We start from the raw sequence: 57,671 nt of genomic DNA on the forward strand, positions 1-57,671 counted from the left end.
AATTGAGCGATAAAGGAGTTACAGATGTAATGCTTTTTCCACTGTATCCACAATATGCGATGGCTTCGACTTTGACTATTTTGGTAAAGGCTGAAGAAATTCGCAAGAAGAAATTCCCGCACATGACATTTACTGATGTTCCGGCATTTTATAATAAACCAGATTACATCAAGAATTTGGCCGATTCAATTCAGAAACATGTAGTTGGTTTTGAATATGATCATTTGTTGTTCTCTTATCACGGAATTCCAGAACGTCATATCCGCAAAACCGACGTAACAAAATCGCATTGTAAAATTGACGGATCCTGCTGCACCACGCCATCTCCGGCGCACGAATTCTGCTATCGCCACCAATGTTATGAAACTACAAGACAGGTTATTAAATTATTAGGTCTTTCCGAAGATCAATACAGTCTGACATTTCAATCGCGTTTAGCAGGAGACAAATGGTTAGAACCTTATACTGATGTTGAAATTGACAGCATGCCGGCAAAAGGAATCAAGAAATTGGCAGTTGTTACTCCGGCTTTTGTTTCAGACTGTTTAGAAACACTCGAAGAAATCGCTATGCGTGCCAAAGAAGATTTTGAAGCAAAAGGAGGAGAAGAGTTTTTGGCAATTCCATGTTTGAATGACGACGACCAATGGTGCCGGACAGTGAGTAAATGGATTCGGGACTGGTCTGAATAATCCTCAAAGGGCACTTCTATCAATCCATTAAATTAATCTGATGAGATTTGAAATATTTCTGATATGCTTTATACAACTGATTAATTCCTAAACCTATAAAAAATAAAGAGATCATATTACAAAATACAGACTGGAGCTGCCTTCAATTTTGCCACAAAAGATTAAAGCGGTTTTAAAGATATTTTACCATTCTAAGTTTTGTGGCAGAATTGTGGCACATAGCACTTTTGAAAACCAAATAGTCAACAAAACCAGAGATTAAGCTGTTTAGGTTCGAAACTTTTAGATAACACTGGTAAGAGCACTTAGGAGTCCCCGCGAGATATATTCTTTTCAGAAACAAAAAATAAATTTTTAACCGGACCCAATAAAGCTTTGGCCCAGTGCAGAAAGAAGACCTTCTTTAGTACCAGTACAAAGCCATTAAAAGAATTGGGCTTCTGGACATAGAGGTCCGCCCCCTTATCAAAGGTATCTTCAATATCTGCAGGATGATCCCAGGTGGACAGCATAACGGCAGGAATGTCCCGAAGCTCTTTATCTCCCTTTATTTCTTCCAGCGCCTGCTTTCCTCCTTTAACGGGCATATTGACATCGATAAAAATAATATCGGGATCGCTCTGGGATTCATCCCTGAGGGTATCGAGGAGCTCCTGCCCGTTTTCAACGGTCGTTACCTCAGAAGCAATCTGCGCTTCATCCAGGGCATCGATAAACAATTCCTGATCGTCTTTATCATCCTCGGCCAGCAGAATTTTTACCGGCTCTTTTTCTTTTGGGCTTTCAGCATCCGGATTCTCAGCACTTATCATATCAAGCGGTTTTGCAATGTCCAAATGTACTAAAAATGTCCAAATGAAATTATATGCTGCAAAAGATGCTCCCAGGATCTCATTTTACAAACCCTTTTAAACTGCAGAATATTAAAAATAAGACTATACCAGTACAATACCCTGCCGTAATACAGTCCGGTGCCAGCCCATGTTGTCCGCTGTATCCTTAAATTAGTTTTTTAAGCATTCCATCAAATATAAAACCATGGAATGGCAAGACAGAATACCAATATATTTTGCCCATAAGTTCGCGCGGCTTAAAAGTAGCAGCCTGATATAAGGTATTGTTGATTATTTTAAATTCCAGCCAGGCTTCACCCGGAAGTTTCATTTCGGCATATAAAATCAATTTACCTTCCTTTTTATTGGCGTATACAACCCTCCAGAAATCGAGTGCATCTCCTGCATGTATTTCCTTTTTATGTGTTCTTCCCCTTCTGGTCCCCACACCGCCAAAAATCTTATCGATGAACCCACGCAAATCCCAAAGCCAGTCGGCATAATACCATCCTGTTTCTCCGCCTATTGACCAAATTCTTGCAATTGTATATTCCCTGTTTATAATTGTTCTTTTTCTTCTGTCTATATAACAGCCTTTTTTAGGAACCTTTAAATATTGAGAAACATTTCCTTTGAATTGCCCGCTTACTTGTGAATCTTTCCAGCTTGAAATAATATCATCATCACTAATCTTTTTCAAAGCCCTTTCTAATGCCTGTCTGTAAGAGATAGGTGTAACTGCCAGTAAACTATTAATCCTGTTATCGCTGCAGACGACTTCCACTTTCATACTGCTGACCAACGCCGAGGCCAGCTTAAAAGAAGTTGACGTCACAAAATACAGCCAGTAAGACGATAATTTTGGAGTCATCACCGGTACTGTATAAATATATCTTTGGAGTTTTTTTGCTTTGGCAAACTCCAGCAGCATTTCTTTGTAGGTCAATATATCAGGTCCCCCGATATCAAAACTTTCATTATACGTTAATGGATTTAACAGTGATCGGATTAAAAATTCTAAAACATCGCTGATCGCAATCGGCTGGCATTTCGTATTGAGCCATTTTGGGGTAATCATAATGGGGAGTTTATCCACCAGATCGCGTATTATTTCAAAAGAAGCACTTCCTGATCCTACTATAATTCCCGCTCTGAGTACAGTTGATGGAACTGCTGCGGTTTTTAAAATTTCTTCTACAGCCTTTCTTGAGGATAAATGTTTGGATAATGATTGGTCATTTACAATTCCGCTCAGGTAAATAATTTGTTTTGCATTTGTCTGGTTTATTTTTTCAATGAAATAATTTGCAGAAATACTTTCCAGTTCATCATAATTAGAAGCTCCTGACATCGAGTGGATCAGGTAATAAGCGGCATCTATATCATTGGGAATATTCTTCAGACTTTCCGGATCCAGAAAATCAACTTCGATAACCTTTATTTTATTTTTAAACTGTTCAGGAAAACAAAACCTGTTTTTATCCCTGACACAGCAGATTACTTCATTTCCATGATCAAGTAACAAGGGCAAAAGCCTCTTGCCGATATAACCTGTAGCGCCTGTTAAAAGAATTTTCATTTTTGAGCTGTTTTACAATTTAAAGCTTACCAAACCATAATCCATTGAGAGAACCTGACCTGAAATTGATGCTGCATCTTCAGAGATAAGATATCCTGCCATACGGGCAACCTCATGGGGTTTGAGGTAATTTTTCAAAGCGTGTCGTTCGATCATATTTTCTTTCATCCGGTCGTTTCTTAAAATAGATCCGGACAAAGAAGTTTCTGTAATAGTCGGCGCAATACCATTGATTCGGATTAACGGGGCAAGTTCAGCGCCGAGTGATTTAACGAGTCCCTCAACGGCAGCTTTCGCTGTTGCTACACTGGCATGAAAAGGCATTCCTAATTTTGCCGCAACAGTACTGAATAAAACAATCGAAGGATTTTTTCCTTTCTTTAATGCAGGCAGATAATGCTGAATCACTTTGACGGCGCCCACCACATTAATTTCAAAATCATTTCTGAAATCATCAAGACTTAAGCTCAAAATGGGTTTCAGGTTTATGGACCCCGGACAATACACCAGGGCATCAATACTTTCAAATTCAGGCAAAGGATCCCGGAGCACATCAACTGAAAAATGAATTAAGTTTGGATGGGTAATATCGGGAGCTGCCCTGCTGATATTAATAACCTTATAATTTTCCAGCTGCTGCACTAAAACACCATTACCGATTCCTTTACTGCCGCCAACAATTACAATAGTTTTCATTTTTTAAAGATTAGAATTAAAGAACCGTTCTGATTGTTTCTGCTATGATTTTCAAGAAAATAAGATATTATTTATTAATTATCAAAAAAGCTAAAGGGGTATTTCATATAAGATGATATCTTAATGTTAAAGGTAATAATTGTTTAACTATTTTAAATAAATATTAAACAAAATAAAAATTATTTTATCTAAATTAGCTATGCTCTGCTTAATTCCCTATTGGGAATCCCTCAAAAAATACAATTATGAAAAAATTAAAACGGCAATTTCCCGATCGTGACCTGGACCGAATCATTGAAATGGCATGGGAAGACAGAACCCCTTTTGAGGCCATTGCATATCAGTTTGAGCTTCAGGAAGCTGATGTAAAAATTTTAATGAAGAAGGAACTCAAACCCGGCAGCTATATACTTTGGCGTAAAAGAGTAGAAAACTGTCAAACAAAACATAAGCGGAAACGCAGTGACGCAATTAAACGCTTTAAGTGCAGCGAGCAGAGGGTCATTTCCAATAACAAAAAATCGAAGCAGAAACAATAGAAACAATCAGCTGTATTATTGGAATTATGATACAAAATGCAGAATTCATGTAACCATAAACATTTAAAAGCCAATAGCTTCGCCATTAAAACTATACCAATCAAATCTAACGCTATGTACCGTAATCCAGGGCTTCTACAAAATATAATTGATGCTATCCCTCTTCCCGTCGGAGTGTATGTGGGAGATAATTTAGAAATTGCACTGGCCAATGATGCCATGATCAAAACATGGGGAAAAGGAAATGATGTACTTGGAAAAACCTATCTCAGTGTCGTTCCAGAAATTGAAAACCAGCAGATTCTCGATGAGGCGCTTGGCGTTCTTAAAACCGGAACTGCCTTTCATGCTGTAGGAAAAAAAGTAGATTTGGTCATGCAGGGGATTATGACCGAACATTACTTTAATTATAGTTTTATTCCGCTCTTTGACGAGCATGGAAAAGTCTATGGCGTGCTTAATACCGGCGCCGACATCACAGATCTGCACAAAGCAAAAGAAGAAACCCTGAAATCGAATGAAAAATTAACCATAGCCATAGAAAGCTCCGGGATAGGAAGTTATGAAATAGACCTTGAGACCAAAAAAATCAAGACTTCAGCAAATTTCAATACGATCTGTTCCATTGGAAGCGAAACAACCAATGACGATTTAATTGCAAAACTTCATCCAGAGGACCTCCCGGCGCGCGAAAAAGCACACCAGCAGGCTGAGGCAACCGGAAAAATATGCTATGAGGCGCGGATTTTAAATGATGACGGCTCCTACCGCTGGGCTAAAATCAATGGAAAGATTATCAAGGACAAGGACGGGTCTGCAAAGACCATCATCGGGATTGTTCAGGATATACACGAGCATAAGGAATTTCAGGAGGAACTAAAAAAGCAGGTCGCAAGCCGTACAAATGAGCTCACGCGTTCTAATAGCGATCTGATGCATTTTGCCAGTGTAGTGAGCCACGATCTTCGCGAACCGTTACGAAAAATTAAATTTTTCAATACCCTTTTACGAAATGATATTGAAGACAATGTTAATGACAAATCTAAAAAATACCTTCATAAAGTAAGCCAGTCTGCCCAGAGAATGGAAAACATTATAGAAGGAATTTTGAACTATTCGACCCTGGATAAAACTTTACAGCATATCGAAACCATAGATCTCAATGAGGTGATTGAAGATCTAAAAATAGATCTAGAACTGATTATAAAGGAAAAAGGTGCTATTTTAGTTACTTCTGATCTTCCCGAGATTCAGGGAGCGCCGATTTTAATTAACCAGCTTTTCTATAACCTCCTGCAAAATGCCTTAAAATTTTCCAAAGCGGACCAGCCTCCAAGAGTTATAATAACAAGCAGTATCATCAATAGTAACGGCCATGATTTTGTACAGATAAAAATAAAGGATAATGGTATTGGAATTGATGCAGAATTTGCAGAAAAGATTTTTACGGCATTTGAAAGACTTCATTCCAAAGATGAGTATGAGGGAAACGGCCTTGGACTTGCCCTGTGCAGAAAGATTGCCGAAAGGCATAATGGTAAAATAACTGCAGCCGGGGAAAAGGACAACGGCGCTGAATTTACGGTTACCCTACCCTTAAGGCAAACAGAGGATACAATTTAAGAAACTTTCTTTGTATTTATTTTTCATTGTGCATTATTGCTAACTTCAGATGGAGTTTATAATGGTGATGGTCCAATATTGGTTAAGATGTGTTTCTACAAATTATGTAAAATAAATTTATTTAGCTTTACAGCTAATCACCTAACACCATTTTCATATATCAAAATATTAGGATCTTATAAGATACAACTGGCAGCATAGATCTGAGATGATCTTCTGCATTTTAAAGAAGCCCTAAGCCATAGCTTGAGGAAACCGGTAAACAGATCTTGAGCTCATCATAAAAGCAGAAAGGAGAAAACTAAAGCTCATCAGCAAATCTAAATGAGCAGTTAGATCCTTAGCTCTTTATAAATTACAATTTTGCCTATGACATCAAAATCTAATTTATAATCAACAGTAAATTGGTAATTTTTATACGTTAATACAATGTCCATAGCATTATAGATAATAAAGTCTAAATTTAAGACTGGTTCTTTAGACAAGATGAGATATAAAGGCAAAGAGTTTTTTGGTAATTACTTATTAATTCGTATGCCAATATTTTCTGTATGACTTCTTTCCACAAATTGATTACTTGGAAAATTTATTGGTCTTTCAATTATATAGGATTGCTATTGATGTAGTTCTACCTTATCAAATGGAATTGCCTGAATAGTTAATTACGCTTCTGGAAGCTCAAAAAATGCTTAATGATGAAGGAATGAATGTGACATTTGAAGAAGCAACAGATATTTTGAAATTTTTTGCTAAAATAGCAGATGTAGCAGTACGAAAATTTTTAAATGAAAAAGAAGAAAATTTATAACCAATTTAGATTTTGTAGCAATCTATTTTAATATTTAAAATCTTGATAATAGTAATATTCGTGAGGATCGGTCGAAATTTTATTAGCATAAAAAGTTCGTCAAGTTATTGCTTTAAGTTTTGTGGCAGAATCGTGGCACATTTGGATTTTAAAAAGTTAAAACTTCAGCAAAATAAGGCTCTAAAAAGCTTAGTTCGAAACTGTATTAACATCCTACTGTCTTATATATTTCTTGTTGTTCAACCGATGCCAGAAATTGAGTTATTTCATGGCTTGTTTTTTTGAAACTATAATTATAAGGAAAAAAAGAATTAAATTTATAGTTTATGAAAAAGGCAAGAAACAAGCACACCGGAATTTAAGATTCTCATGTCCTCCATGAGCATCATCCGCCTTCAGACGAAACCAGCCAGTTCCCTCTTTTTTTTCCTGATTAAAAAAGCTTTTTTACCTTACTTACTATAGGACAAATTTACCCTAATGCTGCTTCGATTCCTTACAGTTTATGATTTTAAATTACATATTTTTTATATCCATCACACTGGCACTTCAAAACAGCAAACAATATCAGCTGCGGATCCGCACCCCGGTTAATTCTTTTTTGCCTCTCGCTGAAAGTCCCAGTTCCCGCATATAATTTCTAACCGTTTTACTAGATATCTTATGCCCGGCATGCCTTAGTTCCACAGCAATTCTTTCGCTCCCTAACGTCTTTCAAATGCAAAGAAGAGTCTGGTTATTTCCTGATGCATCAAGATCTTTCTGCGCTTTGTTTCATTAAGCGGATTTTTTTTCCATTTATGATACCAGTACCTGCTGGCTCCTAAAACTTCGGTCATTAACCGGATGGAGTAGCGCTTTTCATTCTGCAGGATGAAATCATAAAGCACGTCTTTCTTCTTCGAAATGCAGCTGCCGGCATTTTTCAAGATTTCAAACTTCAGTTCTGCTTTTTTAATCTCTAGTTCCAGACTGGCAGCATAAAGATCTGCAGCACTTATTTTATTGTCCTGCTTCATATTCTAATCCCTGTTTCTAAGTAATAATCGTTATTAAACTGCTCTATCGTTTTATTATTCAGAGAGGTGTGAATTCTCTTTGTATTATACCAGTTTTCAATAAATTCATATATTTCCTGTCGCATCTTTCTGCGGGTAAATAAGCTATTTCTCGGATCTATTAACTCTCTTTTCAGCGAACTGAAAAAGCTTTCCGATACAGCATTGTCACAGCTGCATCCTTTACGGCTCATGCTTTTTATAAACTTATAGGAAGACAGCTCCTTAGAAAAGGCTCTGTTGGCGTACTGAACACCCCTGTCAGAATGAAAGATGAGCCCCTCAGCTGCAGTCCGGTTTGCCGCCGCCATTTTGAGAGCCGGCAGAGTAGTATTTTTACCGGCGAGACTTGAGCCCAGGTTCCAGCCTATTATTTTACGGTCATACAGATCAATAATGATGGTGAGATATAAAAAACCTTTTGTAGTCTGAAGATAGGTAATATCAGATGCCCATACCTCGGAGTGGGAATGCACCTGAAAGTTTCTGTCCAGGATATTTGGAGCTGTGTAATAAGTATGTTTAGAAGCCGTAGTAGGCTTAAATTTTCTTTTTTTTATGCGGCGCAGGCCTAACTCCCGCATGTAGAAAGAAACCCTTTCCTGACATATAACATAACCAAGCTTATGAAGTTCCTTTGTAATTTTATTGCGTCCGTAATGTTTTTTAAAATAAAAAAAAATTGATTTAAGATCTTCTTTAAAAAGAGCTGTCTGCTGCTGTTTTAAAGAAATGCCGTTTTTCTTCCACCTGTGGTATCTGCCGTAACCCACCTCCAAAATGCTGCACATTTTTAGTATGGAATAACTGCGCTCATTTTCTCTTATGAACTCATAAATCATTAAATTTCCCTGATAAAGATATGGTGATGCTTTTTTTAAAATTTCATATCTCAGGGCCGCTTCATTTAATTTCTTTTTTAAATTAAAAACTTTATGATCATCGGGATGATATCTGTCATATCCTATACCTGGAAAACTTCCCTGTCCGAATTTTTGATATTCTTTTCTCCATCTGCACAGCATGCTGGATCTTATTCCAAGTTCATCTGCTGCTGCTTGCAACGTATTTTTTTCATCGATTAAACCAACAGCTCTCTCTTTAAAAATGCGGTCATATCTTTTATATATTTTTGCCATAACTTAAAAATTTTTATCAGATTTCCGGTCAGTTGAAAACTAAGTTGCTAAAATACATCATACTTTATCTTGAGCTGCTTTTAATTTTGCCGCAAGAAGCTAAGAGTTTTTTTATTTGAATTTATTTAGACATTTTATACAATTTAAAAAAAGGACAAAACAATCAATTTTATAAAAAATTACTTATATTTACAGCATAAAGAATTACAGCAGCAAAACAGCAGGACAAACCATTAAAAATCAAAACATTAGCAAAATAAATTAACAGTTTTATTTTTATGGCAAAATCGTGGCAACAACAGTTTTAAAATAAACATAACGCAGCAAATAAGCGGGATTCCAGACTTAAGTTCGAATCCTGCTCTCCCCACGAAACCTGCAAGTCTTTAGATTTGCAGGTTTTTTTATTTTATAAGATTGGCTCATTTTACAACTTCTCCAAAGTTTGCTGCAAAGAAAAATGAGTTTTTTACAAAATGATTTACAATTTAGATTATTTTTTTTCATAAGATTTCAATAATATGTAAATTAGTGTCTAAAGTATTTCGTTAAATTTAGATTCCTGCTTCAGTCATTTTGAAGTTTTTTAAAGGAGTAATTTTCAATATTAGATTAACATCCATAAAACCATTATTATGAGAAGGCTTGGTATTTATATAACAGCATTTTTGTTTATAACAATGAGTTCCTGTGAATCTTCAAATGCAGCTGATTTCAAGGAGTCGATCAATCAATCAGAACGCAGAGCTTTTGAAATTATTCTTGGAAAAAAAGGTTCAGGAGAAAAAAAGCTTAATTGTCTGGCAAAAGATGATTTTAAAGGAGCTTTAACAGCCGTGGATCAGCAGAGTAAAGAGTTTGATATCCTTATAGGCGATATCAAAAAGCTTTCTACACAAGGCATTCCAAAAGGCGAACCTCTTAAAACTGCCTCTCTTGAATACTATCAGTCCCTTAAAGAACTTCATGTATTTGATAGAAAAGAAATAGAGCAGGAAGCACTCCTGCGAACATTAAAGAACAATGAATTAAAGAATACTCAAAATAACCTTATAGTACTGGCAACACAAAAAAAGATGCTTTATAACGCAGTATATGAAAAGGAAGCTCTACTACATACTGCAACTCAAAATTTTGAGGCTGCCAATGGCTTTTAACAAAGATTTTTTATGAATACCCAATATGTTATTTCCATTTTTTAGATAGAAATTGATATACTTTCTGCAAAAAAAGTCAGTTGAAGGTGTCTATGATTTTCGACAAATACTAAAAAGGCTGCATTTTTAGTATCAAATATCATAGAGTACTCAAATACCCAAGAAAAAACGAATTATCTTTTTAAAATTATTCATTGAAATTATGAAATATTAGCCAGTCTTGATATAACATCTACACTTTGTTTGATTTTAAATTTGTAAACAAAAAAAATATCCGCCATGTATGATTATGTATCGCTGTTAAAAAACATTGTGGACAACACACCTCTACCAATAGCTGTTTTAATTGGTCCCGAACTTAAAATCGAGCTTGCTAATCCTGCAATGATTTCCGTATGGGGAAAAGGAAACGAGGTAATCGGAAAAAACTATTTTGACGTAATTCCTGAATCTCCCAGACACGAAATAATGACGCAGGCTCTTGAAGTATTAAACACAGGAATACCATTTTATGCAAAGGATAAATTGATAGATTTAATAGTTGATGGAAAAATAACACACCATTATTTTAATTACAGTTTTACTCCTCTTTATGGTAAAGATGGAAAAATTTACGGTCTGTTAAAAAATGGAACCGATATAACAGACATGCACAATATAAAGCAGAAGATACAAAGTGCAGACGAAAGACTCCGCATAGCAGTTGAATCTTCCGGAATGGGAACTTACGAAATAAATTTAATTACTAAGGAAACTGTTACTTCTGGAAATTTTAATGAATTATGGTCAGTTGATGACGCGTCAGATACTGAAATGCTTCTAAAAAAAATGCATCCTGAAGATTTACCAGTAAGAGAAAAAGCACATCAGGACGCATTAATTACAGGAAAAATAGTGTATGAAGCAAGGATTATAAATGATAATCAATCTGAAAAATGGGTAAAAGTCAACGGTAAAATTATAAAAGATCAAGATGGGAATGCTTCCAGCATCATTGGAATTATACAGGATATCAGCGATCAGAGGCAGTTTGAAAAAGAGCTTCAGGAAAAAATCAAGGAAAACACTAAAGAGCTTAGAAAGTCAAACGAGAATCTAATTCATTTCGCCAATATGGTTACTCATGACTTAAAAGAGCCTGTAAGAAAAATTAAAACTTTTAATGGTTTATTAAAAAAAGAAATTGAATCTGAAAGAATTGAAAATATAAAAAAATATAGTGATAAAGTGGATCAGTCTGCCCAAAGAATGCAGACATTAATAGAAGGTACACTAGCCTATTCAACTCTCAACAAATCAATTCAGCCAGTCCAGAAAATAAATCTGGATGAGATAGTTGAAAATATAAAAATCGATCTAGAACTTATTATACAAGAAAAGAATGCTATTCTTATTACAAGTGAACTTCCTGAAATAGAAGGAGCTCCAATATTAATACACCAGTTATTTTATAATTTAATACACAATGCTTTAAAATTTTCCAAAGCAGATGAACCGCCCAGAGTTGTAATAACATCGAATATTTTAGATAAAAATGGTACAAAACATGTTCAGATAATCATTAAAGATAATGGTATTGGACTCGATGATATTTATGCAGATCGTATATTCAATGCTTTTGAGAGACTGCATTCCAAAGATGATTATGAAGGAACCGGCCTGGGACTTGCCCTATGCAGAAAAATAACAGAAAGACATTATGGAACTATCAGTGCCGCAGGAAAAGAGAATGATGGTGCCGAATTTACAGTCACTCTGCCGCTAATCCAGGAAAAAAAGATTATCTAACAGTTTGACTGGTAGAGTAAATTTGATAAAAAACACAAAAACATTCTAAAAGACTTTATCACAACAAACCCAAAGCTGTTCGAAACCGCTTCAATAGAATTATTTACATTTAGTTTTTACAGAATATTTTGTCTGTGTCTGTTTACAGTATTACTACTGATATTGAGTTTCACAGCAATTTCTTTACTAATTACGCCTTGGCTTATTAATATTAAAATTTCTTTTCCACGAGAAGCCAAAAGATCATCGGGATAAATACGATTATAAATATCATCTTCCCAAATAGAATCAATTGTTGTAAATCCAGACGTAGAAATATCAAAAAACGTCCAAAATTACCCGCAAATATATAGCTCTTATTGCTTGCTAAATATTACAGCACAGCAGCTGAATTATCTAATTTTACATATACTTCGATCATTTTTAAAGCCTCATTTAATGATGCATTATGCTTTTCAGGACTGTCAATTTATTCAAAAGAAAATTTGTCTTCTAAGTTTGAAATTACTATGCTAATTTATATGGAAAGAGATTAGAGTGATTTAAAAAATGGTTATATATAACTATTGCCGTAAAAAACTCAAATTACATTCTTTGTAAATTATTAATAAAATTCAAATTTAAGAAATCATGAAGAGAATTCATTTAGTTTTAATATGTATATGCATAATGACTGTAAAAGGAAATGCTCAAAAATTAACCGCTATGAACTGGCTCAATGAACCTGCTGACTGGGAAATAAAAGACAATAAACTTATTATGCAGGTTACACCACAATCTGATTATTGGAACAAAAGTCATTATGGATTTACAGTTTACGACGGACCATTTTTATACACTGAGAGAAGCGGCGAATTTGAAGTTGTTGTAAAAATGAGCGGTGTTTATAAAACCAGATTCGATCAAGTCTGCCTTATGCTGCGCATAGATGAAAACAATTACGTAAAAACAGGTGTAGAATATGTAGATGGAGTTTACAATATTAGTACTGTTCACACTATTGATAAAAGTTCATGGAGCGTTTTGGGCTTAAAAGAAAAACCTAAAAATGTCTGGATGAAAGCCGTACGCCGACTAGACGCTTTAGAGATTTTTTATTCTATTGACGGGATTAATTATACAATGACCAATACTGTGTATTTTCCAGAATTTAAAACAGTACAAGTTGGGATGATGGCTGCCAGCCCAGATGGAAAAGGATTTACGGCAACTTTTGAAGATTTTAAAATTACGCACCTTCCGGATCAAAGACGTTTAGAATGGTTAAAAAATAATCAATAGTTTTTACAGAATTACAAAATACAACTGCTGAACCCGATAAGTTCAGCAGTTTTTTATTATGACCGTTTTCATTTTTAAATTGAACAATAACTCATCTTCATTTTCTCTCGTTCATCCAAAAATATAAAGGAGGAATCAGTATTGGAGCAAAAAATAATGTACTAGTCAATCCGCCTATAATTACCGTTGCAAGAGGCCGCTGCACATCTGAACCAATTCCTGAAGATGTAGCCGCAGGTATAAGACCAACAATAGCCACAACCAGAATCGACAACAAGGCTCTTAACTGCTCTTTTGAAGCCGTTAGTACATTTTCCTGCAGATTATCATTCTTAAATAATGTTTTTCTATTTAAAGCCGATACAAGCAGTACTCCCGACATTACTGAAATTCCAAAAATGCTCACAAAACCAACACCCGCAGAAACATTAAAGTAATAACCTCTAAGAAGTAGAGCCATAATACCGCCTCCAAGAGCAAACAAAATACAACTCATGGTAATCATGGTATGCTGAAAATTTTTATACAGCATAAAAAGGAATAAAAAAACCATAATAATTGTTAACGGAATGGTGAATGCTAATTGTTTTCCTGCTCGTTCCAGATTTTCATATTGTCCTCCGTAAATGATGCTGTATCCTTTAGGCACGGTAACATTTTTATCTACTTTTGCTTGTAATTCTTTTACAAAACTTCCCTGATCCCTTCCCCTGATATTGGTTCTAACAGTAATCATGCGTTTGCTGCCGTAACGATAAATATTAGTCTGACCTTCAACAAAATGTATGTCTGCCAGTTGATCCATTGGTATTAATGCTCCATTTGAAGATGGAACTAAAATAGCTTTTATTGCATCAATAGAGTTTCTGTACTGCGGTAAAAAACGAACTACAATATCATAACGTTTTGCTCCATCATACAAGGTTGAAACTGTTTTACCGCCAATTGCTACTTCGATCATGTTTTGAATATCAGCTACATTAATTCCAAATCTTGCTGCTTGTTCCCTATTAATATCAATTGCTAATTGCTCTTGTTCTCCTTCTTGTTCAATGTTGACATTCTCAGCTCCTTGTGTATTTTTAGCAATTTGTGCAATTGTTTCTGCCTTTTTTCTCATCATTTCCAAATCATCGCCTACGACTGAAACTGCCAGGTCTGCCGCACTTCCGTTTACAATTTCCATAACCTGATCGATAATTGGCTGTCCTGAAGAAAATTGCACTGATGGAATTTGCTGCTGCAAATCTTTTTTAATTATTTCGACCAAATCTTTTTTGGCAATGGTATCACTCCAGAGTTTGTAATCTTTTAATCCCACTAAAATTTCATTTCTATTAGCTGGAAACGGATCGGTGCCATCGTCATTGCGCCCGGTTTGTGTTATTACGTAAGATATTTGAGGATATTTAGCGATTATTTTTCTGATTTTAGGAGCATATTTAGCATTTTCCTGTATCGAAATCCCTGCTGGAAAATTTCCTCTTAAAAAGATCGATCCTTCATCTAATGTTGGTAAAAATTCGGTTCCTAATTTTAAGCCGCATAAAATAAATATAGCTACAATCGAGAAACCAATTATCGTTGTTTTTTTATAATTATTTAAAAATCGGGATAATGTTTTTTCGTAAGATCTGGTTAAATAATCCAACACTACATTTTTATGCTCTTTTATAGGTTTATCTACATCAAGCATTGCCTTTCTGTAAACAAATGAAATTAGAACCGGAATAAAGGTAAGCGCTCCCAGCATTGAACCGATAACCGCAAATGCCAAAGTTAAAGCCATCGGAGAAAACAATTTTCCCTCTACTCGAGTCATTAAAAGTATTGGCATATAAGCCAATATAATAATAGTTACGGAGAAGAAAATCTCTCTTCCAACTTCCTGAGCAGCCTGAAGTGTAATTTGCACAATGCCTTCTTGTTTTTCTTCTGGTGTAGTTGTTCTGTATTTCCTTATGAGATGTTCTGCCATCAAACAAGCGCCATCTACAATAATTCCGAAATCTATTGCACCAAGCGAAAGCAGATTGGCAGGAATACCCGTAAGCCGCATTAAAATAAAAGCAAACAATAATGCAAACGGAATCGTTAAAGCTACAACCAATGCACTTCGTACACTTCCTAGAAACAGAATCAATAATATAATTACAATCGAAATCCCTTCAAATAAGGTATGTGCAACAGTTTCAAGTGAATGATCAATTAGGAATGTTCTGTCGTACATCGGACGCAGTTTTACGCCTTGAGGTAAATCATTTTCCTGCAGCTCAGCCATTCTTTCTTTTAACAATTTTAAAACTTCGCTTGGGTTTTCATATCGCCTTAAAAGAATAATACCTTCAACACCGCTGCTTACATCTTTTTTGTCCTGGGTAACCGTATAGCCCATAACACCGCTTGGCGGAGGAGGCGTGATTTCTACGGTTGCCACGTCACGAACAAAAATGGGCATTCCATTTTCTGATTTAAGAACAATGTTTTGAATATCGCGTTCTGTCTTAATCGCTCCTAAACCACGCACCGCAAAACCTTGTCCGCCTCTTTCAATTATATTTCCGCCTGTGTTTTGATTGTTTGCATCTACTGCATCCATTACGTTTTGAAGCGTAAGATTGTATTTTCTTAACTTTTCCGGCGAAGTAATAATATGAAACTGTTTTAATGGTCCGCCAAAAGTTGTTACATCGGCAATTCCCGGTACTTGCAGCAAGGCAGGTTTTATTACCCAGTCCTGTAAATCTCTAAGTTCTGCCTGACTGTAATTTGACGGTGCTTCTACAACATATCTGAAAATCTCGCCAACGGCGGTAGAAAGCGGTGCCAATGAAGGTGTAACTCCATCCGGCAATTCAGCTTCTGTAAGTCGTTCTGTTACCTGCTGACGCGCAAAATAATCATCTGTACCGTCTTTAAAAGTAAGTTGAACTACAGACAAACCAAAAATAGTTCTGCTTCTGCGGTCTAAAACATTTGGCGTATTCTGCAAAGCACGTTCAATAGGAACCGTAACCTGTTGTTCTACTTCCTCAGCGGCTCTTCCGTCATACTGCGCTACAATAATTACATTGGTGTCTGCAATATCCGGATATGCTTCTATTTTTAATTTAGTAAAACACCAAAAACCAACTGCCATTAAAACAAGGCTGATTGCAATTATAACCCATCGGTTACGAAGACTGAATATGAGTAAATTTTTAATCATCTCTTTACCATTTTTCTACTTGATTCGTAACTATAAAACCTCCTTTATATACTTTTCTTAAAGCTGTTAAAACAGATTTTACCTTTTCATCCTCATCTATAAAATTGATCAATAAGGGTATTTTATCAAAACTGAACAAATCATGCGGTCTGTTAAGATAGCGGCTGGCTCCATACCCTATTTTGCCATAAAATACTGTTGCTCCCTTAATTTTGTGTTCAATCAAAAATCTTAAAATGTACTCGTATAAAGGCTGTGTTCCTTTTAACTCGTCTTTATCTATATATACTTGTGCCTGAATCATTGTTTTTTCTTTAAGGTGTTAACAAATACAATTTCCACTCTCTTTTTTTAAACAGCATTTTTGTTTTTAATATCCAAAACTGAGTCCTTTTAACTGCATAACACCTTTTACAGCTATAGCATCACCGTTCGTTAAACCATTATAAACAACGATTCTGTCTCCAATCTGATTTCCTATTGTAACTTCTGTTCGTTCAAATTCTTTACTCCCTTTTTTTACAAAAACATAGTTTTTTGCCTGAACCGTAACCAATGAATTTTTATCGATGCTTATATTATCACCTTCGCTTATGCCAAAAGAAACCGCAGCAAACATGCCTGCTTTAAATTTACCGCTTGAATTGTTTAAGCTTATTCGAAGTTTAACCATTCTGGTAGACTGATCAATCATATCGGCAATAGCATCAATTTTTCCAGAGAATTTTTCATTGGGAAATGCTGTAAATTGCACCATACAGTTGTCTCCATTTTTGATTCTGCTTATCTGGTTTTCCGGAATATCACAAATAATAAATGATGTTCCTGCTTTTGCTCTTTTGAGTGCTTCGGGTTCAAATCCTCCGGCTTTCAAGTCTGTTTCGAACTCAATCAAAGCTGCTTTTTCATTGGCCAAATTAGTCTGTTCGACAGATAACGCTGTCTGCGCTTCCAGCAAATCTTTTCCTGTTGCTGCACCATGCGCCAGTAAGTCTTTAGCACGGTCCACTTCTATTTGTTTTTGTTTAATGTTTTTATTCTGGATTTGATTTACATTAGCCAAGTGCTGAATAAGCTGTGTATAACTGGCAGCCAAATCAGGGTTTTCGAATAATATAATATTCTGCGATGCTCCTTCCTGTGATTTCATAACCGTTGCCGAAACTTTGGCTGGAGCAGTAATTTGATTATTAAGAATTGAATTTCCAATGGATTCTGTTTCAAAAAAGACGGCACTGCTGTCTGTAGGAAATACAATTGTTTTTCCATTATTTTTTACCTCAGGCATGTTGTTTACTGCCTGATTTGGTTTGTTTTCTTTGCCTCCGCAGGCATAAAGAAACAATACTATAATGCCGCTATACTTTAATAAATGTTTCATAAGTAGATAGTATTTGTTTTTTTAATGAATCCCGATAATTATCGCAGATCATTATTGTGCTATTTGATTAATTAACCCTGAAGCATAAAGCAGTTTGATATAACTAATTCTATACTCCTGCATCGAATCATAATATTGCTGTTGTATATCGAGCCAGCTGCGCTGTGCTTCAAGAAAATCAATAATGGTAGTACCGCCTCTTAAATAAGAATATTTTACACTCTTTAAAATACTTTCTGATCTGGATACTAATGCGCTAAAACTTTCAAGATTGCTTTTTTGAGTCTGGTAAGCATTAAATGCATTGGTTATTTCTGTCTTAATCAGTCCTTGTGTAGCTATCAGGTTTTGTTCTGCCTGCTGTTTTAAGTAATTTGACTTTTTTATTTCACCCTGATTTCTTGTAAAAAAAGGAAGCTCAATTGTACCATACAAACCTACATACGGAATTGTGTTTTGCGGATTGTAAATTAATCCCAGTTCAGGCTGCGGATAAGCTAATGATTTTTGAAGATTGATATTAGTATTAGCAACATCTAAAATTGATTTAGAAGCCAAAGCATCTGTTCGTTTGTCTAAAGCTTCCTGTAAAAAATCTTCTAAATTAGAAGGCAGAACAAATACAAAATCATCACTAGAATCAATATTTATTTCTTCCTGAGCGCCCAGTAAATATTTCAGACTGACTAATTCGTTTTTTAAATTTTGTTCTGCTTTTCTTATTTCTAATGTATATTGATTTGCCAGCAGAGTTGTACGGTTTAAATCTGTTTCTGTAATTACCTGATTTTTTAAACGTACTTTATTTATAATCACCAAGCTGTCTAAGTTACTGCTTGCTTTTTTTACTATTTCCAATTGTTTTTGCGCAGCCCACACATCAACCCATTTCAAACCTACATCCTGAAAAAGGTTACGTTCTATTTCATTGTAGTTTTTTTGAGTTAAAACTGAGTTTTGACTGGCAAAATCAATTTTATTTTTGCGTGTTCCTGCAAGCTGAAAAACTTTGCCTAATTGTAAATTCGTCTGCGTATTAGCACTATTAAAAAAACCGGTATTAGGCGCATAGTTTTTTTCTGCCGCGATGCCAATATAGTTAAAACCGAAAATTAGATTGGGTCTTAATTTCGCCGTTACAATATCACTTTGAGCAATATCTACGTCATAATGCTGGCTTTTGAGAACGGGATTGTTGTTTTTTGCTGTCTGGAGAGATTTTTGAAGACTATAATTTGTTTGTGCTATTCCTGTTATGGAAAATAAAGTCAACAAGACAAATAAAAGAAAGTAATGTTTCGACATAGCTTTATTCTTTATTTATTGCCTTATAAAAATACAAAAAAATACAATTATTAAACTATTACGTGTTAAAAAAATACTAAAAAACTTACCAAAAGTCAATTTTATTTCTTTTTCTTCTCTTTAATTTTGATACTATCAAGTAATGTATCACTTAATAATAATTAGAATGAAAAAAAATAACCGTTATTACAGCATTAACTATTGTTCTCTTTGTTACATATTCTGCAAATGCTCAGAAAAATTCACAGCAGCTTGTTGAAGACTTCCAAAAATTGTCTGGCAGCTGGAACGGAAGCTTGACTTACTTAGATTATTCTTCCGGAAAACCCTATACAATGTCAGCAGATGTTGAAGTTAAAAGAATCAATAATTCTAATGAATTTGAGTTCATTAATACTTACCCTAAAGAAAAAAGTGCCAACTCAACCCAAATTATTAGTATTTCACAAGATGGAAAATACATTGGTAAAGAAGGGGTAATCTCAAGAATGGAACTCGCCGATGGTCAAATACAAATTGTTACTCAAAAACAAGGAAAAGACGGTAATGATAATAAGGAAGCCGTAATCAAGCAAACTTATACAATCAGCCAGACTGCATTTTCTATACGCAAAGACGTTTTATTTTCTGGAGATACTAAATGGATAAAGAGACACGAATATGCCTATTCAAGAAACTAAAACTGCCTTCACCTAAGGCTGCTCCTATTTAAAGATTGTCAGCTGGATAAGATTATCTTTATATTAACATTAGATTTTCTCTTGAGATTATAAAAATATATTTAAAGTCTTTACTTTTGAATAGAATTAAAATTGATACAGAAAATGAAATTACTAGATGCTCTAAAATGGCGCTATGCAGCCAAAAAAATGAACGGACAAGTTGTACCGCAGGAAAAAATCGATTATATACTAGAAGCTGCAAGATTAGCTCCTTCTTCATCTGGTTTACAGCCATATAAAATTTTTGTAATTACGAATAAGGAATTACAGGAAAAAATAAAAACTGTAGGTTTTGAACAAAGCCAAATTGTGGATGCTTCTCACGTATTGGTTTTTGCTGCATGGGATGGGTACTCTTTAGAAAAAATCTCAGAAGTTTTTGAAAGAACAACTGCTGAAAGAGGAATTCCGGCAAGTGCTATGGATGAATATAAAGAAAGACTTTGGGGTATGTATAAAGATCTTGGTCAGGAATGGCATGCCAATCATGCAGCAAAACAAGCTTACATTTCGTTTGGTTTAGCTATTGCTGCAGCTGCAGAACAAGAGGTTGATGCTACACCAATGGAAGGTTTTATCCCAGCCGAGGTAGATAAATTATTAGGTTTAAACGAGCTTGGTCTTAAAAGTGTATTAGTACTGCCTTTGGGTTACAGAGATGCTTCTAACGATTGGTTAGTAAACCTAAAAAAAGTAAGAACTCCGCAAAGCGAATTCATTACAGAAATAAAATAATTTCATTTCAAACATACCATAAACCAATAATTGAATCACTGCCGCATGAACGGTATATCTTTTTTGGTTTGAAATGGGATTTACCCATTTCAGCTTATTTAAGGCAGTAATAAAACAAAAAGATGAACAGTGATGTTCATCTTTTTGTTTTATTGATATTTATTCTATTTGAATAGGCTGAAAATCCTAAAACCATTTACAAGCTTTATGTCAGTGATAAGAAATAGATTCTAAAAAAATTCCCGTCGCATTAAAAACTTTTCTGAGCTTATTATTTTAGATTTACCAACGAAATATCGTTGGCGGTCAATTTTCTGAAATTTTAAACTTACATACATAATTATCAATACCTTCGTATAACCAAAGCCCGTTTAATCATACGAAAGATGTTTCCTAACCAATTCAAAGCACTTTTGTTTCTCCTTGTTATACTTACAATTGGAGACCAAACTGTCTGGGCTTCAGCCAAAAATGGAAAACAAATTGAAACCACAGAAAAAAGCCTGCCTGCTCAAAAACACAATACAAATCAAGAACCGCCTTACAGCGAACAACAAGTTAAAAAAGCTGAGAGACTGCTAAGCAGTTTACCGGAAAACGTAGATAAAATCAAGATTTTATTAAAAGTAAGCGACTGGTATGAAGCCTCTTATAACAACCCTAAAACATTAGAAAAAGCTTTTCAGTATGCAGAAGATGCCCTAAGGATAAGCCAGGCAATTCATTCAAATATATATTCCGGCAAATGTTATCTGCAGCTTTCAATGATACATGAATTGAGAAACCACAATTCGATGATAGAAGTTACAGCCAGAAAAGCAATAGCAGTATTAACCCAAACAAATGATTTAGATGATTTAGCAGAATCCTGGGTTATGGTCTGGTCATCAAAAATGAGAACCAATGCACCTATAACAGAGAGATTAGAACCAATTTTTAAAGCTGCTGCCCTATTTGAAAAAACAGGAAATTATAAAAGGATTGGTGACTGTTACAGGGAAATTAGTGAATTATATTTTTCCTCATCTAATTTTAACAGCTCCTTAAACTACCTCAAAAAAGCGATATTTTATTATAGGGCCGCAAATCTCAAAGAAGAAGCTATCTATCCTATTTCAACAAGACTTAATATTATTTATGAAGCAGAAAAGAGAAATAAGGACATTATAAGGCTTAAAAACAAAACCCTTTTACAGCAAAGCAGACTTAACAACGAAGTATTTTTGCGTAATTCGATGTTCACCTTTGTGGTGCTTTTACTTATAATTCTTGGTTTGCTGTACAAAAGTTTCATGTTCAAGAAAAAAACAAATAAAATACTCGAAACCCAGCAAAACGAAATCAATAAAAAAAATACCATACTGCAAAATCTTGTAGTCGAAAAAGAATGGCTGCTGCGTGAAATTCACCACAGGGTAAAAAATAACCTGCATATGGTGGTTGGCCTTTTAGCAAGCCAGACTGAGTTTTTAAAAAATGAAGAAGCAGTTCAGGCAATTAACAGCAGCCAAAACAGAATTCAGGCTATGTCGTTAATTCATCAAAAATTATATCAATCAGAAAGCTTGTCGATTATTGATATGCCTTCATACATTTTCGAATTAACAGAATATCTAAAAGATTCTTTTGAAATACGAAATACCATCCGATTCACTTTAGACATAGATAGTTTTAATCTTCCTTTATCACATTCCATTCCCATAGGACTTATTTTTAATGAAGCAGTTACAAATGCAATAAAATATGCATTTCCAGATCATGAGAACTGCACAATAAATATTACGCTTAAAAAAAGGGACAGTGGCAATTATATATTAATCATTCATGATAACGGTATAGGGCTTCCACCCGATTTCGATCCTTATAATAATCCTTCTTTGGGTATAAAACTAATGCACGGTTTGGCTGCTGATATTGAAGGAAAGTTTTTAATATCAAATGCAAACGGCACCAAAATAACTTTGGAGTTCACTCTTAACGAAAGTAATCTTGATTAATTTAATTCTATAAAATGGCAAAACCTTTAAAAATACTCATTGTTGAAGATCAGTTTGTAGAAGCAAATCATTTGCGATTGATGCTCAAAAAAGCAGGACATTCAATTATAGGAATGGCCCGGTCAGTTTCTGATGCTAAATATTATATTGCTCAGGAAAAACCAGAACTGGTTCTTTTAGACATTTTTCTTTTAGGAAAAGAAACCGGAATAGATCTTGCCGAAATTCTCAAAGAAAACAATATCCCGTTTATATATCTTTCTGCAAATTCTAACGAAGAAGTTCTCAATAAAGCTAAACTGACACATCCGTATGGATTTTTGGTAAAACCTTTTCGTGAAAAAGATTTATTGATTACGATCGAAATTGCAGAATATCATCAAGAGCACGGAATTGAATCTTCTATTCGAAAAGAACTTTTGTTTCAGAAACAATTAAAATCAATAGTCAAAAAAAGCGGCACCTGGGATGATCGTGTTCTAAACATAATTACGTCTTTGCAGTCACTTATTTCTTTTGATCTTGTAATGGCCGTGTTTTATATCGATAATAAATTATCAAATCGGGTTTTAGGGTATGCCAGAACAGGTTTACATGAATATCAAAAAATAGGAATTGAAGAACTGCAGAATATTACGGCATTAAAAGAATCTGAAATTAATGAATTAAGAAATAAAAGTAAAGTAGAAACCAATGCAACATTTTATAATGATCTGGATTTTGTAAAAATATGCGAAAAAACACCCATCAAAAAAATGATTGCCAATTCCATGAACATGAAGTCCAATTTAATGCTGCCAGTTCCTTTATCCCTTCATGAAAACGGCGGGCTTTATTTGTCTTTTTTCAGCAGACAGCCAAACAATTACAACAAAAATCATCTTACACTTTGCGAAAGACTTCAGGAACCTTTAATTTATGCTATCGAAAATTTAATACATGCTGATAAAAAATTAGATCAAAAAAAATCTTCTGCAAATAATACCGGAAAAAATACAAAAATATTTGGATTTGAATCTATTGTGGGCAAAAGTCCCATGCTTTTAAAATTATTCGATCATATTATACAAGTAGCTCCGGCAGATACAACTGTTTTAATTACAGGCGAAAGCGGTACCGGAAAAGAAAGCATTGCTAACAGTATTCAACAATTATCTGGCAGAAAAAATGATCCATTCGTAAAAATTAATTGTTCTGCTCTGCCTCCTAGTCTTATCGAATCAGAATTGTTTGGACATGAAAAAGGCTCTTTTACAGGAGCTACAGAAAAACGAATTGGTAAATTTGAACAAGCCAATAACGGAACTTTATTTCTGGACGAAATTGGAGATATGCCTCTTGAAATGCAGGCAAAATTACTACGCGCCATTCAGGAAAAAGAAATCGAACGTGTTGGCGGCAATCTGCCTATAAAAGTAAATGTCAGGATAATTGCGGCAACCAATTGTAATCTGGAAAAAGAAGTTGCAGACGGACGTTTTAGACTTGATTTATATTATAGGTTAAATGTATTTCCTATTCAGCTTCCGCCGTTAAGAGAACGCAAAGAAGACATTGGACTTCTGGCACGTCATTTTATAGCAGTATACAGTGCTAAAACGGGAAAAAATGTAACCGAAATAGCAGAAAGCGCATTAAAAAGTCTTTTATCTTACCAATGGCCCGGAAATATTAGAGAACTCGAAAATCTTATCGAAAGAAGTATTCTTTTAGCAAAAACAGATACTATTGAACATATTCCGCTTCCGGCTTTTGACGAAATAAAAACAAATAACAAATCTAATGAATGGTTCTTTAAAACGATTCAGGAAAACGAAAGAGAACACATTATCAATGTTTTAGAAAAATGCAATGGAAGAATCAGAGGTGCCGGCGGTGCGTCTGAAATACTCGGCCTTCCTCCTACTACACTGGCATCAAGAATGCAAAAACTCGGCATCAAAAGAAGTCATTTTTAATGGTGAATTGTTAATTATGAATTGTTAATTAACAATTATCAATTCATAATTAAAAAAACGGTATTACGTTGCTCTTTTTTCGTTGTACGACGAAATATAGTTCGCTGAAAATCAGCAAAAAACATTTAATTCATTAAAAATCAAATAATTACAAAATAGGTTTGATTTTAGTTTATAGTTTGGCATAACACTAAAACACGTATTATGCTGACTGAAAACCCTACTACGATACTTTTTATTACAGGTGCATTTGTAAGTAATAAATGCTGGGACGAATGGAAAGTTTTTTTTGAAAACAAAGGCTTCAAAACTTTAGCTCCTTCATGGCCTCACAAAGACGCTCCTGTAGAAGTTTTACGCGAACGTCATCCTGAACCGCAGGTTGCCAGTTTTCGATTGTCTCAATTGATCGAATATTTTGAAGGTATTGCTAAAAATCTGCCTCAAAAACCTATTATCATAGGACATTCTATTGGCGGACTTACAGCACAAATACTGTTGCAGCGCAATTTAGCATCTGCTGCAATTGCAATACATTCGGTTCCCCCACAGGGAATTATGACTTTTAAATTCTCCTTTTTAAAAGCTGGCTGGGGTCCGCTTGGCTTTTTTACCTCGACTAAAAAAACATTTATGATGAGTTTTAGTCAGTGGCAGTATGCTTTTACAAACGGAATGCCCGAAGAATGGCAGGAAAAAGCGTATTGCGATTTTGCAATTCCTGAATCAAAATTAATCGTTAGGGACACCATTACATCAACAGCAAGAGTAGATTTTAATGCTCCGCATAAACCATTGTTACTAATTGCAGGATCAATCGATCATACTATTCCTCAATCTCTTAACTATTCTAACTACAAAAAATACACAGACAAAAATTCTGTGACAGATTACAAGGTTTTTCCCGAAAGAAACCACTTTGTTTTAAATCAGCCGGGCTGGCAGGAAATCGCGCTTTACATACAAAACTGGATCGAAAAACTTCCGGTACAAATTTCATAATAACCAATTATTTTTTAACTAATTAAAATTTTAAAATCATGAAAACGAATTTATTAAACATGTCATTCTTAAACTTCAAAAGTAAATCGGCACAGTTATTTGGCTTTGCAATTTTACTCCTGACATTCATTTCCTGTAATAAAAAAGCAGAAGAAACTCCTGCGGCAGAATCTAAACCTGCAGAAACAACCGAAACAACACAAACTGCACCGGCAAATCCTCCAGAAAACTTTAAACATGCCACTGCCACTGTAAACGGAATCAAAATTCATTACGTAATTGGCGGTAAAGGAGATCCATTAGTTTTAGTTCACGGTTTTGGGCAAAACTGGTATATGTGGAATCGTTTATTACCAGAATTATCCAAACATTTTACTGTTATCGCTCCAGATTTAAGAGGTGTAGGAGAATCTGACAAACCAGAAAGCGGTTACGATAAAAAAACAATGGCATCTGATATTCATGAATTAGTAAATCAGCTTGGGTATAAAAATATCAATCTGGCCGGACATGATATCGGACTTATGGTCGCTTATGCTTATGCAGCACAATATGGAGAGAGCGTAAAAAAAGTCGCTTTAATGGATGCCCTTTTACCTGGAATTGAGCCAGTTTGGTCAAATGTTAAAGGATCTGCGTGGTGGTTTGGATTTTTTGCATGGCCGGCATCGGGAGATATTGTAAAAGGAAAAGAAAAAGAATTCTTAACTAATTTCTGGCCGGTTGTAGGACACGTAAAAGATCCTTTTACTCCAGAAGAATCTGCAGAATTTATTAGAGCTTATGCTGTTGAAGGAGGTACAACCGCTGCTTTTAAATGGTTTGGCGCATTTGACCAAGACGGAAAAGACAACTTAGTTTTTGCTAAGAAAAAGCTAAAAATGCCATTATTGGCAATGGGCGGCGAATATTTTGCGGCGGCTTTTCTTAAAGATCATTCTAAACTGGTTGCAGAAAATGTTACTGAATCTAAAATAGCGGGTGCTGGCCACTGGCTGGTTCAAGAAAATACAGCTCAGGTACAAAAAGATTTACTAGCCTTTTTCTTGGCTAAATAACCCGTTGTGTTTTTTATTTAACACATGGAAACATAGAATTTTATTTATAGGAAAGTGATTAAAAAGAAACTAGTTTCTAACACATAGCCAACTATGTTTGTTTTAAACAAGTGAAACGCCTTTTTTAAACCTCCAAAAAACTATGTTTCTATGTGTTAAAATAATTACCCTCAAAGGATTAAATAACTAAAATCATGAAAAAATTATTATTAATTCTATTGCTTTCTGCGGGCTTGTCATCTCAAGCCCAGCAAAAAGCAGATCTGATTATCTACAACGGAAAAATTGCAACCATGCAGAAACAAAACGAATTTGTTCAGGCAATTGCAATAAAAGACGGAATTATTCTGGATACAGGAACTGAGAAAAGTATTCTCTCAGCATATAAATCTTCGGCAACAAAACTAATTGATGCCAAAGGAAAAACAGTAATTCCGGGATTGAATGACAGTCATATGCACGTCATTCGTGAAGGTTTGAATTATAATTCTGAATTGCGCTGGGATGGTGTAAAAACCTTAAAACGCGCCATGGAAATGCTGAAAGAACAAGCAGCAAGAACTCCAGAAGGCGTTTGGATTAAAGTAATTGGCGGCTGGAATGAATTTCAATTTGAAGAAAAAAGACAACCTACAATTGACGAAATCAATGCTGCCGTTCCTGATAAACCAGTTTTTATAACCTATTTATATGGAAAAGCTTTCCTTAATAAAAAAGGAATTGAAGTTTTAAAATACACAAAAGATACGAAATACGAAGGAAGTCTTCTGGAACAGGATGCAAACGGAAATTTAACTGGTTTAATGTACGCCAAAGAAACACCTAAAGCAATTTATACTACATTAGGTTTAACCACAAAATTAACTCCAGAAGAACGCATTAACAGTTCCATACAGTTTAATCACGAACTTAATCGTTTTGGACTTACAAGTATAATTGACGCGGCTGGAGGAAGTCAAAACTTTCCTGCTGATTATGTTACATCTTTAGAACTGGCGAAACAAAACAAACTGAGCCTGCGAATTTCATATTATTTATTCGCTCAGCAAAAAGGCAAAGAATTACAGGATTATGAGAAATGGGTTGCCGAAACTCAGATCAATAAAAATGATAATTTAATAGTTCCAAATGGTTATGTAGAAGAAGGCGCGGGAGAAAACATCGTAGCTTCGGCAGCTGATTTTGAAAATTTTCTGGAACCGAGAATTGTTTTGTCCGATGAAATGGAAAAAGATCTGGAACCAATTATCAGATTATTGGCTAAAAACAAATGGCCTTTCCGACTTCACGCTACTTACGGCGAATCGATTGACAGAATGCTGAATGTTTTTGAGAAAGTAAACAAGGAAATTCCGTTTAACGGATTACGCTGGTTTTTTGATCACGCCGAAACAATTACGCCATCTGAACTCGAACGTGTTAAAAAATTAGGAGGCGGTATTGCAGTGCAGTTTAGAATGTATTATCAAGGGGAACTGTACAACAAAATGTACGGAGCTCCAAAAACGCAGCTTCCTCCTATCAGGAAAATGCTGGAATTGGGAATTCCTGTGGGAATGGGAACCGATGCAACCCGAATTTCAACTTACAATCCGTGGATGTCTTTGCATTGGCTTCTTACTGGAAAAACAATTGGCGGCATACAGTTTTGGCCGAAAGATCAGGTTTTAGATAAGTTCACAGCTTTGCAATTGTACACTTCTGGAAGTGCATGGTTTTCGGGTGAAGAAAAAGACAAAGGAAAACTGGTAAAAGGAATGTATGCTGATTTAGCCATTATTTCTGATGATTATTTCTCGGTTAAACCAGATGACATTCGAAAAATAGAATCGGTTTTGACTGTTGTGAATGGCAAAATTGTTTACGCTTCCGCGGAATATAAAGACCTGAATCCTGAGATTCCAGCCGTAATTCCGGATTGGTCTCCTGTGAAATATTTTGGCGGATATCAGAGATAAATATCAATGGCAAAATTCAATAACAATATCAATTAAAAAAACAACCATGAAAAAGATAAACCCTATTATAATATTGATGATGCTGTTTTTAGTGCAGCATACGTATGCACAATTTCCAATGCCCCCAGAAGTGCCAATTTGGGACGCTAATAAAGTGACCTTACAGCTGCATAAAATTTCGGATAATGTGTATGCAGTTTCACCAGCAACGACTGAAACCGAAACTACAAAAGGGATTCCGCAGGCAACTTCTGCGGGTTTTATTGTGGGTGATAAAGGCGTTTTGTTAATAGAAACGATGCTGAGTAAAAGATTATACGATCAATTGTATAAATTGATTCGTTCTGTTACTCCAAAACCTATTGTTTATGCTGTAAATACTAGTGATCACGGCGATCATTGTTTTGGAAATTACCTTCTTCCAAAAGAAACTATTTTGATACAAAATGAATTCTGTAAAGAAAATCTCGCCAAGAACTACGACGGAATTAAACAATTTATGATCATGCTTTTTGGAAAAGACCGCGGTATTGAACAAAGTGTATATCGTCCTGCTGATCTTACCATAGCTGTAAATCAAAGCTTAAAATTGGATTTGGGCGGCGGTAAAATTGTAGAAATTATCAATGTCGGAACAGCACAGTCTCCCGCAGATTTGTTTGTTTTTCTGAAAGATTCAGATAAGAATGTTTTGTGGGCTGGAAATCCTTTTATTGCCGAAAGTCCAGCGATTCCGTGGCTGTTTGACGGTTATTTTTTAGAGCCAGTCCGCAATCTTCAAAAAATTTACGACATGGTTGGCGACAATGATGTTGTGGTTCCGGGTCACGGCAGAATTACAAACAAAAAAGGCATAAAATACACGATTGATTATGTAAATGCTCTGAAGACAAATGTAGAAGTTGCCGTTAAAAAAGGCGAAACTTTAGACCAAGTAAAAGCCTCTCTAACAATGAAAGAATTTGATAAAGGTTATGTTCTTTTTAACTGGCTTCATTACAATTTCAATATTCCAAACGCGTACAACGATATCAAGAAAAACAGTTTAGGCAAATAGCCATGAAAAAAATTATCCTATTATTTCTTTTTTGCATACAGCTTAAGGCGCAGCATTATCCTGATTTTAAACCACTGCGTTTTGATGAAAATTATGAAGTTTTGCAAAAAGATACGGTTAAAAATAATTGGTATAAAACCATGAAATACCTGCCGCTCTACTCCTCGGGGAAAACGTATTTGAGTTTTGGAGGAGAGATTCGGTATCAATATTTTTATGCCAAAAATGAAAAATGGGGCGATGATCCACAAGATCCAGACGGCTATATTTTAAATCGTTTACTGCTTCATGCTGATTTTCATTCGAGCAAATATTTCAGGGCATTTATACAATTACAAAGCAGTAATGCTAACGGAAGAATTGATCCGAGTCCGGTTGACAGCGACCCGCTAGAAGTACATCAGGGTTTTGTAGATATTAATCTTATTTCAGAAAAAAATAAACAATTGATTTTTAGAGCCGGAAGACAGGAATTGAGTTATGGTTCTCAACGTTTGGTTGCGGTTCGGGATGGACCAAATAACCGTCAATCGTTTGATGCCATGAAAACTGTTTTAGGTTTCAATAATTATCGAGCCGATTTATTTTACAGTCATTATGTTGCAGCACAAGACGGCATTTTTGATGATTACTCGAATAAAAAAAGACAGTTTTGGGGAAGTTATTTTGTTATCAATAAAATTCCGGCAATCAAAAATATTGATTTGTATTATCTGGGATATCAAAGGGCAAATGCGAATTTTGATGATGCGGGCGGAAAAGAATTACGGCATTCCGTTGGAACCCGCATTTGGGGAAAATATGATGAATGGCGTTACGATGCCGAAGCGGTTTATCAGTTTGGCAATATTGAATCTAAAGATATTAAGGCATGGACGGTTTCTCTAAATACCGGATACCGATTTACATCGGTAGTTTTAAAACCCGAATTTGGATTTAAAGTAGAATTAATCAGCGGTGATAAAACAAATGGAGATAATCAATTAAATACTTTTAATCCGTTGTTTCCTAGAGGTGCTTATTTTGGATTGGCTTCGGTAATCGGGCCTTCGAATTTGGTTGACTTCCATCCTTCTATTAGTCTAGAACTGGCCAAAAATATCGATTGGGTTATTGATTATGATATGTTTTGGAGATACAGCAATCAGGACGGAATTTATGGTCCAAACACGATTATGATTTATCCTGGCGATGCAACCGACGCCAAAGAGATTGGAAAACAGTTAGAAAGTGAAATTATCTACACTCCTAATCAATATTTATATTTCCGTATTGAGGCAACTTGGTTTAAAGCTGGGGATTTTCTAAAAGCTGCTGGAACTGGAAAAAATATGTTTTTTACGGGGGTTACGGCACAGATTAAGTTTTAACAACTCTTTGCACATCATTTTTTAAACACATAGAGACATAGGTTTACTGTATCTATAAAGGCGTTTCGCTTGTTTAAATAAACATAGCTTATTGAATTATTTCACGCAGATTTAAAATGATTTAATCAGATTAACACAGATTTCAAAATATTTAATCTGCTCAAATCTGCCGAATCTGCGTGAAACCAAAAAAATCAACCAAAAGTGTTGTTGGAACTATGTAACAGAGATATATTTCTCTTTCGTATTCTCAAATTATATCAAAATCTATGTTTCTATGTATTTAAAACTTTTTCAATAATATATACTTAGAGTTTATTTACAATTAAAATATTCATGCAATGACAACTAGAAGAAATTTTATAAAAATGGCGGGATTGACAAGCGCGGCGATGATGGCAAATCCTGTTGAGGCTTTTTCAACTCCTATAAATAAAGAAAAAATGGAATTAGAAACACCAAATAAATGGTTAGACGGATCTAGATTAGTAGTTTCTGTCTCTATGCAGTTTGAAGCGGGCGGACAGCCTCAAAATGCTGAAAGTCCGTTTCCGCAGAACATGCAGAAAGGCTATAATGACTTTCCTGCCGAAACCTGGTACCAATACGGTTATAAAGAAGGAATTCCGAGAATGCTGGACAACTGGGACAAACACGGAATAAAAGTAACTTCGCATATGGTAGGCTCGGCTGTTTTGCAAAATCCACAGCTGGCAAAAGAAATTGTACAGCGCGGACATGAGGCAGCGGCTCACGGAATGAACTGGAGTTCGCAATATGCCATGTCTTACGACGAAGAGAAAAAGTTCATCAAAGCCGGAGTTGATGCTATAAAAAGTGTTACAGGTTTTACCGCTGTTGGATATAATGCCAACTGGCTTCGACGTGGAGAAAACACTTTAAAAATTCTTCAGGAATTGGGTTTTACCTATCATATAGATGATTTAAGCAGAGATGAGCCTTTCATTATTCAGGTTAATAAAAAAGATTTTACAGTTGTTCCTTATACAATTCGCTGTAATGATATTGTTTTGATTGAGGGCAAAAACTTTTCTTCAGATCAATTTTTTAATCAGGTTAAGGCTGAATTTGACCAGCTTTATGCAGAAAGTGAATTTAAGCGAAGACAGCTTTCTATCAGTTTTCACGACCGAATTGGCGGTACACCGCAAATGGTTAAAACTACTTCTGATTTATTAGAGTATATCAAAAAACATAATGGCGTTACTTTTAAAAGAAAAGATGAAATAGCAAAAATGACACTTCAGGATAAAACATCAATTCGTGAATAAACACACTTTTTTGGGTTTCTTATATTCGCAGCAAAACGATTCTTTTTAATTCTGCTTAATTAACATAAAACCTGCAAGTCCTTACGATTTGCAGGTTTACTTTTTATGGTATTTTATAATACGGACTTAACCAATTTACAGAATCAGAAGAATAAATCAGTTAAAAATTCTTCCATACCATAAATAAAGGCGGCCAATTGGCCGCCTTTTTGGTATTTTAAAAATTAAATAAAGAGATTTAAATTTTACTTTCGTCATCAACAGCATCCTGCCATTTATCCCAAACTTTTACTCCTGCATTATATCCGTCATAACCAAAATTCTGGCTTAACTGACCTCTAATGTTAGGCTCGATTGCAAGTCTAAATGGAATTGGCCAGTAATTGTTGCGTTTATCCATAGAATAAAACTTTACACCTGGTTTTAAAGAAATACCTCCCGGATATTTGTTGTAAAGGGTATAATGAACAATACGCTGCCACCAATAACTTCCTCCAGATGCGTCTTTTCCTGCTTGTTTATCCCAAGTGTCTTTGTTATACGTATTTCCCCATTCATCTGGTTTTCCGCTTAGCGCAAGACAATGTGAAATACGTTTTAACTCAACATTTCTCCATTCTTCCATATAAAGCTCTCTTCCTCTTTCTGCACAAATATCACCAATAGTTACGGTAGTATACATTTGTGAAGCTTTTGCTCTTGTTCTTACAGCATTTACGTCCTGAGCTGCACCTGAAACATTGCCTTGATAAAAACGGGCTTCTGCACGTAACAAATAAGTTTCGGCTAAACGATAGATATACATATGCGCACTTGCTCCTGCAGTAGCTCCTTGAAAATCATTTGCTGCCGGATTAGCTTCGGCCACAACATCGTGATAAAAGATTTTATAATGCGGGAAATCAAACCAGTCACGAATAGAATCCTGCGCTAACAACTTGCCAGATGCATCTTTCATTCTAAAATTTTGACCAGCCCACGCTGCACTTCCGCCAGCACCCGGAGCATATTTAAGATCTTCCATATTTACCCAGTTACCAACAGTACTGTTATGTCTAAGATCGACCTTATCTTCAACACCATTTACAACCCACATAGGATGCTGTGAGTAATAAGAACCGCTGATTGTACCAATACCACGCCCTATTGCTCTTTGATAATCATACTTTGCATTATAATTGGTTTTATCCGTCAATGGAAAACGAGGCGCAGCTGTTTTTCCGTCAGGAGTAATTAAGTTGGCATCATTCCAGTTTGGACCAAAAATTCTCATTGAAGAAAATGCTAAAAATGACTGTGCTCCTCCATTTGGTGCCACCAAAATAGCCTCTGTATTTGCAGAAATCACTTTGTTTTCAGGTCTGTGCAAATCCCAGATTACATTTCTTGTAATAGGCCATGCCGTTGGGTTTCCTCCCGGATCAAATATTCCTAAAGTATTTTGTACCAAAGAATAACCAGATTGATTAATCAAAATATTGGCTTGTGCTTCAGCATCGGCAAATCTTCCGGATGCTAAATAACATTTAATCAATAACTGACGGCAGGCACCTTTACTAATCATACCCACGTAACCTATTTTTGCCTGTTCAGGCACCCATTCTACAGCTTTCTCCATATCAGCCGTAATCATTTCAATAATGGCTTCTTTTTTTGTAGAATAATAACTCTGCTTTGGAACTTCCAAAATTTTAGTGATCAGCGGAATATCTCCAAATTGATACACTAGATTAAGATAACGGTATGCTCTATGAAAATAAGCCTGACCGATATATTTATTTTTAACTTCTGCAGATAAACTTGTCACATTACCAATATAGGTCAATACAGTATTAGCATTTTTAATACCTGTATAGGCTTCTGTCCACATAAATCCAAGATAAATAGATTCACCGCCTGCATCTCTTCTAAAATCTCCAGTAGGAACAATAGTATTCGCATAATCAGCAATATTACTGCCCGTGTCAGTTTTTCCATACTGTGCCATATCTGAGAAAAGATATTCTGTACCAATAGGCACACTCACACCAGAATAACCAAAGTGAATATAATTATTACGCAGCTGTTTGTCACACAATGCTAAAGTTGCCTGTAATCCGGCTTCTGTAGAAAATGTAGTTCCCGGTTCGTAAAACGAAAGCGGATCTGAGTCAAGAAAATCTTTTGAACAAGAGCTGGAAAGCACTGCCAATACTGCGAAAGGCAATAGTCTTGTAATTTTATGTTTTATATATTTTTTCATTGTTGGGTAATTTTAAAGTTGGAAATTAAAACCTAAATTAAACTGTCTTGTAGCCAGTCCGCCTGTTTCTGGATCTCCGTAATATTTCCATTCTTTAGAAGCAGACCATGTTGCAACGTTTTGAACCGAAGCATAAATTTTTATACTTTTAATATGTACTTTATCTAAAATATCTTTAGGAAGCGTGTAAGCTAACGAGATGTTATCCAGACGAATAAAACTGCGGTCGTACAATCTTCCCGGTGCAACCGGAGTTCCTGCAGGTCCTTTAGCATCAAGACGCGCCCACTCATTAGTTGGGTTGTCAAGTGTCCAATACGGGTTTACATAAGGATTGAAGTTGAATTTATATAAACTCGCATCGTTGAAAGTATTCATATAATTTGAGTTAAGAGACTTTCCTCCCATATTAGAATACATGCTGATACCCAAATCCCAATTTTTATAAATCTTGAAATCATTACGCAGCGACCATTGTACAGGAGAATTTGAGTTTCCTAAAAACTGTTTGTCTTTTTCATTATAAACTGCTTTTTTATAAGGGTTTCCATCTGCATCTACCGCATCTACATCATCTGCCGTATAGCTGTTGGCAACTTTTGGATCTCCAGGGCGCTGTCCGTATTTTTGAGCCTCTTTCCATTCATCTTTCTGCCAGATTCCAGTTATTCTATAATCCCAAATTTGAGTAATTGATTTTCCTATAAACCATCCATTTGCAGAATCATTTCCTTCTTGTCTTCCAATAACATTACCGTTTTCATCTTTAATGTCTACCATATTGCCATACAATGACACAATTTTGTTCTCGTTGTAAGATATTCCAAATGTAGTACGCCATTCAAAATTTTCTCTTTTCATATTAAGCGTATTAAGACTCAACTCAATACCTTGATTTTGAACTTCTCCAAGATTGGTAGCAATTGATGAAAATCCAGTGAAACCAGGTAATGACTGACTCATAATCATATCATGGGTAGAGGCTCTGTAAGCATCTACAGTAGCAGTGATACGGTCATTTAAGAAACCTAAATCAAGACCAATGTTTGTTGATGTTGTTTTTTCCCATTCCAGATTTGGATTTGCCATACGGTCAAGCGCTAAATATTTCAATTCAAGTGCTTTTCCAGAAGGATCTAAATACCCCATTGTTCCGGTATTTACAAGATTTGCCAAAGAAATGTACGGATCTGCAAGCGTTCTGTTTCCATTTTTACCCCAAGACAAACGCAATTTACCAGTACTCATAGCATCCCAGTTGAACCATTTTTCATTTTTAAAGTTCCATGCAACCCCAAAAGAAGGGAAAACTGCATAAGGATTTGAAGCTCCAAATGCCGAATATCCATCACGGCGAATAGTCGCTGTAAGCATATAACGATTATCAAACGAATAGAAAAGTCTTGCCATTAATGCATCTGCCGTTTCATGTGTATCGTTTGATCTAATTGCACTATTAGCCATTGTTGCCGTATTAACAAGGTGAAATCCCAGAGCATCTGAAGGCTGAATATTATAAGCATCCATTCCATCTGACCAAAAACGGCGTTCTTCAGCTTCCTGAACAAAAGTGGCTATAATATGATGTTTTTGAGCAATCGTATAATCCCATGTTAAGTTATTATTTAGATTATAATCAAATCTTGTTGAATTGTTTCTGTTTACACCTGTAGTAGCTGCAGGCCAGTTTGGGTTCTGCGTAGATCTGAAATAACGGTCATGAAAAAACTGATAACGAGGAGCAATGTTAAAAGTATAAGTAATACCTAAAGGCAGACTTACTTTAGCATTGAAAATGGTATTTAATGTTGTATATCCTGTCTCTTTTTCAATAAATTGACGCTCGTAGTAATAGTTATAATTTTGTCCTGAGACATTTTTTCCCATCGGCTGTCTTTCATAATTGCCATTTGCATCTATAAAAGTTCCAAACGGGCTGGTTCTCATCATATTATTATCTCCGGGGTTTGTTCCTAAAGAAGGAGTTATATCTCCATCTGATCGATCCTGAAAATTAACGTTTAATCCAAGGTCAAGCCAGTCCGTAACTTTAGCGTCAACTTTCATGTTAGAACGAGCTGATTTGTAATCATTTCCAACAATCGCTCCTTCTGAAGTTAAATAACCAAAAGACATATAATAATTTACTCGGTCACCTGCACCCGAAATACTCAAATTATTATCATGATTAATTCCTGTTCTAAAAGAACTGTTACTCCAGTCGTGTGTTTTATCAGCCAGGAAATTTGCCATCAGCGAAGGATCAAAATTTAGTCCTAAACGGGCTCCCCAAACTTCTTTGCTGCTTTTCCCGACTGTTTGAGCTGTTGGCTGATAAGCCAGCCATTGTGCTTCGGTAATGCCCCATTTTGACAAATCATTTGGATTTGAAAAATACCCAGGTCTGCCATTTGCAACTGTTCCTGTTATAAAGGCTTCGTATTGCCCTGTTGCAGTATTAACACCATACGTTTGGGCAGTTTCCCAGTCTTCTCGATATTTTAAGTAGCCTTCTGGAGAATACACTTTACGATAGGCACTTTTATTGCTGATCGTTGTGTTAGTAGTAAAACTAACCATAGGTTTACCCGTTTTACCTTTTTTAGTTGAAATAAGGATAACCCCAGCCGCTGCTCTCGATCCGTATACAGATGCTGCCGAAGCATCTTTTAAAATATCAAGCTGTGCAATATCGTCAGGATTAATTTCTGAAAGTTCACCATAAAACTGCATTCCGTCTAAAATAATAAGCGGGTCATTATGAGGTCCGTATTTATCATCCTTATTATTACTTGCAGTATATACAGAAGTCTGACCACGAATTTGTATTCTCCCGCCTCCTTTTGCAGAAGGATCATACCCTACTCTTACTCCAGGAGTACCTCTTAAGATATCCTGAACCGTCTGCGGATTTTGGTTTACCAATTTATCAGGCGAAACCTGAACAATTGCTCCCGTTAAATCCTTTTTCTTCATTTTACCATAACCTACTACAACTACCTCATCTAATGAAGTTGTTGCTTTTTGCATTTTTACAGTAATTGAAGTTTTACCTTTTAGGCTGACTTCGGCAGTCGTATAGCCTAAAAAAGATATTAGTAATACAGAATTAGGATTCTCTACTTTTAAAGAAAACTTTCCGTCAAAATCTGTTAACGCAGCATTTTTACTTCCTTTTTCTAAAACAGTAACTCCCGGCAATGGCATACCGTTTTCGTCATTTACCTGTCCTTTAATTTCTGTTTGAAGTACATTTGAAGATACAGTTGTACTTGTAGAACTAATGGCGTATCCAGAAACCTGAAATAAAGAAAACAATAGAGATAATATCATCATTTTCTTTTTCAAATTAAATTCAGATACACAATTAGAACCTTTTTTAATCCTAAAGTGATTTTTCATTTTTGGTTTGAAATTTTGGTTATTGATAGTTAGTTTTGGAAATCATTATTGTGCCGGCTGAATCACATTATGATTTCACCGCAAATTTGATTTAAAGTAGGGATATTAAAATACGTTTTTGGGTATACTAAAGTCTTGAAAATACATTAAACGCAGTATTTTAGTATTAAAAAAACATATTAACCAAAAAAGACGGTAAATAATAGATATTTAATTAACCGAATGAGTTAGTAACACTCTTCTTTAAAATTGAACTAAAAAAACGGCTCCTTATTTATTGCCAAAACTCCTCTTTCAAAATCTTAAGAAAATTATCGGGTTTCATAACAAAAAAATGGTGCTTTAGAACATTTTTTTTAACCAGCGAAACGAAAAATAGTAGTTTTAAACTATAGAAATCTAAAGAAGTTGTGCGGACTTTTTTTAAGTCGGCAGCAAGATGCTTATCTCTCGAACTTCATTCCTCTTTATTATTTTATTAACCCCTAAATAAAAAAACTATGGAACTAAAAGATCGTCTTTATAATCAAATTCAAATTAAGGCTTCACATAACAGTTATGTTGATGCATTGCCGGCTCTGCCTACTCAATTATTGTTTGATCCAAATGATCCTGCAAAAGATGGATGCTTGGGACTCGAACTCGACATTTGGAGGCATTCCTCAAAATATGTTCCGTATAGCTCTATACAGGAAGGATATTTTACTGTAAGTCATTCAAATGGACGTCAAACCAAATTGAAATATTTTCTTGACATTCTAAAAACCTGGCACGAAGCCAATAAATTACATTACCCGGTTTTTGTTACTATAGACATAAAAAGTAAATTCGGAGGATATGCCAGATTTCATGAAGAAATCGATACGTATTTGCAGCAGTATTTTGGAGATGATAAAATCTTTATGCCAAATGCTATGATGCCAGATAGAAAAGCCGGATTATATGATAATGCCAGAGTTTACGGCTGGCATAAAATTGGTGATATGTTAGGCAAATTTATTTTTTGCCTGAGCGGAAACAAGGGATGGAAAAAAAGATACTCTAATACTGATATTTTAGACCGACGCTGTTTTAGTGATATAGATATTGATGATGAAAAGGATATTAATAATATTGTTGTTTATAATATGTCAAAATCAAAAGGTTTAAAGTATTCTTACAGCGGACCTTCAACCCGCATTACGCGTGTGTACGATGTTGACAAAGAGAAAGACTGGAATGATATTTTAAGATTCAATCATTCAGTAATAGCAACAAATAAAGTCAATGATACTAAATGGGCAAAGGTTAATAACACCTCTCCTATAAATGTTAAAACAGGAGTTTAACTAAATAAAAAACATGCTTAAAAAATTAAGCATGTTTTTTATGAACCTGAAAGATTAATTGCGATTCGCGTTATTTGCTTGTCTAATTCCTTTTGGATCCGTTAAATTAAAACGATACACAAAACTAAGTCTGTATCGGGCCGCATTAGGTATACTATTCACATTTAGGTAATAATTGTCACCAATTGTAGTGCTTTTGTTTTGACGCAGATCAAATGCATTTGTAACATCAAATACAATAGTCGCTTTATCTTTCAATAAAACTTTACTTAACCCAAAATCAAGCGATTGCAGCGGATCATTTTTGGTTTGTGCATTTTGCTGCGCTCCGCGAAAATTGTAACGTCCCTGAAAACTAAATTTTGCAGGCAGTTTAATCTGTGTGTTTAAACGTCCGGTAAAAGTCTTTCCTTCATAATTAAGGTCTTCATCCTGATAACTTCCTTTTTGTTTAAAATGATAAAAATTCATTTCCATATTTACCTGAAGCCATTTTGCAGGATTATATAAGGTTGAAATTTCAATACCGCTTCGTATTTCATGTTGAATATTAATGGGTGTTGTATAAAAAATATTGTTTTCACGATAGGTAAAATCTTGTATATAACCGCTTTCCCACTGGTAATAAACAGACGGATTTAAAGTAAATTTTTTCCATGTTTTAAGAAAAGCCAGCTCAAAAACATCTGTATAAGATGGATTAAGATCTGGATTTCCAACATATTGTGCATTTAAATCTGTTACTTCATTAAAAGGATATAAAGCATATAAGGGCGGACGATTGATGCGCTTACTGTAATTTAACTGTAAAGTTGATGCATCAAACTTATAGCTCAAATTAACGCTAGGAAATAGTCTGTTATAATTTTTATCATCACTATATGTGTTTTTACTATCTGTAATCGAAATTTTGGTAAACTCGGTGCGCAGTCCAAACATATAGCTGAATCGTTTAATCTTACTGCTGTATTGTGCATATCCGCTGGCAATTGTTTCTGTATACTTTAAGTCGTTATCAATATTTTGATAGATTTTCCAAATATCATCTTCTTGCTGTTCTGCCAAAAATTGACTGGAAACTTTACGAATCTCAGTTTTAACACCAACTTCAAATGTTGAAATTGTATCTATCGGCTGTACAAAATCACTCTGAACAAGCAGATCTTTACTATTTCCTACTGAATTAGTCCGAATACCGGGATAAGCCAATGTTTCTGGATACAAACGCTGTGTCGAAAGATTCCAGTTTTTATCGCTGTTCCACCAATCATACTGAACGTCAATTGTCCATTTTTTTGCCGGACGTTTAAAAGTCTGGGTATAATTAAATTCTAATTGGTTGTAATCTCTTTTTTCTAATGATTTACCTTCTCTTGCTAAAACACTGTCTTTTACATTTTCGGCCTGACCATAATTGTATAATAAATGAGTTTTATCATCATCTTCTGTAGCATTTTTTAAAAACGCAGCTGTAATAGTTCGATGTTCATCTATATAATAATCGGCTCCAAAATACATTAATTTTCCATCGTCATGACGATCCTCATTTTGCACTCGGTTTAAATAATTTGATTTACCATTATCTGTAGTAGTCTGGTTTGTGGTATATAAACCAACATAATCTGAAGAACGTATCCCAAAATTTGAAAAAATATTGATTTTATCTGATTTAAAATTGATGCTTGGATTTAGACGGCTGTCATTTGGAGATCCTGCCACTAATCGAACCTGACCGCTAAAACCGCTTTTTTTGTTTCGCTTTAAAATAATATTAATAATCCCTGCCGAACCGGAAGCATCATATCGAGACGAAGGATTTGTTATTACCTCAATACGCTCAATCTGATCGGCTGCAATTTGGTCAAGAGCATTATTTTGTGTTAAACCAGATTGTCGTCCGTTAATTAAGACCAATACACTGCTGTTACCGCGAAGACTTACGCCGCCAGTCGGACTAACGGTTACAGACGGAACACTATTTAAAACATCATGTGCAGAACCATTCTGCGAAAGCACATCTTTACCAACTTCAAAAACTTTTTTATCAAGTTTTAAGCTCACACTCGATTTTTGTCCTGTAATTTCAACGGCGTTTAATTGAACTGCATCAGAATGTAAATCAATTGTTCCTAATTCAATTTTTGGCCTGCCCGAAATGATTTCAAATGTTCGGCTGTAATTTTGATATCCAATGTAACTAAAAGTGATTGTCATTTTGCCATTTGGCAGTTTTTCAAGAACAAAATCACCTTTATCATCGGTTACACCAACTGCCAATGTTTTTAATGTGCTGTCTTGTATTGATACTGTTGCATAAGGAATCGCTTCTTTATTTGCATTATCCTGAACTTTACCCGAAACAACTGTTTGCTGTGAAAGGCCAAGCATAGGAATTAATAAAATTAAAATACTGGTTATTACTGTTTTCATGTTTATTGGTTTTATGATACAAGATTACTTTATAAAACAAACCAGTGTTCTTTAAAACATTCAAACGGCTCTAAGAGCTTTTGAAATGCACTTCGCAATTCGATATTTATTTTATCTTTATCCTATGTATAGATCAGCCTTTTTTACCATTTTTTTACTGCTATTGTTTACATCATGTAAACAGTATACGGAGTTCGTCAAATCTGATGTAACTTATTATAAAGATGATGATAAACCACATGATTATCTGGGTTCATCACCAGATTCTATATTTAAGGTTAATATTGATGTTGATCTTTATAAACGAGAAAATCCCTCTGCTCCGCTGGGACTGCAGATTAATGCTTTTGGTGCTTTTGACGTTTATTGGGACGGTGTATTAGTGGGAAGCAACGGTAAAATGGCAAAATCTGGTCAGAGCGAAGTACCGGGAACAGAAATGAGCTATTACCAAATACCCGAAAAACTGGCTGGTAAAGGCAAACATATTGTAACCATAACAGGAACACAAATGCAGCTTAGAGAAACCCTGCGCGGCATAGATGTAAAACTCGAAAGTTATTTAAGGCTGCACCGCGCACCGCTTATTGTTATGTCTTTTATGAACCTCATGGCCGGGGCTTTTCTCATTGCATCAATTTATTATTTTTTTCTATACATCAACAGCACTCGCAAAGAAGCAACAGTTTTGCTTTTCGGAATAATCTGTCTGCTCTTTTTCTGCCTGCTTATTATAGAATACATAAAATTTTATATCGACATTCCGTATACCCACTTTTATACACGGCTGCAAATTGTAGGCTTGCTTACTTTTATAATTTCTATATTGGTTCCGTGGTATTTTATGCTGCAGTTTGGCTTTAAAAGAAAGCGGTTATTTCTATTTCTTTTATTTGCAGGTCTTGTAATAATATATGTTAAACATTACGGTCATTACGACAAAACAGCCATATATTTTAGCTATGTAATGTGTTTTGTCTCTATTATTATTGCAGTCGATGCGGCATTTCGAAAAATTAAAGGCGGAGTAATAGTAGTTGTGGGCTTGTTGGCCAGCATTGTAGTAAATAAATTTATATTTTATGATTTTGGATTGTTTATCTCTTTTACCATTATCGTATTGTCAATGCTTTACCTGCATACCATTAAAACTAAAGCTTTAGAAGAAGCTCATAATGCATCGTTATTACTTTCGTCCAGATTACAGCTCGAACTTGTTAAGAAAAATATTCAGCCGCATTTTCTTCGCAACACTCTTACTTCGCTCATTGACTGGATCGAAGAATCACCGCAGCAGGGTATTGTGTTCATTCGGGCGCTGGCAGACGAATTTGATATTATGAATTCAATTTCTGAAGAAACCTTAATTCCTGTAAGACAAGAGATTGAATTATGCAAAAAGCATTTAGAAGTAATGTCTTTTAGAAAAGAATTGAGTTACAAATGGGAAGAAAAAAATATTGATGAAAATGAAGAAATTCCGCCTGCCATTATTCACACCATTATAGAAAATGGCATTACACACAGTTTACCTTCAAACGATGGTTCGATTACTTTCTGTTTAAGTTTTATAAGAGAAAAAAAATACAAACAATATACTTTGCGCACCGTGGCAAAAAATCGAAATAAAAAGAAAAGCGACCTCAGCGGAACAGGTTTTAAATATATAAAAGCCCGATTAAATGAAAGTTATGGCAATAACTGGCAGTTTGATTCTTTTGCTGTTGAAGAAGGATGGCTCACAGAAATTAAAATTTTTGATACAAAATGAAAATTCTAATTATTGAAGACGAAGCGAGAATTGCAAAACGAATCGAAAGAATGACAAGAGGATTTTTTAATAAAGATGTCCAGATTTTTCTTTCTGATTCAGTTGAAAACGGCTTAAATACAATCGATCAAAATGAAATTGATTTATTGCTTTTGGATTTAAACCTAAATGGTGAAGATGGATTTGATGTCCTGCAGACTGTTGTATCAAAATCTTTTCAAACCATTATTATTTCAGCATATACAGACAAGGCTATTACTGCATTTAATTACGGCGTTTTAGATTTTGTGCCCAAACCATTTGACGAAAACAGACTCGCGCAAGCCTTTATCCGTTATACTGCACCAGAAAGAAAAGCGGGAAGTGATATCCAGTTTTTAGCAGTAAAAAAAGCAAAAACTATTAAACTCATTACTATCAAAGATATTAAATACATAAAAGGCGCCGGTATTTATACAGAATTGCATTTACATGACGGTCGTATAGAATTACATGACAAATCGCTGGAATCGCTGGAAAAACTGCTGCCAATAACATTCGAACGAATACACAAATCATATATTCTCTGCTGGAATGAAGCAGAAAAGCTCGTTGTAGAAGCCGGAGGCCGATATCAGATGTTACTAAAAAATGGAGAAATACTACCTGTAGGCCGTTCTAAATATAAAGAAATCAAATATAAATTGATATAGAAAGTCATCTTCTAAAATGAGAATTAAGCAATTCATTTTCATAATTATATAAATTAACAGAAATAAAAAGTTTTACTTTTAAATAATTCTAATTGAGAAAATTAGATAAAACTCAGTCTATTAATTTAAAACTTATATATTATGATTTCTGACAATTACTATTATAATTCTGAAGAATATTCAGGAGATATAACCGCTTACGAAGAACAGCTTTTATTGAATTATGATGATTATCTGCAGGGAAATCTTTCCAGTACACTATCAGCCAATAATCATTACAATCTTGAGTTAGACGATTTAGAAGATGAATTTCTTGAGGATGATATGGAGTCAGAATACGACGAAAATGATTGGGAAGAAGAGGAAGCAGAAAATTTTGAGGAAGATGATACTGCAGATGAAACTTTCTTAATGCAAAGTTGAATGTGGATAGACAAATACTGGTAAAGCCGATGAGTTGTTCATCGGCTTTTCTTTTTCTTGTGTTTTTTTGTTTCTGAATTATTTCTCCAGAATAATTTTAACCTTTATGATAAGGACATCCTGAAGCAGGAGATTCTATTTTATGAGAAGATGGAAACTGTTCTTCCATTAATTGTCTCTGTTCTGGCGAAACATCTTCGATTTTACGAAGTGTATTTACTTGTATATGAGGCCAGCTTGTTGTACCGCCGTCATCTCCAAAATCAAATTCAAAAAATATGATCTGCTCGTATTGCAGCTGCAGAATTTCTTTTCCATTTTCTTCAACAGTTTCAATCCACATTCGCATGTTCATTTCAACTGTAGTAACAAAACGATTTACAAACGGAACATTTAATATTCCGCCTTGTGCTCCCGTTTTATTTTTAGATGACATCTGAATAAGCACATGATTTTTTATAGTTTCTCCTTTTAAAGAATCACGCAGTCTTAAGTCCGGTCTTACTGAATACGGATATAACGGATGTGCCAGAATTCGCTGTGTATAAATCCTGTTTTCCTGAGGGTCATTATCTTTGTTAAGCTTTTCAAATACCCATGCAGGCGGGGCTTTATCAAGATTTATAGGCTCTTTTTTACTTGCTCCTGCACCTCCCATAGTTTTTGAAATAGAAAGGTGATCGTATTCCCACGCTGCATTACCTTCTGGAAATTCAGGTGCAGTATTAATTAAATAACCTGACTTGCCTCTAGTTAGATCTCCTAACAATGTTATGGTGCTTCCGTGCGGAATTACGCCGCTTCGTGAAATAGAATAGTCGGGTATAAAGTAAGGTCCTGTCTGCCCTGCTCCCGGTTTTAACTCTTTAGCAGGAACAATAGAAAGATAAGGTCTTCCTTTTAAATTTTCGAGAGTTACATATTCTTTTTCACCTAAATCATTTATAATCAAGAAAACCGTTTCATCCTGATAACCGCTTTTATATAAATCTCTATTAGGAGCATCTGGTTCTAATGCATGTATGCCTCGATCCTCTTCAATTGTTTTTTCTGTGGCAGCATAATTAAATATATCGCTCAGCCACAAATACATTCCGTTTTCTTCATGAATTGGAGTGTATTTTAAAGCTGATTCTCCCGGCACAGCATTTACACTTTTAATACTTTGTTCATATTTAACTGCACCGCAAAACTGCTCGTTGGCGCCGCCGCGATTGCGGACTCCTCCCGGTACTAAATCAAATGTCAGTTTTTCGATATATTCTTCACATTCAAAACTAAATTTTCCGGGAATAGTTCCTGCATTAGTACCCGGCGAAGGCATAATTGTAGTGTGTATACCGCTTCCTATTAATTCTCTTGAACCATTTCCATTATGATTATAGCTTACCCAGGTTCCTTGTAATGCTCTTAAAATACCATAATCTACATTGTCTACAATTTTCTGCAGATTACTTTCGTGAAAAGGCCTGATTGGAGTTTCAATTTGAACTTTTGAATATCCTTTCATCATACTCGCCAATATACCTTCGGTTTCGGGAGCTCCTTTAAATGATATTTCATTTTGATTTGAATCTATGTTTGCATCTAAATGAGTTAAATTTAACTCATCATCAAAGCCGTTACGTTTTAACATACTATTACTTTTTTAAATTAATGATTTGAATTACTAACAAAAACTTCTCCTTTTACCATCCTAAATAGTAATTGTCAGGAAGCCAGAACGGACGTTTCAGCCCAAAATAATCCTGCAGCATTTTCTCTGCCTCACAAAATGCTCCTTCAACCCAGCCCTGCTGATCTGAATATGCTTCACCGCAAATATGAATCTGTTCATCATGTTTTGGTTTTCTCATATATTTCATGACATCTCCAACAGAAAATCCTGCTTTCCACGCATGATATCCTGCTCCAAAAGGCTCATCTGTCCAGTCTTTAAAATAGGTTACATAAGGTTCTGGTATGGTTACATCTTTACCGTGCAGTTCGCGAAGCTGATTCATCAATTCGTCTACCATAAGTTTTGTAGCCTGTACATCATTTAATTGGTGAAGCTCTTTTAACGAAGCCGATTTAGCCGCTTTAACTTCAAAAAGTACTTTATCATCAGAAAGCGCTTTCCAGAATGTTTCGGTTTCCATATCGCCGTAGCTTCCTAAAAGCATGGAGTTTTTCGTTTTTTTATCGGTTCCAAAGTAGTAGCATTGTCTCATTGGTAAATCGGTAATCGAATGTCCTGAATCTATTCCTAATTCTTTCCACCACGGATATTCAAAGCCCATTAATATTTTGAAAGCCGGCTCCATAATAACAGAACGGATATTTTCATTTAAAACCGAATTTTCATTCACATTGAAAAAGAAATTGTTCTGGTCTAAAAGTTCTAAAGATTTTCTCGGCATAGCCAAAACAATTGAATTAGCATATACATGCCATTTGCTGTTGGTTTTTATATTTAGAAAAGTAAGCTGGTATTTATGTGTTTTTACAGAATGTTCTTTGGTAAAAGTCTCTAATTTGTTTTCTGACCAAATGCACGCACCTTTGTGTTCCATATAAGAATTGGCAACTGCATAAGCAATACTGTCGTAACCTTCTTCAATGGTTTTATAAATTGTTCCTGCAGTAAAATCGCCCACCATATAAGGAAAAGCTTCGGCAGAATTCCAGTTGATGGTATTTGAATAATAACCTCCCGCATTGGCTAAAAACTCATATCCTTCCTGCGAAACCTGATCTTTAATTAAATTCCAGAAACCCAGATCGTTTACTTTTCTTTTATCATAAGGCGATTTTGGAAAATTGTAAACCAGTCTTGGTTTGATTTCATCCCAATCTTCACTCGTTAACTCAAAAGTATAATCGTATACATTATGTCCTTTTTTGATTTTTTTGCCATAGGTTTTCGCAACCCACGGATCAGCCATTAAAACATCATAAATAATTTTATTAAAAAGCTGGTCTGAACTAAAACCTACATCATTTTTATTAAGATAATATCGCGTTGGCAGTTTTTTACCTTTTTTCTGAGCTTCATCCCACGCATCTTGTTTAAAACGTTCTTTTCTAAGATACATTAGTAATTTTGACGACTTGCCCATTGGAAACGGAACCGGTGTCATTTTATCTTTTAAAACAGGAATACGTTTTTTAGGATCTTTTGGGGATACATAACCTTCAATTAAAGTAGTTACGATTTCCTGAGAAGTCAGATAGCGCATTCCTCCTAACTCGCCCCAGAAATCCATTCCCGGCATAATAACAGATTCCAGTCTTCCGCCCAGTTTACTGCTCAGGTCAAAAATCTGCACCTGATCTGCGGTATATTTTTTATCTGTTACCAAACGATAAGCGGTGTATAATCCGGAAGTTCCGGCACCAATAATAGCAGTTTCGATTTTTAAATCAGGCTGCATTCCTGAATTTAAAGGTGTGTTTTTATTCATAGTTTTGTGGTTTATAGCAGTTTTGGGATATACATTTAGACAATACTTGAACATTGTCATGAGTCTAAATTATTGCAGATACAAAATCGATTATAAAAAAATGACACAAAGCGGAAATTATTGGTCACAAAACATACTTTATACAGGATGAAAAATTAAAGCAGAAAAAATGCGCAAATTCAGAGAGATTTGTGCATTTCTAATTGCTGTTTTGCAGTAAAACAAAAAAGGCTGCCTCACGAATTGTGAGACAGCCTTTCTTTATATTCAGCTTAAAATTAGTTCTAATGCAGATTATTTTACATCAAACCATAATTTTGTAGTCAGTAAATCTTTTCCCTGAGCTTCTATCGCAGCCTGATAACTGATCCCATTTAATGACTGCTCTGTACCCGGATAGAATAAACGAGAAGGAATTTTTCCGTCTAAAACAGTATTTGGGCCCGCTGTTAATACTGGATAATCTAATCTTCTCCATTCTGTAAAAGCATCCAAACCTTGTCCGAAGAAAGCAATCCATTTTTGAGTACCAATTGATTTCGCATAATTTGATGCATCGTACTTCACGTTTGCCTGATTCAAATAATTAGAAATAACTGTTGCATCAGTAATTCCAAATTGATTGAAAGATGCCGTAATTGCATTTTTATAAAGCTGTTCTGCATCTCCAGAAATATAACCTCTAGCTGCAGCTTCAGCAAGATTAAACAATACTTCAGAGTAAGAATAAATTACCGCTGGTGATGTTGATGTCAGAAAATAAGTTCCTGGTTTTGATGTTTTGGCAAAACCCTGGCTGTTGGCATCACTGTTGGATAATCCGTTACCGCCGCCAACGTATGTACCAACACTTGCATCTGATGGCAATTGTGCATAAACCGGTAAACGCGGATCTGAAAATTCTTTTAATTTATCTACCATAGTTTTTGAAATACGGAAATCATCACGAGTTTCAAACCAGGCTGATGCAGGGTTTTGTTGAGGCGAGCTGATGTAAGTAAACTTAAATGTATCTGCATTACTGGCTAATACTCCAGCCGCATCACTTGTTGCATCAATAGCAGCTTGTTTAGCTAAAACCGGTTCTCTGTCTGAAATTCTTAATGCAATTCTCAGACGAAGTGAATTCACAAATCTTTTCCATTTTACAACATCTCCCTTGTAAACTAAATCTCCAGTTACAGTACCATTTGCTGCTCCTAATAAAGACTGTGCTTTTTTTAAATCTTCAAGCAGACCTGTGTACACATCTTTTTGACTATCGTATGCTGGTGTTACTTTTTGACCTGCTTCTTTGTACGGAATATTTCCGTAAGCATCTGTCAACAATAAAAATGTCCATGAACGTAAAGCAATAGCAATTCCTTTATAATTTGAATTGGCCTGAGCATCCGGGAAATTAATAATGGTATTCAAGTCTGTAATCAAGGTTGCATAACCTGTATTCCATAAAGAAGTAAAAGACGTGTTCGAAACATCATATCTGTCTGGCTCAGTGTATTGAATTTTAGCCCAATGCTGTACAAATAGTAAAGACGAGTTAAAATTATTAGCATCTCCCCAATATAAGTCAGCTCCTTGTTTTAAAGTTCCTGTTAACAAGTAAGGTGCCAATGGTGTTTCAGTTGCATTTGGATTTTTGTTGATATCATCCAGCGTATCGCTGCAAGAGGTCAATGTTAATGCAAATAGAGTTATATAGGCTATTTTTTTTAGCATGATTCTTTATTTTTAGAATTTAAGATTAACATTAAGGCTGAAATTTCTAGTTGTTGGTAAAGCTAAACTCTCCAAACCTTGTGCATTTCCAGTATTGAAAGCCGTTTCAGGATCAATATTTGGTGCATCTTTGTAGATAAAGAAAAGGTTACGTCCTACTGCAGTAATACTTGCCCCTTCTAATCCTAGTTTTTTAGCAAATGACTTGTTGAAATTGTAAGCCAGTTTAATTTCTCTCATTTTTACAAAAGTTGAGCTGTAAATGTAAGCTTCACTAATGTTGTATGATGCTTTGTAATATTCCTGCGCACTGATTATAGTAGTGTTTGGAGTTCCATTGTCATAAACTCCGTTAAAAACCATACCGTCATCATAAACTGCTGCTCCGCCTGGTGCTGCTCCGTTTACTAAAGTTTTTGTAGTACCATTTAAATAATAGCTCAAACCGCCATTTTCAGCACCACGTCCCGGAAGCGTTGAAGCCAATACACCTGTATAAGTTCCGGTTCTGTTAGTTCCTGAGAAAATTTCACCTCCTACACTTGCATCAACAAGAAACGATAATTCAAGATTTTTATAAGTCAAAGTATTAGTAACACCAGCTAAATAATCTGGAGTGTAATGTCCTAAAACTCTTTTCGTTGGATCTGCTTTTGGTAATCCGTTTGCTCCTACTACAATGTTTCCGCTTGCATCACGAAGGTAAGCTGTTCCGTAAAGTGCGCCATAAGCTTGTCCTACAGATGCTAATACATCAACACCGCCTGATGAACCAATTGTATAGTTTTGGATTTGTTTTGCATAATCTAAAATCTCTACTTTACTTCTGTTTCTAGAATAATTGGCTCCAATATTCCATTTGAAATTTTCAGTCTGAACCGGAGTTCCGTCTAATTGAATTTCTATACCATTATTGTTGACTTTTCCAGCATTGATTAACTGAGAGTTATATCCGCTTGAAGCTGTTGTTTTAATCTCCAAAATCTGGTCGAAACTATTTGTATTATAATAAGCAAAATCAAAGTGAAGTCTGTTTTTAAAGAAAGAAGCCTCTAAACCTACCTCAGTCGAACGAGTTGTTTCTGGTTTTAAGTTTTCATTCAATTTCTTTTGTGAAGAAGTCTGAATTGGATTTCCGTCAAATGCAGTCTGGAAATTATAAACTGTAGACAATTGATAAGGATCTGCATCATTACCAACTTCAGACCATCCACCGCGTAATTTTAAGAAATCAAGTGTATTGCTTTTTAATTTTAAAGCCTCAGATAATATTAAACTTCCATTAATAGATGGATAAAAATAAGAACGGTTACTGCTTGGTAATGTAGATGACCAGTCATTACGAGCTGTAAGGTTTAAATAAGCATAGTTTTTATATCCAAATTGTGCCGAAGCATAAGCACTGTAAACTCTTAATCTTGACAATGTATTTGATGATGTCAATGGATCTCTTGAATTCGTCAAAGTGTACAAATCAGGTACAGCTAAACGTGGTGCTTTTTGATAATTGTTTGCATCGCTGTGGTTACGAATATTAAAACCGGCAAGTGCATCTACAGTAAAATCATCATTAAGTTTTTTAGTATAAGTAAAAATACCTTCAGTATTCTGCTCATTTACAGTGTAAGCATCTTCTGCATAAGAACCAAAAGGCGTTCCGTTTGTACCGTATTTGATAGTGTATTTTCTTCTGTCATTATAGTAATCAACTCCTGTACGGAATTTAAAGTTAAGACCTTCAGCTAATTTTGCATCCAAATGCACATCACCAATAATACGGTTACGCTGCTGGCTTGTAGTATTGTAATAAGCATTCCAGTAAGGGTTGCTGTAGTAACTGTTGTTCCAGTTAACATCTCTGTTATTTCTAAGCTGATTGATATCAACCTGACGTCCGAACCAAAGGAACTGAAGCATTACACCAGCTGCACGGTTTCCAGATGGACCACCTGGTAAAGCCGGAGCATTAGTTGTAATATAATTAGCTGTAGCACCAACTCTAATACCTTTTGAAATTTGGTAATTAGTATTAATAGTAAAGTTTGTTTTGTTTACTTCACTATTTGGCACTGTTCCTAATTGTTTTTGATTGTTTACTCCTAAACGAAAATCTGATTTTTCATCTGATCTTGCTACAGAAATACTATTGTCATACGTAACACCAGTATTAAAGAAGTCTTTCACATTATTTGGATGAGCCACAAAAGGTACAGCTTCACCGTTTGAGTAGAATTGAGGAATCAAACGTCCATCCAATCTTGGTCCCCAGCTTTCGTCAACTCCATCATTTACGCCGCCTCCTTTTCCGTCAACAAAACTAAATCTTCCGTTTGAACCTTGTCCGTATGAATTTTGAAAACTTGGTAAAGTAGCTACCTGAGAAATTGTAATACCAGAACTGAAGGTAATTCCAAGTCCCTTTTGGCTTTTTCCAGATTTTGTAGTAATAAGTACAACACCATGCGCCGCACGCGATCCGTAAAGTGCCGCTGCGTTAGGACCTTTCAATACTGTTAACGTTTCAATATCATTCGGATTTAAATCGGCAATTGCATTTTTAAAATCACGAGTTGCCCCTCCAACGCTTCCTAACTGCGAGTTGTCTACAGGAACTCCATCTACAACAAATAAAGGCTGATTGTTTCCTGCAATAGAAGTTTCTCCACGAATAATAATACGAGAAGAACCCATATCACCCTGAGAGTTTGTAATACGCACCCCGGCTAATTTACCGCTAAGACTGTTTAAAAAGTTAGTTTCTTTTGTATCAGCGATATCTTTGTTTTTAAGTGCCTGAGTTGTGTATCCTAAAGATTTCTTTTCTTTTGAAATACCAAGTGCCGTAACCACAACTTCTGATAATTGATTTTGTTCTTCAGTAAGTTCAATAACAACCGGATTATCATTAACTACAACTTCTGCTTTTTTATAACCTAAATAGCTTACTATTACAGTATAAGGAAATTTTTGTCCAGTTTGAAAGAAAAATTTACCGTCAAAATCTGTTTGAACACCATGTGTCGTGCCTTTAATAACAACAGAAGCACCAATAACAGGGTCTTTTGTAACAGCATCAACCACCGTTCCTACGAGTTTTGACTGGATCAACGGCTTAGTCTCCTGAGCGTTAATCCCTATGGAAATCAACAAAATACATAACCATGTATATCTATTTAATATTTTTTTCATTACTTTGTTTTAGTTTAATAAATCAAGGCAAGCAAACGGATATACTCCATTCCCGCTTTCCTTCTAAGAGATGTACAATTTCTTTAAGCTTCGCCATTTCTGCTGCAACAGAAATGGTTTTTTATTTATCTGCAACACATTCGTTTTTTCATTTTTCTTTTTATTTTGATTACTATTTATTTTGAATTGGCTTTTATACAATTTCAACCCTAAAATGTAAGGCAGTGTTTTTACTAAAAATTGGTATGAATTTGTGATTGAAGAATTATTGACATTGAAAATTCTAACAGAAATTGCAAATGATCACTCGCCTGTTCAAATTGAAATCTCTTTGAAGGCCTTTAATCTTTAACTATTTTTTAAACTCTACTAATTTGATAGAACAAAGATATATTTAAAAACAATAATCAAAAAGTTTTAAGAGAACTTTTTGCAAAAAAAATGTTAACGAAATTGTTATAGTAATTATAAACACCTAAAAATAAGACAATTAAAAAACAAGTATTTTTTGCACATCATGTAAGATTTTTTTTAACTCAATGCCGAAAAATCAAAAAAATAAAGTGTTTAAAAAAAATAACGCCTAGCTTTCAGACAGAAATTAGGCGTTATTTAAGAGTAAATCTTAAAAAAAATGAAGACAAAAAAAATCCAAATTCCTTAAAAATTGGAATTTGGATTTTAAAATATTTAGATATTTATAGACTTAGTCTAAAACAAAACTCACGCTTACATTAGCTGTAATTTCGATTTCTCCAATTGCAAGAGTTTGATTTGAAGCACCAGAAGCATCCATCATTTCTGTTTTCATTGCAGCATACATTGGTCTTGGGTGGTAAACCTGAGAGTTATCAGAAATTGTAAATGCTTTACCTACTTTTTGACCTAAAACAGACACGTATTCTTCTGCTTTTACTTTAGCATCTTTCATAGCAATTTTTCTTGCCTCAGACTGGTATTGTGCCAATTTAGAAGATTCAAAAGAAACATTATCAATACGGTTAATTCCTTGTTGCACCAAACCTTCCATCAACTCATCATATTTGTTTAAATCTTTTAATACGATTTCAACTGTTTGAGCAGCATTGTAGCTTGTTTTCTTTTTCTCGTAATCGTACTGCGGATTAAGAGCAACTTGTTTAGTTTTAAAATCTGTTGTTGGAACATTCATTTTTTTAATGAATTTTAAAACCGCATCCATTTTTTCGTCATTTTGTTTTTTGACGTCTTTAGCATTATTCCCTTTAGTTTCAACCGTAGCTGAAATACAAACCTGATCAGGGGCTACTTTTACTTTTCCTTCTCCATTAACGTTAATTAGAGGTATTTGTTTAATTTCCTGGCCGTAAGACATAGTCATAAACATGATTGTTAAAAATAATACTAATTTTTTCATTTTTTGTGATATTTTAAGTTATTTGATAAAGGCATTTCAAAAGTTATGCCAGCATTATATTTTTCCTGATTTTGCCAATACAAAAAGTACAATAATTGGAATTGCCAGTAAAATGGTCATCAAACTATGATCTACAATTAATGAAGGTACTTTTATCAAAGTAATTAAGTATCCGCCAACTGCGCCTCCAAAATGCGCCGTATGACCAATATTGTCATTTTTGGCTTTCATTCCATAAATTGAATACAATAAATATAAAATTCCAAAAAGATAGGCTGGTATTGGAATAACAAAAAATATTCCCAGCATCATATCCGGATGCAGTAATATAGCCGAATACAAAACTCCGGTAACCGCTCCAGAAGCTCCAACTGCACGATAACTGTAATCGTTTTTATGAAACAGCATAGTAAGAAGGCTTCCAAAAATCAGACTTCCGAAATAAACCAAAACAAAAGAAAAATTTCCGAGCGAATCAATGACAACTGGCGCAAAAAACCAAAGTGTAAGCATATTAAAAAATAAATGCATCATATCTGCATGCAAAAATCCAGATGTGAGCATTCTAATTTGTTCTCCGGCGCGAATACTTCCTACGTGAAATTCAAATTTTCTAAAAAAAGCATAATCATTAAAACCTTTATAGCTTATAAGTATATTGGCTACTATAATTCCAATTAAAATGGTATTCATAAATAATATTTAATGTGAAATGTAAATATAGTCAATATCGAACATATCTTGATGAGAATCCAAAATATCGATCATTTCTCATTTTTGCTTTATATTTGTAAAAAAAATATACATGCAATTTCTCGTTTATATATTAGCCTACCCATTATTATGGCTGATCTCTATACTTCCATTCCGCTTATTTTATTTATTCTCTGACTTTGTTTGCTTTTTAGTTTACAGAGTAATTGGGTATCGCAAAAAAGTCGTACGCGAAAATCTGGCTCTTACTTTACCGCATTTAAGCGATGCTGAAAGAAAAACAATCGAAAAGAAATTTTACCACCACATGTGCGATATGTTTTTGGAAATGGTAAAAACGATGAGTATTTCGCCGGAAGAAATGGAAAAAAGATTCCATGTAACGAATATCGAATTGGTACAGGATTATTATAAAAAAGGCAAAAGCGTTATTCTTGTAGCCTCTCACTATGCAAGTTATGAGTGGCTTTTAACAATAAATCCAAAATTAGGTTTTCAGGGCGTTGCGGTTTATAAAAGATTAGCCAATCGTTATTTTGATAAACTGATTAGAAAAATACGATCAAAATACAATACAGAAATGATCGAAACCAGACAAGCAATTCCAACAATGGCACAAAACCAGCGCAAAGGATTTGTAAGCATGTACGGTTTAGCAAGTGATCAATCGCCAAAACTGGACCGAATTTTTCATTCGATGAAATTTATGGGTATTGAAGTTCCTGTACATACAGGCGCCGAAATGCTGGCCAAAAAATACGATCTAAGCGTAATTATGGTAAAAGTTAAAAAAGTAGCCAGAGGTTATTATGAAGCAACTTTTCTAACCATTGCAGATGATCCTAAAGAATATCAAAATTTCGACATCACTGAAAAGTATTTAAAAGAAGTTGAAAAACAAATTTATGAAGCGCCAGAATATTATCTGTGGACTCATAAAAGATGGAAACATCGAGTTGAATAATAAAAAAAACACCTCTTTCAAAAAATATGAAAGAGGTGTTTTTTTTTACGTATTGCAATCTTAAAATTAAATTCCTGCAATAACTTTTATTTCATCAATAATTCGAAGAGCCAGTTTATCTGCTGCATCTTGCGAAGGTGCTTCAGTATAAATACGAATAATTGGTTCTGTGTTTGATTTTCTTAAATGAACCCATTCTGCAGCAAAATCAATTTTTACACCATCAATTGTCGAAATATCTTCGTTTTTATATTTTTCAGTCATGGCTGTTAAAATCGCATCAACATCAATCTGCGGTGTTAATTCGATTTTGTTTTTGCTCATATAATACTCCGGATAAGAAGCTCTCAAAGCAGAAACAGATATTTTTTTATTTGCTAAATGAGTTAAAAATAAAGCTACTCCTACCAGACTGTCACGTCCGTAATGCAATTCAGGATAAATAATTCCACCGTTACCTTCACCGCCTATAACTGCATTATTCTTCTTCATTAATTCTACAACATTCACTTCTCCTACTGCACTTGCCTCGTAGTTTCCGTTATGTGCATTTGTCACATCACGCAATGCACGCGAAGACGACATATTTGAAACGGTATTTCCCGGAGTTTTACTCAAAACATAATCAGCGCAGGCTACCAAAGTATATTCTTCACCAAACATTTCTCCATCGTCGCTGATAAAAGCCAAACGGTCAACATCCGGATCAACAACAACTCCTAAATGTGCTTTTTCTTTTACAACTAACTCAGAAATATCCGTTAAATGCTCTTTTAAAGGTTCCGGGTTGTGCGGGAAATGTCCGTTTGGTTCACAGTACAATTCTACCACTTCAACGCCCATTTGTTTTAATAATTTTGGAATAATAATTCCTCCTGATGAATTTACTCCATCAACTACTACTTTAAATTTTGCAGCTTTTACAGCTTCAACATCAACCAAAGGTAAGTTTAAAACCTCGTCAATATGAATATCCATATAAGCATCATTTGGAGTAATTTCTCCTAAATTGTCAACATCAGAAAAATCAAAAGCTTCAGCTTCGGCAATTTCTAAAATTTTAGCACCATCGGCACCGCTTAAAAATTCACCTTTTTCGTTTAACAATTTTAAAGCATTCCATTGTTTCGGATTGTGAGAGGCTGTTAAAATAATTCCTCCGTCTGCTTTTTCTAACGGAACTGCAACTTCTACAGTTGGCGTTGTCGAAAGTCCAAGATCAATTACATTAATTCCTAAACCTATTAAAGTATTTACTACCAGATTATGAATCATTGGTCCGGAAATTCTGGCATCACGGCCAATTACAACCGTTAGTTTTTCTTTTGAAGTATTGTTTTTTAGAAAAGTTCCGTAAGCCGATGCAAACTTTACAGCATCAACAGGAGTCAGGTTATCTCCAACTTTTCCACCAATAGTTCCTCGTATTCCTGAAATCGATTTTATTAAAGTCATTTTTGTGAGTTATGGTTACCAAATACAAATATAGAAAAGTTACGAAGGTTCTAAGATACTAAGCAGCTAAGATTTTTCAGAAAAGGTCCTAAGATTTTTTGGCATGAAGAATGAAGCTATCTCTCATTGCTTGAAATGAAGTCAAAAAGTTTTCATACTTTTACTAAAATAAGCTTATAGTCTTAACCACTTAGTTTGTTAGTAATAAAAACTTAGTGTCTCAGCAACTTAGAACCTTAGCATCTTAAAAAGAATGAATTTCTT

General features: G+C 34.9%; 43 protein-coding genes and 1 pseudogene (1 of these 44 cut by a window edge). 23 read left to right on the forward strand and 21 right to left on the reverse strand.

All coding sequences use genetic code 11. From position 1 onward, the window contains the following. Positions 1–692: ferrochelatase (locus tag ACTJIW_RS19515; RefSeq protein WP_440718474.1), on the forward strand; the 692-nt coding region annotated here is incomplete at its 5' end. A gap of 305 nt (positions 693–997) precedes the next feature. Here ACTJIW_RS19515 and ACTJIW_RS19520 read toward each other — a convergent pair. The 3 genes from ACTJIW_RS19520 to ACTJIW_RS19530 all read right to left on the reverse strand — a co-directional run bounded on the left by ACTJIW_RS19520 (position 998) and on the right by ACTJIW_RS19530 (position 3,800). Further along, positions 998–1,504: a response regulator gene (locus ACTJIW_RS19520; RefSeq protein ID WP_184160470.1), complete on the reverse strand. Its 507-nt coding sequence runs from the start codon at positions 1,502–1,504 to the stop codon at positions 998–1,000. A 187-nt stretch (positions 1,505–1,691) separates the two neighbouring features. Continuing rightward, positions 1,692–3,104: an SDR family oxidoreductase gene (locus ACTJIW_RS19525; RefSeq protein ID WP_440715775.1), complete on the reverse strand. Its 1,413-nt coding sequence runs from the start codon at positions 3,102–3,104 to the stop codon at positions 1,692–1,694. Positions 3,105–3,116: 12 nt separating this feature from the next. Next, positions 3,117–3,800, reverse strand: a complete 684-nt coding sequence (locus tag ACTJIW_RS19530; protein ID WP_440715776.1) for an SDR family NAD(P)-dependent oxidoreductase — start codon at positions 3,798–3,800, stop codon at positions 3,117–3,119. A gap of 245 nt (positions 3,801–4,045) precedes the next feature. On the opposite strand from ACTJIW_RS19530, the gene ACTJIW_RS19535 reads away from it, so the two are divergent. The 3 genes from ACTJIW_RS19535 (at position 4,046) to ACTJIW_RS19545 (ending at position 6,770) form a co-directional block, all read left to right on the forward strand. Continuing rightward, entirely contained in the window at positions 4,046–4,339 is a 294-nt protein-coding gene (locus tag ACTJIW_RS19535) for a TIGR03643 family protein (RefSeq protein ID WP_219071213.1), read from the forward strand. A 114-nt stretch (positions 4,340–4,453) separates the two neighbouring features. Next, positions 4,454–5,962 carry a sensor histidine kinase gene (locus tag ACTJIW_RS19540; protein WP_440715777.1) on the forward strand — a complete coding sequence of 503 codons (1,509 nt, stop codon included), beginning with the start codon at positions 4,454–4,456 and terminating at the stop codon, positions 5,960–5,962. Between the two features lie 685 nt (positions 5,963–6,647). Further along, positions 6,648–6,770 (forward strand): hypothetical protein, encoded by a 123-nt coding sequence (locus ACTJIW_RS19545; protein WP_440715778.1) that lies wholly within the window; start codon positions 6,648–6,650, stop codon positions 6,768–6,770. 567 nt (positions 6,771–7,337) lie between these two features. Here the strand turns inward: ACTJIW_RS19545 and ACTJIW_RS19550 are convergent. The 3 genes from ACTJIW_RS19550 to ACTJIW_RS19560 are packed head-to-tail and all read right to left on the reverse strand — an operon-like array spanning position 7,338 to position 8,967. Continuing rightward, a complete protein-coding gene (locus tag ACTJIW_RS19550; RefSeq protein WP_440715779.1) occupies positions 7,338–7,457 on the reverse strand; it encodes a hypothetical protein in 120 nt (39 codons plus the stop codon). Between the two features lie 17 nt (positions 7,458–7,474). After that, positions 7,475–7,789 (reverse strand): hypothetical protein, encoded by a 315-nt coding sequence (locus ACTJIW_RS19555; protein ID WP_440715780.1) that lies wholly within the window; start codon positions 7,787–7,789, stop codon positions 7,475–7,477. Continuing rightward, positions 7,786–8,967 carry an IS3 family transposase gene (locus ACTJIW_RS19560; RefSeq protein WP_440715781.1) on the reverse strand — a complete coding sequence of 394 codons (1,182 nt, stop codon included), beginning with the start codon at positions 8,965–8,967 and terminating at the stop codon, positions 7,786–7,788. Before ACTJIW_RS19560 ends, ACTJIW_RS19555 begins: the two co-directional genes overlap by 4 nt. A gap of 680 nt (positions 8,968–9,647) precedes the next feature. Here ACTJIW_RS19560 and ACTJIW_RS19565 point away from each other — a divergent pair. Both ACTJIW_RS19565 and ACTJIW_RS19570 read left to right on the forward strand, forming a co-directional pair. Beyond that, positions 9,648–10,124, forward strand: coding sequence for a hypothetical protein (locus ACTJIW_RS19565; protein ID WP_440718475.1), 477 nt, complete (start codon positions 9,648–9,650; stop codon positions 10,122–10,124). 279 nt (positions 10,125–10,403) lie between these two features. Beyond that, the gene (locus ACTJIW_RS19570) at positions 10,404–11,912 is read left to right on the forward strand and encodes an ATP-binding protein (protein WP_440715783.1); all 1,509 of its coding nucleotides are present in this window, start codon (positions 10,404–10,406) and stop codon (positions 11,910–11,912) included. Positions 11,913–12,028: 116 nt separating this feature from the next. On the opposite strand, the pseudogene ACTJIW_RS19575 reads toward ACTJIW_RS19570, so the two are convergent. Beyond that, positions 12,029–12,160: pseudogene (locus tag ACTJIW_RS19575) on the reverse strand (LuxR C-terminal-related transcriptional regulator); the annotation flags it as partial. Between the two features lie 382 nt (positions 12,161–12,542). On the opposite strand from ACTJIW_RS19575, the gene ACTJIW_RS19580 reads away from it, so the two are divergent. Further along, on the forward strand, positions 12,543–13,193 hold the full coding sequence (locus tag ACTJIW_RS19580) for a DUF1349 domain-containing protein (RefSeq protein ID WP_440715784.1): 651 nt from the start codon (positions 12,543–12,545) through the stop codon (positions 13,191–13,193). A 97-nt stretch (positions 13,194–13,290) separates the two neighbouring features. Here ACTJIW_RS19580 and ACTJIW_RS19585 read toward each other — a convergent pair whose 3' ends face one another. The 4 genes from ACTJIW_RS19585 to ACTJIW_RS19600 form a co-directional block, all read right to left on the reverse strand. Next, a complete protein-coding gene (locus tag ACTJIW_RS19585; RefSeq protein WP_440715785.1) occupies positions 13,291–16,401 on the reverse strand; it encodes an efflux RND transporter permease subunit in 3,111 nt (1,036 codons plus the stop codon). Positions 16,402–16,405: 4 nt separating this feature from the next. After that, the gene (locus ACTJIW_RS19590) at positions 16,406–16,705 is read right to left on the reverse strand and encodes a DUF190 domain-containing protein (RefSeq protein WP_012026449.1); all 300 of its coding nucleotides are present in this window, start codon (positions 16,703–16,705) and stop codon (positions 16,406–16,408) included. Between the two features lie 66 nt (positions 16,706–16,771). Next, positions 16,772–17,782, reverse strand: coding sequence for an efflux RND transporter periplasmic adaptor subunit (locus ACTJIW_RS19595; protein WP_440715786.1), 1,011 nt, complete (start codon positions 17,780–17,782; stop codon positions 16,772–16,774). 51 nt (positions 17,783–17,833) lie between these two features. Continuing rightward, positions 17,834–19,087 (reverse strand): TolC family protein, encoded by a 1,254-nt coding sequence (locus tag ACTJIW_RS19600; protein ID WP_440715787.1) that lies wholly within the window; start codon positions 19,085–19,087, stop codon positions 17,834–17,836. Positions 19,088–19,359: 272 nt separating this feature from the next. Here ACTJIW_RS19600 and ACTJIW_RS19605 point away from each other — a divergent pair, with 272 nt between their 5' ends. From ACTJIW_RS19605 to ACTJIW_RS19650, 10 genes are all read left to right on the forward strand, one after another. After that, a complete protein-coding gene (locus ACTJIW_RS19605; protein ID WP_440715788.1) occupies positions 19,360–19,767 on the forward strand; it encodes a hypothetical protein in 408 nt (135 codons plus the stop codon). Positions 19,768–19,911: 144 nt separating this feature from the next. Next, a complete protein-coding gene (locus tag ACTJIW_RS19610) occupies positions 19,912–20,544 on the forward strand; it encodes an NAD(P)H-dependent oxidoreductase (protein ID WP_012026453.1) in 633 nt (210 codons plus the stop codon). Positions 20,545–20,930: 386 nt separating this feature from the next. Continuing rightward, positions 20,931–22,541, forward strand: a complete 1,611-nt coding sequence (locus tag ACTJIW_RS19615) for a sensor histidine kinase (RefSeq protein WP_440715789.1) — start codon at positions 20,931–20,933, stop codon at positions 22,539–22,541. 14 nt (positions 22,542–22,555) lie between these two features. Next, the gene (locus ACTJIW_RS19620) at positions 22,556–24,499 is read left to right on the forward strand and encodes a sigma 54-interacting transcriptional regulator (protein ID WP_440715790.1); all 1,944 of its coding nucleotides are present in this window, start codon (positions 22,556–22,558) and stop codon (positions 24,497–24,499) included. 204 nt (positions 24,500–24,703) lie between these two features. Further along, the gene (locus tag ACTJIW_RS19625) at positions 24,704–25,501 is read left to right on the forward strand and encodes an alpha/beta hydrolase (protein ID WP_440715791.1); all 798 of its coding nucleotides are present in this window, start codon (positions 24,704–24,706) and stop codon (positions 25,499–25,501) included. 38 nt (positions 25,502–25,539) lie between these two features. Further along, complete coding sequence (locus tag ACTJIW_RS19630; RefSeq protein WP_440715792.1) at positions 25,540–26,559, forward strand: alpha/beta fold hydrolase; 1,020 nt, start codon at positions 25,540–25,542, stop codon at positions 26,557–26,559. 194 nt (positions 26,560–26,753) lie between these two features. Next, complete coding sequence (locus ACTJIW_RS19635) at positions 26,754–28,517, forward strand: amidohydrolase (RefSeq protein ID WP_440715793.1); 1,764 nt, start codon at positions 26,754–26,756, stop codon at positions 28,515–28,517. Between the two features lie 46 nt (positions 28,518–28,563). Continuing rightward, on the forward strand, positions 28,564–29,574 hold the full coding sequence (locus ACTJIW_RS19640; RefSeq protein ID WP_440715794.1) for an MBL fold metallo-hydrolase: 1,011 nt from the start codon (positions 28,564–28,566) through the stop codon (positions 29,572–29,574). 2 nt (positions 29,575–29,576) lie between these two features. Then, a complete protein-coding gene (locus ACTJIW_RS19645) occupies positions 29,577–30,944 on the forward strand; it encodes an alginate export family protein (RefSeq protein WP_440715795.1) in 1,368 nt (455 codons plus the stop codon). Positions 30,945–31,285: 341 nt separating this feature from the next. After that, positions 31,286–32,236: a polysaccharide deacetylase family protein gene (locus ACTJIW_RS19650; RefSeq protein WP_440715796.1), complete on the forward strand. Its 951-nt coding sequence runs from the start codon at positions 31,286–31,288 to the stop codon at positions 32,234–32,236. 238 nt (positions 32,237–32,474) lie between these two features. Here the strand turns inward: ACTJIW_RS19650 and ACTJIW_RS19655 are convergent, their stop codons facing one another. Both ACTJIW_RS19655 and ACTJIW_RS19660 read right to left on the reverse strand, forming a co-directional pair. Beyond that, the gene (locus tag ACTJIW_RS19655; RefSeq protein ID WP_440715797.1) at positions 32,475–34,478 is read right to left on the reverse strand and encodes a RagB/SusD family nutrient uptake outer membrane protein; all 2,004 of its coding nucleotides are present in this window, start codon (positions 34,476–34,478) and stop codon (positions 32,475–32,477) included. A gap of 12 nt (positions 34,479–34,490) precedes the next feature. After that, complete coding sequence (locus tag ACTJIW_RS19660) at positions 34,491–37,880, reverse strand: SusC/RagA family TonB-linked outer membrane protein (protein WP_440715798.1); 3,390 nt, start codon at positions 37,878–37,880, stop codon at positions 34,491–34,493. A 500-nt stretch (positions 37,881–38,380) separates the two neighbouring features. Between ACTJIW_RS19660 and ACTJIW_RS19665 the strand changes: the two genes are divergently transcribed. Next, the gene (locus tag ACTJIW_RS19665) at positions 38,381–39,208 is read left to right on the forward strand and encodes a Ca2+-dependent phosphoinositide-specific phospholipase C (RefSeq protein WP_440715799.1); all 828 of its coding nucleotides are present in this window, start codon (positions 38,381–38,383) and stop codon (positions 39,206–39,208) included. A gap of 54 nt (positions 39,209–39,262) precedes the next feature. Here the strand turns inward: ACTJIW_RS19665 and ACTJIW_RS19670 are convergent, their stop codons facing one another. After that, positions 39,263–41,638: a TonB-dependent receptor domain-containing protein gene (locus ACTJIW_RS19670; protein WP_440715800.1), complete on the reverse strand. Its 2,376-nt coding sequence runs from the start codon at positions 41,636–41,638 to the stop codon at positions 39,263–39,265. Between the two features lie 124 nt (positions 41,639–41,762). On the opposite strand from ACTJIW_RS19670, the gene ACTJIW_RS19675 reads away from it, so the two are divergent. From ACTJIW_RS19675 to ACTJIW_RS19685, 3 genes are all read left to right on the forward strand, one after another. Continuing rightward, positions 41,763–43,409: a histidine kinase gene (locus ACTJIW_RS19675; RefSeq protein WP_440715801.1), complete on the forward strand. Its 1,647-nt coding sequence runs from the start codon at positions 41,763–41,765 to the stop codon at positions 43,407–43,409. Then, entirely contained in the window at positions 43,406–44,101 is a 696-nt protein-coding gene (locus ACTJIW_RS19680) for a LytR/AlgR family response regulator transcription factor (protein ID WP_440715802.1), read from the forward strand. The genes ACTJIW_RS19675 and ACTJIW_RS19680 overlap by 4 nt, the downstream gene beginning before the upstream one ends. 141 nt (positions 44,102–44,242) lie before the next feature. Next, positions 44,243–44,524 carry a hypothetical protein gene (locus tag ACTJIW_RS19685; protein WP_012026461.1) on the forward strand — a complete coding sequence of 94 codons (282 nt, stop codon included), beginning with the start codon at positions 44,243–44,245 and terminating at the stop codon, positions 44,522–44,524. 97 nt (positions 44,525–44,621) lie between these two features. Here ACTJIW_RS19685 and ACTJIW_RS19690 read toward each other — a convergent pair whose 3' ends face one another. The 6 genes from ACTJIW_RS19690 to ACTJIW_RS19715 all read right to left on the reverse strand — a co-directional run bounded on the left by ACTJIW_RS19690 (position 44,622) and on the right by ACTJIW_RS19715 (position 54,967). After that, positions 44,622–46,160: a peroxidase, FMP-type gene (locus tag ACTJIW_RS19690; protein WP_440715803.1), complete on the reverse strand. Its 1,539-nt coding sequence runs from the start codon at positions 46,158–46,160 to the stop codon at positions 44,622–44,624. A 52-nt stretch (positions 46,161–46,212) separates the two neighbouring features. Further along, entirely contained in the window at positions 46,213–47,970 is a 1,758-nt protein-coding gene (locus ACTJIW_RS19695) for a flavin monoamine oxidase family protein (protein ID WP_440715804.1), read from the reverse strand. Between the two features lie 294 nt (positions 47,971–48,264). Further along, positions 48,265–49,689 (reverse strand): SusD/RagB family nutrient-binding outer membrane lipoprotein, encoded by a 1,425-nt coding sequence (locus ACTJIW_RS19700; RefSeq protein WP_440715805.1) that lies wholly within the window; start codon positions 49,687–49,689, stop codon positions 48,265–48,267. A 12-nt stretch (positions 49,690–49,701) separates the two neighbouring features. Continuing rightward, a complete protein-coding gene (locus ACTJIW_RS19705; protein WP_012026465.1) occupies positions 49,702–52,878 on the reverse strand; it encodes a SusC/RagA family TonB-linked outer membrane protein in 3,177 nt (1,058 codons plus the stop codon). 706 nt (positions 52,879–53,584) lie between these two features. Further along, the gene (locus tag ACTJIW_RS19710; RefSeq protein ID WP_440715806.1) at positions 53,585–54,274 is read right to left on the reverse strand and encodes an SIMPL domain-containing protein; all 690 of its coding nucleotides are present in this window, start codon (positions 54,272–54,274) and stop codon (positions 53,585–53,587) included. 54 nt (positions 54,275–54,328) lie between these two features. After that, on the reverse strand, positions 54,329–54,967 hold the full coding sequence (locus ACTJIW_RS19715; RefSeq protein ID WP_440715807.1) for a rhomboid family intramembrane serine protease: 639 nt from the start codon (positions 54,965–54,967) through the stop codon (positions 54,329–54,331). A gap of 112 nt (positions 54,968–55,079) precedes the next feature. Here ACTJIW_RS19715 and ACTJIW_RS19720 point away from each other — a divergent pair, with 112 nt between their 5' ends. Beyond that, positions 55,080–55,952: a lysophospholipid acyltransferase family protein gene (locus ACTJIW_RS19720; RefSeq protein ID WP_440715808.1), complete on the forward strand. Its 873-nt coding sequence runs from the start codon at positions 55,080–55,082 to the stop codon at positions 55,950–55,952. A 66-nt stretch (positions 55,953–56,018) separates the two neighbouring features. On the opposite strand, the gene glmM is transcribed toward ACTJIW_RS19720, so the two are convergent. Next, positions 56,019–57,407: a phosphoglucosamine mutase gene (gene glmM, locus ACTJIW_RS19725; protein ID WP_274250764.1), complete on the reverse strand. Its 1,389-nt coding sequence runs from the start codon at positions 57,405–57,407 to the stop codon at positions 56,019–56,021. Positions 57,408–57,660: 253 nt separating this feature from the next. Here glmM and ACTJIW_RS19730 point away from each other — a divergent pair, with 253 nt between their 5' ends. Next, positions 57,661–57,671 carry the beginning of an ACP phosphodiesterase gene (locus ACTJIW_RS19730; RefSeq protein WP_440715809.1) on the forward strand. The gene runs 574 nt beyond the window's last position, so the window shows 11 of its 585 coding nt (coding positions 1–11); the start codon lies at positions 57,661–57,663; its stop codon lies beyond the right edge, outside the window.

The organism is Flavobacterium sp. 22659 (assembly GCF_052044235.1).
GTDB lineage: Bacteria > Bacteroidota > Bacteroidia > Flavobacteriales > Flavobacteriaceae > Flavobacterium > Flavobacterium johnsoniae.

What these genes read in the sequence shown, in the direction of transcription:
- ACTJIW_RS19585 (WP_440715785.1), bottom strand. Translation starts at nt 16,401, where the DNA reads ATGATTAAAAATTTACTCATATTCAGTCTTCGTAACCGATGGGTTATA.
- ACTJIW_RS19650 (WP_440715796.1), top strand. Translation starts at nt 31,286, where the DNA reads ATGACAACTAGAAGAAATTTTATAAAAATGGCGGGATTGACAAGCGCG.
- ACTJIW_RS19600 (WP_440715787.1), bottom strand. Translation starts at nt 19,087, where the DNA reads ATGTCGAAACATTACTTTCTTTTATTTGTCTTGTTGACTTTATTTTCC.
- ACTJIW_RS19610 (WP_012026453.1), top strand. Translation starts at nt 19,912, where the DNA reads ATGAAATTACTAGATGCTCTAAAATGGCGCTATGCAGCCAAAAAAATG.
- ACTJIW_RS19665 (WP_440715799.1), top strand. Translation starts at nt 38,381, where the DNA reads ATGGAACTAAAAGATCGTCTTTATAATCAAATTCAAATTAAGGCTTCA.
- ACTJIW_RS19520 (WP_184160470.1), bottom strand. Translation starts at nt 1,504, where the DNA reads ATGATAAGTGCTGAGAATCCGGATGCTGAAAGCCCAAAAGAAAAAGAG.
- ACTJIW_RS19620 (WP_440715790.1), top strand. Translation starts at nt 22,556, where the DNA reads ATGGCAAAACCTTTAAAAATACTCATTGTTGAAGATCAGTTTGTAGAA.
- ACTJIW_RS19595 (WP_440715786.1), bottom strand. Translation starts at nt 17,782, where the DNA reads ATGAAACATTTATTAAAGTATAGCGGCATTATAGTATTGTTTCTTTAT.
- ACTJIW_RS19580 (WP_440715784.1), top strand. Translation starts at nt 12,543, where the DNA reads ATGAAGAGAATTCATTTAGTTTTAATATGTATATGCATAATGACTGTA.
- ACTJIW_RS19655 (WP_440715797.1), bottom strand. Translation starts at nt 34,478, where the DNA reads ATGAAAAAATATATAAAACATAAAATTACAAGACTATTGCCTTTCGCA.
- ACTJIW_RS19670 (WP_440715800.1), bottom strand. Translation starts at nt 41,638, where the DNA reads ATGAAAACAGTAATAACCAGTATTTTAATTTTATTAATTCCTATGCTT.
- ACTJIW_RS19630 (WP_440715792.1), top strand. Translation starts at nt 25,540, where the DNA reads ATGAAAACGAATTTATTAAACATGTCATTCTTAAACTTCAAAAGTAAA.
- ACTJIW_RS19535 (WP_219071213.1), top strand. Translation starts at nt 4,046, where the DNA reads ATGAAAAAATTAAAACGGCAATTTCCCGATCGTGACCTGGACCGAATC.
- ACTJIW_RS19675 (WP_440715801.1), top strand. Translation starts at nt 41,763, where the DNA reads ATGTATAGATCAGCCTTTTTTACCATTTTTTTACTGCTATTGTTTACA.
- ACTJIW_RS19545 (WP_440715778.1), top strand. Translation starts at nt 6,648, where the DNA reads ATGCTTAATGATGAAGGAATGAATGTGACATTTGAAGAAGCAACAGAT.
- glmM (WP_274250764.1), bottom strand. Translation starts at nt 57,407, where the DNA reads ATGACTTTAATAAAATCGATTTCAGGAATACGAGGAACTATTGGTGGA.
- ACTJIW_RS19695 (WP_440715804.1), bottom strand. Translation starts at nt 47,970, where the DNA reads ATGAATAAAAACACACCTTTAAATTCAGGAATGCAGCCTGATTTAAAA.
- ACTJIW_RS19690 (WP_440715803.1), bottom strand. Translation starts at nt 46,160, where the DNA reads ATGTTAAAACGTAACGGCTTTGATGATGAGTTAAATTTAACTCATTTA.
- ACTJIW_RS19530 (WP_440715776.1), bottom strand. Translation starts at nt 3,800, where the DNA reads ATGAAAACTATTGTAATTGTTGGCGGCAGTAAAGGAATCGGTAATGGT.
- ACTJIW_RS19685 (WP_012026461.1), top strand. Translation starts at nt 44,243, where the DNA reads ATGATTTCTGACAATTACTATTATAATTCTGAAGAATATTCAGGAGAT.
- ACTJIW_RS19680 (WP_440715802.1), top strand. Translation starts at nt 43,406, where the DNA reads ATGAAAATTCTAATTATTGAAGACGAAGCGAGAATTGCAAAACGAATC.
- ACTJIW_RS19555 (WP_440715780.1), bottom strand. Translation starts at nt 7,789, where the DNA reads ATGAAGCAGGACAATAAAATAAGTGCTGCAGATCTTTATGCTGCCAGT.
- ACTJIW_RS19560 (WP_440715781.1), bottom strand. Translation starts at nt 8,967, where the DNA reads ATGGCAAAAATATATAAAAGATATGACCGCATTTTTAAAGAGAGAGCT.
- ACTJIW_RS19705 (WP_012026465.1), bottom strand. Translation starts at nt 52,878, where the DNA reads ATGAAAAAAATATTAAATAGATATACATGGTTATGTATTTTGTTGATT.
- ACTJIW_RS19645 (WP_440715795.1), top strand. Translation starts at nt 29,577, where the DNA reads ATGAAAAAAATTATCCTATTATTTCTTTTTTGCATACAGCTTAAGGCG.
- ACTJIW_RS19640 (WP_440715794.1), top strand. Translation starts at nt 28,564, where the DNA reads ATGAAAAAGATAAACCCTATTATAATATTGATGATGCTGTTTTTAGTG.
- ACTJIW_RS19715 (WP_440715807.1), bottom strand. Translation starts at nt 54,967, where the DNA reads ATGAATACCATTTTAATTGGAATTATAGTAGCCAATATACTTATAAGC.
- ACTJIW_RS19615 (WP_440715789.1), top strand. Translation starts at nt 20,931, where the DNA reads ATGTTTCCTAACCAATTCAAAGCACTTTTGTTTCTCCTTGTTATACTT.
- ACTJIW_RS19700 (WP_440715805.1), bottom strand. Translation starts at nt 49,689, where the DNA reads ATGCTAAAAAAAATAGCCTATATAACTCTATTTGCATTAACATTGACC.
- ACTJIW_RS19540 (WP_440715777.1), top strand. Translation starts at nt 4,454, where the DNA reads ATGTACCGTAATCCAGGGCTTCTACAAAATATAATTGATGCTATCCCT.
- ACTJIW_RS19660 (WP_440715798.1), bottom strand. Translation starts at nt 37,880, where the DNA reads ATGAAAAATCACTTTAGGATTAAAAAAGGTTCTAATTGTGTATCTGAA.
- ACTJIW_RS19590 (WP_012026449.1), bottom strand. Translation starts at nt 16,705, where the DNA reads ATGATTCAGGCACAAGTATATATAGATAAAGACGAGTTAAAAGGAACA.
- ACTJIW_RS19565 (WP_440718475.1), top strand. Translation starts at nt 9,648, where the DNA reads ATGAGTTCCTGTGAATCTTCAAATGCAGCTGATTTCAAGGAGTCGATC.
- ACTJIW_RS19570 (WP_440715783.1), top strand. Translation starts at nt 10,404, where the DNA reads ATGTATGATTATGTATCGCTGTTAAAAAACATTGTGGACAACACACCT.
- ACTJIW_RS19635 (WP_440715793.1), top strand. Translation starts at nt 26,754, where the DNA reads ATGAAAAAATTATTATTAATTCTATTGCTTTCTGCGGGCTTGTCATCT.
- ACTJIW_RS19720 (WP_440715808.1), top strand. Translation starts at nt 55,080, where the DNA reads ATGCAATTTCTCGTTTATATATTAGCCTACCCATTATTATGGCTGATC.
- ACTJIW_RS19710 (WP_440715806.1), bottom strand. Translation starts at nt 54,274, where the DNA reads ATGAAAAAATTAGTATTATTTTTAACAATCATGTTTATGACTATGTCT.
- ACTJIW_RS19625 (WP_440715791.1), top strand. Translation starts at nt 24,704, where the DNA reads ATGCTGACTGAAAACCCTACTACGATACTTTTTATTACAGGTGCATTT.
- ACTJIW_RS19525 (WP_440715775.1), bottom strand. Translation starts at nt 3,104, where the DNA reads ATGAAAATTCTTTTAACAGGCGCTACAGGTTATATCGGCAAGAGGCTT.